This is a genomic window from Mycolicibacterium diernhoferi (assembly GCF_019456655.1).
Classification (GTDB): domain Bacteria; phylum Actinomycetota; class Actinomycetes; order Mycobacteriales; family Mycobacteriaceae; genus Mycobacterium; species Mycobacterium diernhoferi.
In genome coordinates, this window is record NZ_CP080332.1 from 4,743,742 (window position 1) to 4,800,672 (window position 56,931).

The 56,931-nt window shown below is 66.5% G+C and carries 55 protein-coding genes and 1 pseudogene (1 of these 56 only partly in view); 25 read left to right on the forward strand and 31 right to left on the reverse strand.

Annotation, left to right across the window (positions count from 1 at the left end):
• Positions 1 to 108: 108 nt before the first annotated feature.
• Entirely contained in the window at positions 109 to 561 is a 453-nt protein-coding gene (locus K0O62_RS22405) for a DUF5994 family protein (RefSeq protein ID WP_073857937.1), read from the reverse strand.
• Positions 562 to 784: 223 nt separating this feature from the next.
• Here K0O62_RS22405 and K0O62_RS22410 point away from each other — a divergent pair, with 223 nt between their 5' ends.
• From K0O62_RS22410 to K0O62_RS22420, 3 genes are read left to right on the forward strand one after another with little or no spacing between them, the layout of a single operon-like run.
• Positions 785 to 2,329 (forward strand): arylsulfatase, encoded by a 1,545-nt coding sequence (locus K0O62_RS22410; RefSeq protein ID WP_073857939.1) that lies wholly within the window; start codon positions 785 to 787, stop codon positions 2,327 to 2,329.
• The gene (locus tag K0O62_RS22415; protein WP_073857941.1) at positions 2,329 to 3,228 is read left to right on the forward strand and encodes an HAD family hydrolase; all 900 of its coding nucleotides are present in this window, start codon (positions 2,329 to 2,331) and stop codon (positions 3,226 to 3,228) included. Before K0O62_RS22410 ends, K0O62_RS22415 begins: the two co-directional genes overlap by 1 nt.
• On the forward strand, positions 3,215 to 4,099 hold the full coding sequence (locus tag K0O62_RS22420; RefSeq protein ID WP_073857943.1) for a formylglycine-generating enzyme family protein: 885 nt from the start codon (positions 3,215 to 3,217) through the stop codon (positions 4,097 to 4,099). The genes K0O62_RS22415 and K0O62_RS22420 overlap by 14 nt, the downstream gene beginning before the upstream one ends.
• Here K0O62_RS22420 and K0O62_RS22425 read toward each other — a convergent pair.
• Positions 4,096 to 5,499: a PE-PPE domain-containing protein gene (locus K0O62_RS22425; protein WP_073857944.1), complete on the reverse strand. Its 1,404-nt coding sequence runs from the start codon at positions 5,497 to 5,499 to the stop codon at positions 4,096 to 4,098. The two genes, K0O62_RS22420 and K0O62_RS22425, sit on opposite strands and share 4 nt — an antisense overlap.
• A 288-nt stretch (positions 5,500 to 5,787) precedes the next feature.
• On the opposite strand from K0O62_RS22425, the gene K0O62_RS22430 reads away from it, so the two are divergent.
• The 3 genes from K0O62_RS22430 to K0O62_RS22440 are packed head-to-tail and all read left to right on the forward strand — an operon-like array spanning position 5,788 to position 8,891.
• On the forward strand, positions 5,788 to 6,858 hold the full coding sequence (locus K0O62_RS22430) for an NAD-dependent epimerase/dehydratase family protein (protein WP_073857946.1): 1,071 nt from the start codon (positions 5,788 to 5,790) through the stop codon (positions 6,856 to 6,858).
• A gap of 11 nt (positions 6,859 to 6,869) precedes the next feature.
• On the forward strand, positions 6,870 to 7,649 hold the full coding sequence (locus K0O62_RS22435; protein WP_073858076.1) for an SDR family NAD(P)-dependent oxidoreductase: 780 nt from the start codon (positions 6,870 to 6,872) through the stop codon (positions 7,647 to 7,649).
• A 21-nt stretch (positions 7,650 to 7,670) separates the two neighbouring features.
• The gene (locus K0O62_RS22440) at positions 7,671 to 8,891 is read left to right on the forward strand and encodes an AI-2E family transporter (protein ID WP_073857948.1); all 1,221 of its coding nucleotides are present in this window, start codon (positions 7,671 to 7,673) and stop codon (positions 8,889 to 8,891) included.
• On the opposite strand, the gene K0O62_RS22445 is transcribed toward K0O62_RS22440, so the two are convergent.
• Positions 8,888 to 9,532: a DUF4245 domain-containing protein gene (locus K0O62_RS22445; protein ID WP_073857949.1), complete on the reverse strand. Its 645-nt coding sequence runs from the start codon at positions 9,530 to 9,532 to the stop codon at positions 8,888 to 8,890. The two genes, K0O62_RS22440 and K0O62_RS22445, sit on opposite strands and share 4 nt — an antisense overlap.
• Positions 9,533 to 9,588: 56 nt before the next feature.
• Here K0O62_RS22445 and glpX point away from each other — a divergent pair, with 56 nt between their 5' ends.
• The 4 genes from glpX (at position 9,589) to K0O62_RS22465 (ending at position 13,855) form a co-directional block, all read left to right on the forward strand.
• Entirely contained in the window at positions 9,589 to 10,617 is a 1,029-nt protein-coding gene (gene glpX / locus K0O62_RS22450; RefSeq protein WP_073857950.1) for a class II fructose-bisphosphatase, read from the forward strand.
• A 28-nt stretch (positions 10,618 to 10,645) separates the two neighbouring features.
• On the forward strand, positions 10,646 to 12,052 hold the full coding sequence (locus K0O62_RS22455; protein ID WP_073857951.1) for a class II fumarate hydratase: 1,407 nt from the start codon (positions 10,646 to 10,648) through the stop codon (positions 12,050 to 12,052).
• Positions 12,053 to 12,134: 82 nt separating this feature from the next.
• On the forward strand, positions 12,135 to 13,415 hold the full coding sequence (locus K0O62_RS22460) for an MFS transporter (protein WP_073857952.1): 1,281 nt from the start codon (positions 12,135 to 12,137) through the stop codon (positions 13,413 to 13,415).
• Positions 13,412 to 13,855, forward strand: a complete 444-nt coding sequence (locus K0O62_RS22465; protein ID WP_234800194.1) for a nuclear transport factor 2 family protein — start codon at positions 13,412 to 13,414, stop codon at positions 13,853 to 13,855. Before K0O62_RS22460 ends, K0O62_RS22465 begins: the two co-directional genes overlap by 4 nt.
• On the opposite strand, the gene K0O62_RS22470 is transcribed toward K0O62_RS22465, so the two are convergent.
• The 5 genes from K0O62_RS22470 to K0O62_RS22490 form a co-directional block, all read right to left on the reverse strand.
• Positions 13,842 to 14,321 (reverse strand): hypothetical protein, encoded by a 480-nt coding sequence (locus tag K0O62_RS22470; RefSeq protein WP_073857954.1) that lies wholly within the window; start codon positions 14,319 to 14,321, stop codon positions 13,842 to 13,844. The two genes, K0O62_RS22465 and K0O62_RS22470, sit on opposite strands and share 14 nt — an antisense overlap.
• A gap of 124 nt (positions 14,322 to 14,445) precedes the next feature.
• The gene (gene phoH2 / locus K0O62_RS22475; protein WP_073857955.1) at positions 14,446 to 15,759 is read right to left on the reverse strand and encodes an RNA 5'-3' helicase PhoH2; all 1,314 of its coding nucleotides are present in this window, start codon (positions 15,757 to 15,759) and stop codon (positions 14,446 to 14,448) included.
• 199 nt (positions 15,760 to 15,958) lie between these two features.
• Positions 15,959 to 16,786: an acyl-ACP desaturase gene (locus K0O62_RS22480; RefSeq protein ID WP_073857956.1), complete on the reverse strand. Its 828-nt coding sequence runs from the start codon at positions 16,784 to 16,786 to the stop codon at positions 15,959 to 15,961.
• A 66-nt stretch (positions 16,787 to 16,852) separates the two neighbouring features.
• Complete coding sequence (locus K0O62_RS22485) at positions 16,853 to 18,319, reverse strand: glycine hydroxymethyltransferase (RefSeq protein WP_073857958.1); 1,467 nt, start codon at positions 18,317 to 18,319, stop codon at positions 16,853 to 16,855.
• A 33-nt stretch (positions 18,320 to 18,352) separates the two neighbouring features.
• A complete protein-coding gene (locus K0O62_RS22490) occupies positions 18,353 to 19,561 on the reverse strand; it encodes a DUF885 domain-containing protein (protein WP_073857959.1) in 1,209 nt (402 codons plus the stop codon).
• A gap of 30 nt (positions 19,562 to 19,591) precedes the next feature.
• Between K0O62_RS22490 and coaA the strand changes: the two genes are divergently transcribed.
• On the forward strand, positions 19,592 to 20,524 hold the full coding sequence (gene coaA, locus K0O62_RS22495) for a type I pantothenate kinase (RefSeq protein ID WP_073857960.1): 933 nt from the start codon (positions 19,592 to 19,594) through the stop codon (positions 20,522 to 20,524).
• On the opposite strand, the gene K0O62_RS22500 is transcribed toward coaA, so the two are convergent.
• The 4 genes from K0O62_RS22500 to K0O62_RS22515 all read right to left on the reverse strand — a co-directional run bounded on the left by K0O62_RS22500 (position 20,496) and on the right by K0O62_RS22515 (position 24,729).
• Positions 20,496 to 21,971, reverse strand: a complete 1,476-nt coding sequence (locus K0O62_RS22500) for an NAD(P)-binding protein (RefSeq protein WP_073857961.1) — start codon at positions 21,969 to 21,971, stop codon at positions 20,496 to 20,498. The two genes, coaA and K0O62_RS22500, sit on opposite strands and share 29 nt — an antisense overlap.
• A gap of 79 nt (positions 21,972 to 22,050) precedes the next feature.
• Complete coding sequence (locus K0O62_RS22505) at positions 22,051 to 22,461, reverse strand: hypothetical protein (RefSeq protein WP_073857962.1); 411 nt, start codon at positions 22,459 to 22,461, stop codon at positions 22,051 to 22,053.
• Between the two features lie 107 nt (positions 22,462 to 22,568).
• Positions 22,569 to 23,927: a hypothetical protein gene (locus tag K0O62_RS22510; protein WP_073857963.1), complete on the reverse strand. Its 1,359-nt coding sequence runs from the start codon at positions 23,925 to 23,927 to the stop codon at positions 22,569 to 22,571.
• A 4-nt stretch (positions 23,928 to 23,931) separates the two neighbouring features.
• Positions 23,932 to 24,729 carry a (2Z,6E)-farnesyl diphosphate synthase gene (locus K0O62_RS22515; protein ID WP_073857964.1) on the reverse strand — a complete coding sequence of 266 codons (798 nt, stop codon included), beginning with the start codon at positions 24,727 to 24,729 and terminating at the stop codon, positions 23,932 to 23,934.
• Between the two features lie 55 nt (positions 24,730 to 24,784).
• Between K0O62_RS22515 and trhA the strand changes: the two genes are divergently transcribed.
• Positions 24,785 to 25,528: a PAQR family membrane homeostasis protein TrhA gene (gene trhA, locus K0O62_RS22520; RefSeq protein WP_073857965.1), complete on the forward strand. Its 744-nt coding sequence runs from the start codon at positions 24,785 to 24,787 to the stop codon at positions 25,526 to 25,528.
• Between the two features lie 54 nt (positions 25,529 to 25,582).
• Here trhA and K0O62_RS22525 read toward each other — a convergent pair whose 3' ends face one another.
• Genes K0O62_RS22525 through mca form a run of 4 tightly spaced genes read right to left on the reverse strand, consistent with a single transcriptional unit; the run spans position 25,583 to position 29,057 of the window.
• A complete protein-coding gene (locus K0O62_RS22525; RefSeq protein WP_073857966.1) occupies positions 25,583 to 25,951 on the reverse strand; it encodes a nuclear transport factor 2 family protein in 369 nt (122 codons plus the stop codon).
• An 11-nt stretch (positions 25,952 to 25,962) separates the two neighbouring features.
• On the reverse strand, positions 25,963 to 27,951 hold the full coding sequence (locus K0O62_RS22530) for a thioredoxin domain-containing protein (protein WP_073857967.1): 1,989 nt from the start codon (positions 27,949 to 27,951) through the stop codon (positions 25,963 to 25,965).
• Positions 27,935 to 28,192 (reverse strand): hypothetical protein, encoded by a 258-nt coding sequence (locus K0O62_RS22535; protein WP_073857968.1) that lies wholly within the window; start codon positions 28,190 to 28,192, stop codon positions 27,935 to 27,937. Before K0O62_RS22535 ends, K0O62_RS22530 begins: the two co-directional genes overlap by 17 nt.
• Positions 28,185 to 29,057, reverse strand: a complete 873-nt coding sequence (gene mca, locus K0O62_RS22540; protein ID WP_073857969.1) for a mycothiol conjugate amidase Mca — start codon at positions 29,055 to 29,057, stop codon at positions 28,185 to 28,187. The genes K0O62_RS22535 and mca overlap by 8 nt, the downstream gene beginning before the upstream one ends.
• 157 nt (positions 29,058 to 29,214) lie before the next feature.
• Here mca and K0O62_RS22545 point away from each other — a divergent pair, with 157 nt between their 5' ends.
• The 3 genes from K0O62_RS22545 (at position 29,215) to K0O62_RS22555 (ending at position 31,009) form a co-directional block, all read left to right on the forward strand.
• Complete coding sequence (locus K0O62_RS22545) at positions 29,215 to 29,598, forward strand: DUF4307 domain-containing protein (protein ID WP_073857970.1); 384 nt, start codon at positions 29,215 to 29,217, stop codon at positions 29,596 to 29,598.
• 213 nt (positions 29,599 to 29,811) lie between these two features.
• A complete protein-coding gene (gene greA, locus K0O62_RS22550; RefSeq protein WP_073857971.1) occupies positions 29,812 to 30,306 on the forward strand; it encodes a transcription elongation factor GreA in 495 nt (164 codons plus the stop codon).
• Between the two features lie 34 nt (positions 30,307 to 30,340).
• Entirely contained in the window at positions 30,341 to 31,009 is a 669-nt protein-coding gene (locus K0O62_RS22555) for a GOLPH3/VPS74 family protein (RefSeq protein ID WP_073857972.1), read from the forward strand.
• Between the two features lie 6 nt (positions 31,010 to 31,015).
• Here K0O62_RS22555 and K0O62_RS22560 read toward each other — a convergent pair whose 3' ends face one another.
• Positions 31,016 to 32,188, reverse strand: coding sequence for a cystathionine gamma-synthase (locus tag K0O62_RS22560; RefSeq protein ID WP_073857973.1), 1,173 nt, complete (start codon positions 32,186 to 32,188; stop codon positions 31,016 to 31,018).
• Positions 32,189 to 32,396: 208 nt separating this feature from the next.
• On the opposite strand from K0O62_RS22560, the gene K0O62_RS22565 reads away from it, so the two are divergent.
• Positions 32,397 to 34,100, forward strand: a complete 1,704-nt coding sequence (locus K0O62_RS22565) for a hypothetical protein (RefSeq protein ID WP_205870599.1) — start codon at positions 32,397 to 32,399, stop codon at positions 34,098 to 34,100.
• Positions 34,101 to 34,116: 16 nt separating this feature from the next.
• Entirely contained in the window at positions 34,117 to 34,650 is a 534-nt protein-coding gene (locus K0O62_RS22570) for a hypothetical protein (protein WP_079244095.1), read from the forward strand.
• Between the two features lie 4 nt (positions 34,651 to 34,654).
• On the opposite strand, the gene K0O62_RS28760 is transcribed toward K0O62_RS22570, so the two are convergent.
• The gene (locus K0O62_RS28760) at positions 34,655 to 35,458 is read right to left on the reverse strand and encodes a peptidoglycan recognition protein family protein (RefSeq protein WP_234800195.1); all 804 of its coding nucleotides are present in this window, start codon (positions 35,456 to 35,458) and stop codon (positions 34,655 to 34,657) included.
• A 275-nt stretch (positions 35,459 to 35,733) separates the two neighbouring features.
• Here K0O62_RS28760 and K0O62_RS22580 point away from each other — a divergent pair, with 275 nt between their 5' ends.
• The 3 genes from K0O62_RS22580 (at position 35,734) to K0O62_RS22590 (ending at position 37,936) form a co-directional block, all read left to right on the forward strand.
• Positions 35,734 to 36,492: a hypothetical protein gene (locus K0O62_RS22580; protein WP_131817424.1), complete on the forward strand. Its 759-nt coding sequence runs from the start codon at positions 35,734 to 35,736 to the stop codon at positions 36,490 to 36,492.
• Between the two features lie 233 nt (positions 36,493 to 36,725).
• Entirely contained in the window at positions 36,726 to 37,325 is a 600-nt protein-coding gene (locus K0O62_RS22585; protein WP_073857976.1) for a hypothetical protein, read from the forward strand.
• A gap of 122 nt (positions 37,326 to 37,447) precedes the next feature.
• Positions 37,448 to 37,936 (forward strand): hypothetical protein, encoded by a 489-nt coding sequence (locus tag K0O62_RS22590; RefSeq protein WP_131817425.1) that lies wholly within the window; start codon positions 37,448 to 37,450, stop codon positions 37,934 to 37,936.
• On the opposite strand, the gene K0O62_RS22595 is transcribed toward K0O62_RS22590, so the two are convergent.
• The 5 genes from K0O62_RS22595 to K0O62_RS22615 form a co-directional block, all read right to left on the reverse strand.
• Entirely contained in the window at positions 37,933 to 38,184 is a 252-nt protein-coding gene (locus tag K0O62_RS22595) for a DUF4190 domain-containing protein (protein WP_097933614.1), read from the reverse strand. The genes K0O62_RS22590 and K0O62_RS22595 overlap by 4 nt on opposite strands.
• A 253-nt stretch (positions 38,185 to 38,437) precedes the next feature.
• A complete protein-coding gene (locus K0O62_RS22600; protein ID WP_073857979.1) occupies positions 38,438 to 38,887 on the reverse strand; it encodes a hypothetical protein in 450 nt (149 codons plus the stop codon).
• 380 nt (positions 38,888 to 39,267) lie between these two features.
• Positions 39,268 to 40,887 (reverse strand): hypothetical protein, encoded by a 1,620-nt coding sequence (locus tag K0O62_RS22605; RefSeq protein WP_234800196.1) that lies wholly within the window; start codon positions 40,885 to 40,887, stop codon positions 39,268 to 39,270.
• 38 nt (positions 40,888 to 40,925) lie between these two features.
• Positions 40,926 to 41,939: a PP2C family serine/threonine-protein phosphatase gene (locus tag K0O62_RS22610; protein ID WP_073857981.1), complete on the reverse strand. Its 1,014-nt coding sequence runs from the start codon at positions 41,937 to 41,939 to the stop codon at positions 40,926 to 40,928.
• Between the two features lie 62 nt (positions 41,940 to 42,001).
• Entirely contained in the window at positions 42,002 to 42,703 is a 702-nt protein-coding gene (locus K0O62_RS22615; RefSeq protein ID WP_234800197.1) for a vWA domain-containing protein, read from the reverse strand.
• 459 nt (positions 42,704 to 43,162) lie between these two features.
• On the opposite strand from K0O62_RS22615, the pseudogene K0O62_RS28765 reads away from it, so the two are divergent.
• Both K0O62_RS28765 and K0O62_RS28770 read left to right on the forward strand, forming a co-directional pair.
• Positions 43,163 to 43,912, forward strand: a pseudogene (locus K0O62_RS28765) (protein kinase domain-containing protein); the annotation flags it as partial.
• Positions 43,913 to 44,035: 123 nt separating this feature from the next.
• Entirely contained in the window at positions 44,036 to 45,229 is a 1,194-nt protein-coding gene (locus tag K0O62_RS28770; protein WP_073858080.1) for a glycoside hydrolase family 3 N-terminal domain-containing protein, read from the forward strand.
• Between the two features lie 10 nt (positions 45,230 to 45,239).
• Here the strand turns inward: K0O62_RS28770 and K0O62_RS28775 are convergent, their stop codons facing one another.
• From K0O62_RS28775 to K0O62_RS22635, 3 genes are all read right to left on the reverse strand, one after another.
• Entirely contained in the window at positions 45,240 to 47,315 is a 2,076-nt protein-coding gene (locus K0O62_RS28775) for a hypothetical protein (RefSeq protein ID WP_073857982.1), read from the reverse strand.
• 107 nt (positions 47,316 to 47,422) lie between these two features.
• Positions 47,423 to 47,953, reverse strand: coding sequence for a DUF4190 domain-containing protein (locus K0O62_RS28780; protein ID WP_245006544.1), 531 nt, complete (start codon positions 47,951 to 47,953; stop codon positions 47,423 to 47,425).
• Positions 47,954 to 48,012: 59 nt separating this feature from the next.
• Positions 48,013 to 49,704, reverse strand: coding sequence for a DUF7937 domain-containing protein (locus tag K0O62_RS22635; RefSeq protein ID WP_073857984.1), 1,692 nt, complete (start codon positions 49,702 to 49,704; stop codon positions 48,013 to 48,015).
• Between the two features lie 426 nt (positions 49,705 to 50,130).
• On the opposite strand from K0O62_RS22635, the gene K0O62_RS22640 reads away from it, so the two are divergent.
• Genes K0O62_RS22640 through K0O62_RS22650 form a run of 3 tightly spaced genes read left to right on the forward strand, consistent with a single transcriptional unit; the run spans position 50,131 to position 53,055 of the window.
• Positions 50,131 to 50,832: a vWA domain-containing protein gene (locus K0O62_RS22640; RefSeq protein WP_073857985.1), complete on the forward strand. Its 702-nt coding sequence runs from the start codon at positions 50,131 to 50,133 to the stop codon at positions 50,830 to 50,832.
• The gene (locus K0O62_RS22645) at positions 50,829 to 51,713 is read left to right on the forward strand and encodes a PP2C family serine/threonine-protein phosphatase (RefSeq protein WP_079244090.1); all 885 of its coding nucleotides are present in this window, start codon (positions 50,829 to 50,831) and stop codon (positions 51,711 to 51,713) included. The genes K0O62_RS22640 and K0O62_RS22645 overlap by 4 nt, the downstream gene beginning before the upstream one ends.
• Complete coding sequence (locus tag K0O62_RS22650; protein ID WP_073857987.1) at positions 51,706 to 53,055, forward strand: hypothetical protein; 1,350 nt, start codon at positions 51,706 to 51,708, stop codon at positions 53,053 to 53,055. Before K0O62_RS22645 ends, K0O62_RS22650 begins: the two co-directional genes overlap by 8 nt.
• Positions 53,056 to 53,059: 4 nt before the next feature.
• On the opposite strand, the gene K0O62_RS22655 is transcribed toward K0O62_RS22650, so the two are convergent.
• The 5 genes from K0O62_RS22655 to K0O62_RS22675 form a co-directional block, all read right to left on the reverse strand.
• Positions 53,060 to 54,043 (reverse strand): WXG100 family type VII secretion target, encoded by a 984-nt coding sequence (locus K0O62_RS22655; protein WP_131817426.1) that lies wholly within the window; start codon positions 54,041 to 54,043, stop codon positions 53,060 to 53,062.
• A 63-nt stretch (positions 54,044 to 54,106) separates the two neighbouring features.
• On the reverse strand, positions 54,107 to 54,952 hold the full coding sequence (locus K0O62_RS22660) for a DUF6777 domain-containing protein (RefSeq protein WP_131817427.1): 846 nt from the start codon (positions 54,950 to 54,952) through the stop codon (positions 54,107 to 54,109).
• Positions 54,953 to 55,013: 61 nt separating this feature from the next.
• Positions 55,014 to 55,265: a hypothetical protein gene (locus K0O62_RS22665; RefSeq protein ID WP_073857989.1), complete on the reverse strand. Its 252-nt coding sequence runs from the start codon at positions 55,263 to 55,265 to the stop codon at positions 55,014 to 55,016.
• A gap of 14 nt (positions 55,266 to 55,279) precedes the next feature.
• Complete coding sequence (locus tag K0O62_RS22670) at positions 55,280 to 55,546, reverse strand: WXG100 family type VII secretion target (protein WP_073857990.1); 267 nt, start codon at positions 55,544 to 55,546, stop codon at positions 55,280 to 55,282.
• Between the two features lie 42 nt (positions 55,547 to 55,588).
• Positions 55,589 to 56,931, reverse strand: partial view of a type VII secretion EssC family protein gene (locus K0O62_RS22675; RefSeq protein WP_073857991.1) — the final stretch only. The gene runs 3,091 nt beyond the window's last position; the window shows 1,343 of its 4,434 coding nt (coding positions 3,092-4,434); its start codon lies off the right edge, out of view; the stop codon is at positions 55,589 to 55,591.

The following is a 56,931-nucleotide window of genomic DNA, read 5'->3' on the forward strand; positions in this document are numbered from 1 at the left end:
CAAGGCCGGTGGCGCTGTAGCGCCCCGGCCTCTGGCCTCCCGCGCGGCGTCTACAGAACCGGGGAAGCTTGGCGACGATATTACGACACCGGTTCCCGGTTCACCAACTCAGCCGATCGCGCCGTCAGCGCTCAGGCGGCCCGACGCCAACGCGCGCAGCATCCGCACACTGACCGGATGCGCTGCGTCCGCGACCTTTTCGAGCAGGTCCCCGGCCCGGGCCTCGGCGGTCTCCGGTGGCACCACGTACAGCAGAGCATTGCGCGCGTGGGTTCCCATGACGTAGATCGTGTCGCGGGAGACGAGGGAGTACCGGTCGACGGAGATCGCGGTGTTTCCCCGGATGATGCGAGCCGGCGCCGACGGGAACACGGTCGGGTCATACAGCACTCGGCGCACCGACCCCAGCGTCAGACCCATCACCGAGACCAGGTCCACCAGTGCGGTGCGCAGCAGATAGTCGGGCGGCCACCAGGCTCCGTCGACGGTGCCCCGTCGATCGGAATGATCACACAGGGCAAGCCGGGCGGTCGTTGAACAGTCGGTCACGGCATTCGCCATCGGCGATGCTCCCGTCGATGTCAGAGCAATCGCAGACGGTAGCCGAAGTGTCGGAGACGCGAGAAACCTACGATGTCTGCAGTTTAGCCCCTCGCCACTCCGGGCCGCCGAGGACTCTCTCGGCAATATCTGAGCATCGGTGCGATACCGGGCCCAAAGCCCCCGGTCAAGGTCTAGCGTCGACATGACGGCGAACCGACATGCGCGGGAATCGGGGTCCGATATGCCCAATAATCGGCCGAACATCCTGGTCATCTGGGGTGACGACATCGGTATCACGAATCTGAGCTGCTACAGCGATGGTTTGATGGGCTATCGGACACCGAATATCGACCGGATCGCCGAAGAGGGGATGCGGTTCACCGATTCCTACGGGGAACAGAGCTGCACCGCCGGCCGGGCGGCCTTCATCAGCGGGCAGAGCGTCTACCGCACCGGGATGAGCAAGGTCGGTATGCCCGGCGTGGACGTCGGACTTCAGGCCGAGGACCCGACGATCGCCGAACTGCTCAAGCCATTGGGTTATGCCACTGGGCAATTCGGCAAGAACCACCTCGGGGATCTGAACAAGTACCTGCCCACTGCGCACGGTTTCGACGAGTTCTACGGGAATCTGTATCACCTCAATGCCGAAGAGGAACCCGAACACGAGGACTACCCGACCGCCGAGGAGGCACCGCTCCTGCGCACGGCGTTGCTGCCTCGCGGCGTCATTCACTCCTGGTCCACCGACGAGGACTCCGGTGACATCGATCCTCGCTACGGACCGGTGGGCAAGCAGCACATCGAGGACACCAGGCCGTTGACCAAGAAGCGCATGGAGACGATCGACGACGAGACCACTTCGGCCTGCGCCGATTTCATCCGGCGCCAGCGTGACTCCGGGACGCCGTTCTTCGTCTGGATGAACATGACGCATATGCACTTCCGAACCCACACCAAACCGGAGAGCCGCGGCCAGGCCGGCCGCTGGCAGTCGCCCTACCACGACACGATGGTCGACCACGACCGCCATGTCGGAACCCTGCTGGACCTGGTCGATGAACTGGGCATCGCCGAGGACACCATCGTCGTCTACTCCACCGACAACGGTCCGCACGCGAACAGCTGGCCCGACGGTGCCACCACCCCGTTCCGCAGCGAGAAGAACACCAACTGGGAGGGCGCGTTCCGGATACCGGAGATGATCCGCTGGCCTGGCAAGATTGCCGCCGGAACGGTGTCCAATGGGATTGTCCAGCATCATGATTGGCTGCCGACGTTCCTGGCCGCCGCCGGCGACCCGGATATCGTGGACAAACTCAAGGCCGGATATCAGGCCGGTGACAGCACCTACCGCGTCCACATCGACGGCTACAACCTGCTGCCGTACCTGACCGGTGAAGTAGACGAGTGCCCCCGCCACGGCCTGATCTACTTCTCCGACGACGGCGACGTGCTGGGTGTCCGAGTGGACAACTGGAAGGTCGTGTTCATGGAGCAGCGGTGCCGGGGCACGCTGGAGGTGTGGTTCGAACCGTTCACCAAACTGCGCGCCCCCAAACTGTTCAACCTGCGCACCGATCCGTTCGAGCGAGCCGATGTCACCTCGAACACGTACTGGGACTGGGTCATCGATCGGCTGTACCTGATGTTCTACGCTTCGGCGCTGGTCACACGGTTCCTGGAGACCTTCAAGGATTTCCCGCCGCGCCAGGAACCTGCGTCGTTCACCATCGGCAATGCGGTGGAAGAGCTTGAGAAGTTCCTGGCCGGCCGGGGCGGCTGATGGCAGCGCTGCCATCGTGGCGGGACGGACCCGCGAAGTCCGCGATCCTCTCCTTCGTGGACCGCGTCACCCGTGAGGTGTCCCCCGCCGAACGGGTCGCGGTGTTCGACAACGACGGCACCCTGTGGTGTGAGAAGCCGGCCTACGTCCAACTGGACTTCCTGGCACGCCGGCTGTCCGAGCAGGCCGCCGCCGACCCGTCGTTGCTGGACAATCCGCCCTACCGGGCCGCCGTATCCGGTGACCTGAGGTGGTTCGCCGACGCCGTCACCAAGCACTACCGCGGCGACGACTCGGACCTGAAAGTCCTTGCCGCGGCGATCCTCTCCGCCTATGCCGGGCTGGCCGTCGAAGAGCATGCCGCCCGGGTCAGGGCGTTCTTCGCCGAGGCGACCCACCCCACGCTGTGCCGGCCGTACACCGCATGCGGGTACGCGCCGATGGTGGAACTGCTCGCCCATCTGGCCGCGCACGGGTTCACCAACTACATCGCCTCCGGCGGTGGCCGCGATTTCATGCGCCCGGTCACCGAAGCCATGTACGGGATCCCACCGGAGCGGGTGATCGGCAGTTCGGTCGGGCTGGACTTCGTCGACGGGCAGCTGCGCACCACCGCGACACCGGAAGTCCTGGCCGACGGGCCGGTCAAACCGGTGCGCATCTGGGGCCGCACCGGGCGGCGGCCCATCTTCGCGGCCGGGAACTCCAACGGCGACATCGAGATGCTGCAGTTCACCGATGCGGGCCCGTTGCCGTCGCTGTCGCTGTTGGTCCGCCACGACGACGCCGCCCGCGAGTTCGACTACACCGCCGGTGCCGAACGCGCCCTGGACCTGGCGGATTCGCAGGGCTGGACCATCGCCGGCATCCAGCGGGACTGGGCGCGTGTCTTCGACTGAGGACCTGGTCTGGATTGCACCGCAGACCACGACCCTGGGCTCCGATGCGCACTACCCCGAGGAGAGCCCGGCGCGGAAGGTCAGCGTGGACGGGTTCTGGATGCAGCGGCATCAGGTGACCAACGCCCGGTTCGCCGAGTTCGTCGACGCGACCGGATACCGCACGGTCGCGGAGCGCCCGCCGGACCCGGCGCAGTATCCGGGCGCCGCGCCGCAGAACCTCGTTCCCGGGTCCATGGTGTTCCGGCGCACCGCGGGCCCGGTGGATCTGCGGCACCTCAGCCAGTGGTGGGTCTGGACCCCGGGTGCCTGCTGGAACCATCCGCGCGGGCCCAGATCATCGTTGCGCAACCGCGATGACCACCCGGTGGTGCATATCGCCTTCGAGGACGCCCAGAGCTACGCGGAGTGGGCCGGATTGGCGCTGCCCAGCGAGGCGCAGTGGGAGGTCGCCGCCCGCGGTGGGCTCGACGGGGCGGTCTACACCTGGGGCGACGCCCCCGAGCAGCCCGGTGAACGCCGCGCGAACTACTGGCACGGCGAGTTCCCCCACCTACCCGACACCGGGTACGGCACGACCGCTGCGGTGGGCAGCTTCGCGCCCAACGGGTACGGCCTGTGCGATATGGCCGGCAACGTCTGGGAGTGGACGTCGGACTGGTACGGGCGCGACCCCGCCACCGGAACGCGCTGCGCCGCAGACAGCTACGACCCCGGCCAACCCCAGTTCGCCATCCCGCGCAAGGTCATCAAGGGCGGGTCGTTCCTGTGTGCGGACAGCTACTGCCTGCGCTACCGGCCCGCGGCGCGGCGCCCGCAGATGATCGATACGGGCATGAGCCACATCGGGTTCCGCTGCGTGCGGAGCTAGGCCGCGGCCGGTGTATCCGCAGCGGTGTCGGTGTCGGTGTCGGCATCGGCCGAATCGGCCTCGCCCGCACTGCTCTCGGTGCCCGGGTTGCCGGTGTTCTCGGCGCGCTCGGCCTCCCGCTCATCCGCCGGGTCGACGTCGGCGGGCTCCGACAGACCGAGTTCCGCAAGCTGCTCCTCCCGGGAGGGCTCGTCCTCGTCCGCCTCGATCAGCTCCGCGGCATCCGACTCGGTCGTCTCGTCGAGGTCGTCCACGGGCCCTGATTCCTGGGTATCGCCGACGGCCCCCTCCTCTGCGGGCTGCGGGTCCGAATCCTGACCCGGGTCCGACGCCAGTGCCGCGCCGGTGATTTCCGCGGCGCCCCCGCCGATCTCGTCCGGCGCAGCGTCAGCATCGTGGTCCGCGGCGGCCGGCACCGGAGCCGGGGTGGGGGTCGTGACCGGGGTCTTCCACACCAGCCGGCCCTTGGACACGTGCCAGCCCAACTGCGGCGTCATGCTCGAATAGCCCGCCGCGATCAGCGGCATCAGCAGGGTGTTGAGCTTGTCCACGATCCAGCCGGGAACGCCGAGCTGACGCAACGGCCGGGTGATCGGCAGGCTGGCCTCCGGGATCATGTACGTCAGTGTCCGACCGCCCAGCGAGTTGGTGTGATCCGACACCAACACCGCGTCCTCGATGCTCTTCTTGCCCGCCGAGGAATGATCGTTGGTCCCGTTGACCGTATAGAGCGCGCCCATCACGGCATTGACCACGGCGAGCATGTTCCACGGACGGTCCGGCGGAGCCGCCCAGCCGTCCCACTGTCCGTAGACGACCACCGTGTTGTAGCGGGTCTCCGGCACCGGCCGGAAGGTGATACCGAGCAGGGGGATCCGCACATTGGGTGCGTAGGTCTCGCCGAAGCCGCGGGTCTCGCCACCGAAGACGTAGAACGTGATCCGGTCGGTGGGCAGCGCCTCCGACTCCGGAAGGGTGTGCAGGTATTCGAGTTCCCGGTCGATCACCATGGTGCCCATGCTCAGACCGACCACCGAGACGTTGTTCCCATTGGCCAGTTCGGCCAGGATCGCCGCGTGCAGCGCCTGCTGACCGAGGGCCAGCGACTTATCGCCGCTCAGTGCGCCGATCCCCCACAACGGCCCGAGTTGCGCCGGGTAGTCCAGCGGCACCGGCGTCATGCCCGGCAGCCAGTTGGCTCCTACCCGGTCGGCGTAGTTGAGCCATCCCGAGCTCGTGAATCCGGCCCCGCCCAGTATCTGGGCGAACCCGGGTAGCTCACTGGGGCGCGCCCCGTTGATCCCGATGCGGGTTTCACCGGCAAACGCGGTGGGTGCGGCCACCAGCAGCACCATGGCACTCAGTGCCGCGGCCAGCGCGCGCCACCGCGCCCGCGACACCCGGAAAAGAACCGGAAGTACTTTTTTTCGCAACAATTCGACCCCCTGTGTGCGCGCTTGAAAACGTCAACACCAAGGGGCTTGACGTCGCGATATTGAAAATGACGTTGACGTCAAGCTACAGCATCAGCAAACATTGCGTAGATGAAATTGTAACTTTCGTCAATTAGAGGTCCGGACTGGAGAGCCGCCCACCCGTCGCGGCCACATCCACCGATGCCCTGAGCGGGGCGGCGCCGGTTCGCTAGGGTTTGGAACACGTTCTAATTCATCCCTGGAGGGTGGTCCATGACCGATACCGCGCTGGTGACCGGAGCCTTCGGGTTGGTGGGTTCGGCGACCGTGCACCGCCTGGCGGCCGACGGACGACGGGTGGTGGCCACCGACCTGGACACACCCGCCAACCGGAAGGCCGCCGAGGCCCTGCCGGTGGGTGTCACGGTGCGCTGGGCCGACCTGACCGATCCCACCGCGGTCGGGGCACTGGTGGATGAGGTCGCGCCGACGGCGATCATCCATCTGGCGGCCGTCATTCCGCCGTTCATCTACCAGCGCCGGGGACTGGCCGAGCGTGTCAACGTCGAAGCCACCGCCGGCCTGGTGCGGTCCGCCGAAAAGCTCGCGACTCCACCGCGTTTCGTGCTGGCATCCAGCATCGCCGTCTACGGCTCACGCAACCCGCATACGGTCACCGGCCCGCTCACCGCTGACACCCCGGTCAACCCCGCCGACATCTACGGTGACCACAAGGTCAAGGCCGAGAAGATCGTCCGGACCTCGGCGCTGGACTGGGTCATCCTGCGCCTGGGCGGGGTGCTGACCGCCACCCCGGGCTCCTACATGAAGCTCGACAACTTCTATTTCGAAGGCATGCTGCCGACGGACGGTCGGCTGCAGACCGTCGACGTACGGGATGTGGCAACGGCTTTCGCCGCGGCCACCACCGTTGACGCGATCGGTGAGACGTTGCTCATCGGCGGTGACGATGCCACCCACCGGTTGTTACAGGGCGACGTCGCACCGGCCATGGCCGCGGCGCTCGGCCTGGTCGGCGGACTGCCGGCCGGACTCAAGGGCGACCCGCACAACGACGCGAGTTGGTTCAACACCGACTGGATGGACACCACCCGGGCCCAGCAGCTGCTTGGCTTCCAACATCATTCGTGGCCGGACATGCTGATCGAGACGTCCGCCAACGCCGGCATCAAGCGTCCACTGCTGCGGTTGGTGGCACCGCTGGCCAAACAGATCCTCAAGCGCCGGACCGCGTACTACGGCACCGGTCAGCGCTACGCCGACCCGTGGAAGGCGATCGAGAAGAAGTGGGGCGACCCCCGACCGGACGGAGACACCGCGTGAACACCCCGGGCATGAAGACAGCGATAGTGGTCGGTGGCGCCTCCGGCATCGGTTGGGCCTCCGCGCGGGCGTTGGCCGCCGACGGCTACCGCGTCGTGATCGCCGACCGCAATGCCGAGGGTGCCGCGGCCCGCGCCGCGGAACTCGGCGATCCGCACACTGCTGCCGGCGTCGACGTCGTCGACGAGGGATCGGTGGCAACACTTTTCGACCAGGTGGCAGCCTCCGGGGCGAGCGAAGCGACGGGCGACGGTATCGACGTGGTGGTGAGCTGCGCCGGCTTCTCCAACATCGGCCTCATCGTCGATCTGGCGGTGGAGGACTTCCGGGCCGTCGTGGACGTCTGCCTCACCGGCGCCTTCATCGTCGCCAAGTACGCCGGGCGCCGGCTACGCGAGGGCGGCTCGCTGATCTCCATCTCCTCACTCAATGCGCGCCAGCCCGCCATCGGGATGAGCGCCTACTGTGCGGCCAAGGCGGGGCTGTCGATGCTCACCCAGGTCGCCGCACTCGAGTTGGCGCCGCGCGGGATCCGGGTCAACGCCGTGGCACCGGGGTTCGTGCACACCCCACTGACCGAAGGCGCGGCCCTGGTCCCCGGCGTGGTCGAGGAGTACGTGGAGAACACGCCGCTGGGCCGGGCCGGCACCCCGGAGGACATCGCGGAGGCGGTCGTCTTCCTCACCAAGTCCTCCTGGCTGACCGGCGAGGTGCTCGATCTCAACGGCGGATCCCACATGTTGCGCTACCCCGACGTGATCGGGCACATCATGAAGCTCGCGCAAGCATGAACAACACTGTCAAATAGACGGGTGAATACCGAGTTCACCGTCGGCCAGCGGCGGGCCCTGGCGATCGCGACGGTCGTCGCCCTCGCCTTCGGCGCGTACTTCCTGCGCGGGTTCTTCATGCTCATCGTGGTCGCCGCCGTGGTGGCCTACCTGTTCGACCCGCTCTACGAGCGATTGCGCAAGCGGTTCAGCTCCGGGCTGTCGGCCACCCTCACCCTGTTCGCGGCGCTGGCCACCGTGATCGTGCCGATCAGTGCCGCGGTGGCGATCGGCGTCGTGCAGATCTCCCACATGGTGCGTTCGGTCGCCGATTGGGTGGGGCAGACCGATCTGAGCACGCTCGGCGACCGGTCGCTGCGACTGGTGAACGAACTGCTCGACCGGGTGCCGTTTCTGCAGAGCACCAACATCACCGCCGAGCAGGTGCAGGAATGGGTGGTGAAGTTCGCCCAGCGCGCCGGCGAGTGGGGCCTGTCCTTCCTGCAGGGCGCGGCCGGCGGCCTGTTCGGCGGGGTGACCGCCGCGATCATCTTCCTCTACGTGTTCATCTCGATGCTGGTCAACGGCGATCAGCTACGGCTGCTGATCCGCCGGCTGAACCCGCTGGGTGAGGAGGCCACCGACCTGTACCTGGCCAAGATGGCGGCCATGGTGCGGGGCACCGTCCGCGGCCAGTTCGTCATCGCTCTGGTCCAGGGTGTCGCCGGTGCGATCTCGATCTACCTCGCCGGCTTCCACGACGGGTTCTTCATCTTCGCGATCCTGCTGTCCGCGCTGTCGGTGATCCCACTCGGCGGCGGCATCGTCACCATCCCGTTCGGCATCGGGTTGGTGTTGTTCGGCAACATCGTCGGCGGCATCTTCGTCATCGCCTTCCACCTCCTGGTGGTGACGAACATCGACAATGTGCTGCGCCCGATCCTGGTGCCCAAGGAGGCCAGACTCGACCCCGCGCTGATGCTGCTGTCGGTGTTCGCCGGCATCACCATGTTCGGCTTCCTGGGCATCGTGATCGGCCCCGTCATCATGATCGTCATCGTCACCACCATCAGCGTGTATCTGTGGGTCTACAAGGGTGTCCCGATGGACCTCGGCACCGAAGACGACGAACCCGACAAACCCACCCTGCTCAAACGCCTGATCGCCCGGGCCCGGGCTCGCACCGCCTCGCGCCGCAGGGCGGCGGCGCCGGTGGGAGGCGGTGCGATTGCACCGCCGGTGATCACCCCCGACGCCGACTAGGTGGGCAGCGGTGCCTGCGTCTGCACCGCCCGCGCCAGCGTGCGGAAATCGTCGGGCTTACCGGCGCCGGTGATCGCCAGCTGGACCGTCCCGTCCAGGCGGGTGGTCCAGATCGGTTCCCCCTCGCCCGGCTCGTAGACCACCCAGGTGATGCCGTCGACGTCCTCGGCGCCGGTCGGCACCGCCTCGGGATTGATGGAGCCGACCAGCCGCGCCTCGTCGGCATTGCTCTGCGTCAGGCTCAGGTACATCTTGCTGGGCGCGATGTAGCCCACCCGCGATGTCAGTGCCCGGACCGGCTGCCCGGTCGCCGGGTCGGTGCGGCCCCCGTCGATACCGCCGCGCGAGCCGGAGTTGGGTTGCCAGCCCGCGGGCAGCTCCGGCAGCCTGACCGGGAACTTCAGCACTTCGGCGTCCGCACCCAGGGCGGCCGGGGCGTCGAACGCCGGCACCTCGCCCGCACCGGGACCACTCGGGGCGAACGAGCACATGCCCAGCACGCCGGCCAGCAGAATGCAGATCACCACCAGCGGCGCCATCGACCAGAACATGTCCCGGCCGTCGTGCAACAGCCGGTCCTTGGCGGGGGGCGGAACCGGCACGACGACCGATGCGTCGGGGTCCGGTTCAGAGCTACTCATGACAGCCAGTATCCCAGTTCCCAAAGTTGGACCCGCTAATGGGACAATCTGCAGCCATGACGCCTTCGCGCCGGGAAGCCCCAGACCGCAACCTCGCCCTCGAACTGGTCCGAGTCACCGAAGCAGGAGCCATGGCCGCCGGCCGGTGGGTCGGCCGCGGTGACAAGGAAGGCGGTGACGGAGCCGCCGTCGACGCCATGCGTGAACTGGTCAATTCGGTCTCGATGCGCGGCGTCGTGGTCATCGGCGAGGGCGAGAAGGACAACGCCCCGATGCTCTACAACGGTGAAGAGGTCGGCAACGGGGACGGCCCGGACTGCGACTTCGCCGTCGACCCGGTGGACGGCACCACCCTGATGAGCAAGGGCATGCCGAACGCCATCTCGGTGCTCGCGGTCGCCGAGCGCGGTGCCATGTTCGATCCGTCCGCGGTGTTCTACATGAACAAGATCGCCGGTGGCCCCGACGTCGCCGACTTCATCGACATCACCTCGCCCATCGCGGCGAACATCCAGCGCATCGCCAAGGTGCGCAAGGCCTCGGTGTCGGACGTGACCGTGTGCATCCTGGACCGGCCGCGGCACGCCAAGCTGATGGAGGAGGTCCGCTCGGCCGGTGCCCGCATCCGGCTGATCTCCGACGGTGACGTCGCCGGTGCCATCTCGGCCTGCCGGCCCGAGTCCGGCACCGATCTGCTCGTCGGCATCGGCGGCACCCCCGAGGGCATCATCGCCGCGGCCGCCATCCGCTGCATGGGCGGCGAGATCCAGGCCACCCTGGCCCCCACCGACGACGACGAGCGCCAGAAGGCGATCGACCGCGGTTACGACCTGGACCGCGTGCTCAACACCAAGGATCTGGTCTCGGGCGAGAACGTCTTCTTCTGCGCCACCGGCGTCACCGACGGCGACCTGCTCAAGGGCGTGCGCTACTTCGGCGGCGGCTGCACCACGCAGTCCATCGTGATGCGGTCCAAGTCCGGCACCGTCCGGATGATCGAGGCCTACCACCGGCTGTCCAAGCTCAACGAGTACTCCGCGGTGAACTTCACCGGGGACTCGTCCGCAGCACACCCTCTCCCCTGACCGCATAAGCGACTAGAAAAGGACCCTGATGACCGACAGCGACGTCGAGTACCGCATCGAACACGACACCATGGGTGAGGTCCGGGTTCCGGCCAAGGCCCTGTGGCGGGCGCAGACCCAGCGGGCAGTGGAGAACTTCCCGATCTCGTTCCGCGGTCTGGAGCGCACGCAGATCCGCGCGATGGGCCTGCTCAAGGGTGCCTGTGCCCAGGTGAACAAGGACCTGGGCCTGCTGTCGGCGGAGAAGGCCGACGCCATCATCGCCGCCGCGGCCGAGATCGCCGCCGGCTTGCATGATGACCAGTTCCCCATCGACGTCTTCCAGACCGGGTCGGGCACCAGCTCGAACATGAACGCCAACGAGGTCATCGCCTCCATCGCGGCGGCCAACGGCGTCACGGTGCACCCGAACGACGACGTCAACATGTCGCAGAGCTCGAATGACACCTTCCCCACCGCCACTCATATCGCGGCGACGGAAGCGGCTGTGCGCCATCTGATCCCGGCCCTTGAGGTGCTGCACGAGTCGCTGGCCGTGAAGGCGAAGCAGTGGCGCACCACGGTCAAGTCCGGCCGCACCCACCTGATGGACGCGGTCCCGGTCACCCTGGGCCAGGAGTTCGGCGGTTACGCCCGCCAGATCGAGGCCGGCATCGAACGCGTCAAGGCGACGCTGCCCCGCCTCGGTGAGCTGGCCATCGGCGGCACCGCGGTCGGCACCGGCCTCAACGCCCCCGACGGCTTCGGCGCCAAGGTGGTCGAGGTGCTGGTGAACCAGACCGGTTTGGCCGAATTGCGCACCGCCGCCGACTCTTTCGAGGCGCAGGCGGCCCGCGACGGGCTGGTGGAGGCGTCCGGCGCGCTGAAGACCATCGCGGTATCGCTGACCAAGATCGCCAACGACGTCCGCTGGATGGGTTCGGGCCCGCTGACCGGCCTCGGCGAACTCCAGCTGCCCGACCTGCAGCCGGGTAGCTCGATCATGCCCGGCAAGGTCAACCCGGTGCTGCCCGAGGCGGTCACCCAGGTGGCCGCGCAGGTGATCGGCAACGACGCCGCCGTGGCCGTCGGCGGCCTGTCCGGCGCCTTCGAGCTCAACGTGTACATCCCGATGATGGCGCGCAACGTGCTGGAGTCGTTCACCCTGCTGTCGAACGTCTCGAAGTTGTTCGCCACCAAGTGCATCGACGGCCTGGTGGCCAACGAGGCACACCTGCGTGAGCTGGCCGAGTCCTCACCGTCCATCGTGACCCCGCTGAACTCGGCGATCGGCTACGAGGAGGCCGCCAAGGTCGCCAAGGAGGCCCTCAAGGAGCGCAAGACCATCCGGCAGACGGTCATCGACCGCGGCCTGATCGGCGACAAGCTCTCCGAGGCCGAACTGGACCGCCGCCTCGACGTGCTGGCGATGGCGAAGGTCAAGCCGGGCGAGTAGCCCTCCCCCGCGAGCAATCGCGAATGGCCCCCAAAATTCCGATTTTGGGGGCCATTTTCGTCTTTTCGGTAAAGATGTGGGGATGACCGCGACCACCACCGCGACCACTCCGCGCCGGGCCGCAGTCGCCAGTTTCATCGGCACCACCGTCGAGTTCTACGACTTCCTGATCTACGGCACCGCGGCCGCTTTGGTATTCCCGAAGTTGTTCTTCCCCAGCGCTTCCCCGGCCGCCGGGGTACTGCTGTCCTTCGCCACCTTCGGCGTCGGGTTCGTCGCCCGGCCGTTGGGCGGAATCGTGTTCGGGCACTTCGGCGACCGGCTGGGCCGCAAACGGATGCTGGTGTATTCGCTTCTGCTGATGGGCGGTTCGACCGTCGCGATGGGCCTGCTGCCCACCTACGCCCAACTCGGCGTCGCGGCACCGCTGCTGTTGACGCTGCTGCGGTTGCTGCAGGGCTTCGCGGTCGGCGGCGAATGGGGCGGGGCGACCCTGATGGCCGTCGAACACGCACCCCCGCAGCACAAAGGCTTCTACGGCGCATTCCCGCAGATGGGCGCGCCGGCCGGTACCGCCGTCGCCACCTGCGCGTTCTACGTGGTGTCCCAGTTGCCCGACGATCAGTTCCTGTCCTGGGGTTGGCGGATCCCGTTTCTGGCCAGCGCGATTCTCATCGTGATCGGCCTGGTGATCCGGTTGTCGTTGACCGAGAGCCCGGATTTCGCCGTCGTACAGGAGCGGTCGGCGGTCCTCGCACTGCCGATCGCCGAGGCCTTCCGCCGGCACTGGCGTCAGATCCTGCTGGTGGCCGGCGCCTACCTGTCCCAGGGCGTGTTCGCCTATATCTGCGTGGCCTATCTGGTGTCCTACGGCACCACCGTCGCCGGAATCGGGCGCACCGAAGCCCTTTTCGGTGTCCTCGTGGCGGCGGTGGTCGCGGTGGGAACCTACCCGGTGTTCGGGGCGCTCTCGGATCGGGTGGGCCGCAAACCGGTGTTCGTCGGCGGCGTCATCGCGATGGGTGTGGCGGTGCTGCCGACATTCGCCCTGATCGACACCGGCCGGCCCGGACTGTTCCTGGTGGCGCTGGTGCTCATCTTCGGGTTGGCGATGGCCCCGGCCGCCGGGGTGACCGGCTCGCTGTTCAGTCTGGTGTTCGACGCCGACGTGCGCTACAGCGCGGTGTCCATCGGGTACACGCTGTCCCAGGTCGTCGGCTCGGCGTTCGCGCCGACCATCGCCGTCGCCCTGTACAGCGCCACCGGCAGCAGCGATTCCATCGCCGCCTATCTCATCGGCGTTTCTGTGATTTCGGTGATTGCGGCGGCACTGCTGCCGGGAAGGTGGGGACGGAGTCCATGACCGATGACGACATGACCGATGCCGAACTGAGGATCCGGGTCGGTGTCGGCCACCTGATGGCCAGCTACCAGTATCTGGCCGACACCGGCAAGGTCGAGCGGTTGGCCCAACTGTTCGCTCCCGACGGGGTGCTGGAGATCGGGGACGAGAAGTGGGTGGGTCCCGAGGCGATCCTGGCGATGTTCGTCGACACCGCGCAGCGGTTCACCGCTGCCGACTTCCTGCCCGCCCGCCATCATCTGAGCTCGATCTACATCGAACCCCGCCCGGACGGCAGCGCGAGAACCTACGCGTGCTTCCAGTTCATCGGTACCCGGGGGCTGGACCACTGGGGCACCTACCGCGACACCGCCATACCCGGGCCGGACGGCTGGCTGTTCGCGCACCGGCGGGTGATCACCGAGGGCTTCGCCGCAGGCTCGCGGCTCAGTCCGGCTTGACGCCCGGCTCCTCACCTTCGGGCTCCTCACCTTCGGGCTCCTCACCTTCGGGCGCGTAGGCCGCCGTGTTGATCGCGGTGCCGCCGATACCGGCCGCCGCCGAGGCGATGTTCAGGGTGGCCGAGTGCGGGGCCGGCGGTTCCGGCGCCTGCGGTTGGGGTTCGTCGAGCCGGTAGTGCCGCGACAAGCTCTCGGCGTCCTCGACCGTCACGCCTGCACCGACCCGGACCGTCGGCGCCTCCTTGACGGCCTGCTTGGTCACCGTGACCGTGACGGCACGGCCTTCCTGTCGACAGCCGGCCAGCGGCACCAAAGTCTGTGACATCCCGAGGAATCCGGTGTTCACCTCGCCCCACTTCGGCACCCGGGTCGGTCCGTCCACGAACAGTTTCCGGATCCTGCCGATCTTCTGTCCGTCCACGTCGTAGGCGACCGCACCGACGTACTTCTCTACCAACGTCGTCATGGAGCACCCCTATCCGATTGATCCGTCTTCGCCCGTTCGGATAGCCGTCACCCGCCGTCGGCAAACATCGCCGTTTGTGGAGCCTTGGCCGGAATGGTTCCGGACAAGGCTCCACAACTCACGCTCAGGGCAGGGCGTTGGGGCTGATCTCCTCCAGCATCTCGGTGACCAGCGCGGCGATCGGGGACCGCTCACTGCGCATCAGGGTGATGTGCGCGAACAACGGGTGCCCCTTGAGCTTCTCGATGACGGCGGCGACACCGTCATGCCGGCCGACCCGCAGATTGTCGCGCTGGGCGACGTCGTGGGTGAGCACCACCCGCGACCCCGATCCCAACCGGGACAGCACCGTCAGCAGCACATTGCGTTCCAGCGACTGCGCCTCGTCGACGATGACGAACGAATCGTGCAGCGACCGGCCGCGAATGTGGGTGAGCGGCAAGACTTCCAGCATGCCGCGGGAGAGCACCTCCTCCAGCACCGCCGGGCTGGCCAACCCCTCCAGGGTGTCGAAGACGGCCTGCGCCCACGGGCCCATCTTCTCGCTCTCGCTGCCGGGCAGATAACCCAGATCCTGGCCGCCCACCGCGTAGAGCGGCCGGAAGACCACGACCTTGCGTTGGGTGCGCCGCTCCAGCACGGCCTCCAGCCCCGCGCACAGCGCCAGCGCCGATTTACCGGTGCCGGCCTTGCCGCCGAGGGAGACGATGCCGACCGACTCGTCGAGCAGCAGATCCAGCGCCACGCGCTGTTCGGCGGACCTTCCCCGGAGGCCGAACACCTCGCGATCACCACGAACCAGCTGCACCCGCTTGTCGGGGTTCACCCGGCCCAGCGCCGAGGAGTTACCGCCCAGCAGCCGAACACCGGTGTGGCAGGGCAGATCCCGCGCCGTGGCCAGGTCCAGCTCGCCATCGGCGAAGATCGTGTCGACATCCTTGGCGGACACCTCGAGTTCGTCCATGCCGGTCCAGCCCGAGGTCACCACGTCCTGGGCGTGATACTCGTCGGCGGCCAGCCCGACCGCGCCGGCCTTGACCCGCAGCGGGATGTCCTTGCTCACCAGCGTGACCAGTTTGCCCTCGGCGGCCAGGTTGGCCGCGACCGTCAGGATGCGGGCGTCGTTGCTGTCGTTACGGAAACCCGCGGGCAGCACCGAGGGGTCACTGTGGTTGAGCTCGACCTGTAACGTGCCGCCCTCGGTCCCGACCGGAATCGGCTGGTCCAGCCGCCCGTGTTCCAGACGTAGGTCGTCGAACAGACGCAGGGCCTGGCGGGCGAACCAGCCAAGCTCGTGATGGTGCCGTTTGGCCTCCAACTCGCTGATAACCACGAGAGGGACGACCACCTCATGCTCGGCGAACCGTGTGCATGCCCAGGGATCAGACAGCAGCACGGAGGTGTCGAGCACGTAGGTCCGGATCGGCGAATCGGTCACGAGGCGCTCCTAGACCCCCGCGGCCCCGCGGAAGCGTTTCGGCGGGCACCGCGGTACCGAGGACCGGGGCCGGTCCCGTTCTCGCGAAAAGATCGGTACCGCCCGGACAGCAAAGCAATTCGCTAGCCATCGGAATCGACGCTACTCCCGGTCAACGGGGTGCGCCGGGCAGGCGCGCCGGGCCAACCGGCACAACAGGTTACGCGCTGGTGAACTCTTGTAACTCTGGTTCCTGGCCGAGGCCCCAGGCCGCGATCTGGTCGGCGATCACCTGGCGCTTGGCCGCATCGTCGAAGATGCCGGCCTCGGCGACCACGGCGCGCTTGTCGGCGTAGGCGTCGATGTCACCGCCGACGACGTCGAACGCGGCGGCCCGCGACGCGATGGCGGCGATCGTCTCTTCCCGAGCGGTGCCCAGGCAGTGCGCGACCAGGTTGCCGAAGAACTCCGTGTGGCGTTCCTCGTCGGCGGCGATCCGGCCCAGCAGGCCCTTCAGGGTGGGCTCCGGAGCCTGGGCCTCCAGGTTGCGGGTGAACACCGCATGCGAGCGCTCGAAGAACGCCATGAACACCAGCGTCTCGATCTGGGTCAGGCGGTCGGCGCGGTAGCCCTTCATCACGTGCTCGACGCGGACGTCTTCGTTGGCGGCCGGGTCGACTTCCCGGGTGACCACCAGGTAGTTGCGCAGCGCGATGGCGTGCAGATGCTCTTCGGCGGTCCACCGGCCCAGCCAGCGTCCCCACCTGTCCTCGAGGATGAAGTGCTCGACGAGTTCGCGGTGGTGCGCGGCGAGGTTGTCCTTGGTGATCAGCAGGATCTCGCAGGCATCGGTCACCGGCTTGGGCAGCGTCACATCGGACGGCTCCCAGTCCTTGCCGCCGAGGAAGGCGAAGTTCTCGCCCTGGTCGAACGGCACGTAGTCATGCCCATACCAGGGTGCCTCGGTGGCGAGGTGCCGTGACAGGTTCTCCGCCACGACCGGCTCGAGTTCGAGGGTCAGCGCATTCGCAACGGGTTTCTCAGCCATGAAAGTAACTGTAACCCGTCGACACACGTTCCTCGAAATTGCGTCCCGCGTGTCAAGCCACGGAGGTCAGAGGGTCAGCCCGGGGTACAGCGGGTTGGCCTCGAGGATCTCCGCCGACGCCGCGTGCACCCGGTCGGCCACCCCGTCGGCCAGCGTGTACTTGGCCTTGGAGGGGCCATTCGAGGCCGCGGTCGGCTGGGTGTTCTTCAGCACCTCGACCACCAGGTCGGCGACCCGGTCGAACTCGGCGGCGCCGAATCCGCGGGTGGTCAGCGCCGGGGTGCCGAACCGGATGCCGCTGGTGTACCAGGCCCCGTTGGGGTCGGCCGGGATGGCGTTGCGGTTGGTGACGACGCCGGCGTCCAGCAGCGCGGACTCGGCCTGCCGGCCGGTCAGCCCGAACGAGGTCACGTCCAGCAGCACCAGGTGGTTGTCGGTGCCGCCGGTGACCAGCGTGGCGCCCCGCTTGAGGAAGCCGTCGGCGAGCGCCTTGGCGTTGTCGGCGACGCGCTGCGCGTACTCCCGGAACGCGGGCTGGCGGGCCTCGGCCAGCGCGACCGCCTTGGCCGCCATCACGTGGCTCAGCGGACCGCCCAACACCATCGGGCAGCCCTTGTCGACGGCGGGTGCGAACTCCTCGGTGGCCAGCACCAGGCCGCCGCGCGGGCCGCGCAGCGACTTGTGCGTGGTGGTGGTGGTGACGTGGGCGAACGGCACCGGGTCCTCGTCCCCGGTGAACACCTTGCCGGCCACCAGACCGGCGAAGTGCGCCATGTCGACCATCAGGGTGGCGCCCACCTCGTCGGCGATCTCGCGCATCTTGGCGAAGTTCACCCGGCGCGGGTAGGCGGAGTAGCCGGCGACCAGGATCAGCGGCTTGAACTCGCGGGCGGCCGCGGCGACGGCGTCGTAGTCGATCAGCCCGGTCTGCGCGTCGGTGCCGTAGCTGCGCTGGTGGAACATCTTGCCGGAGATGTTGGGCCGGAACCCGTGCGTCAGGTGCCCGCCGGTGTCCAGCGACATGCCCAGCAGCCGCTGGTTGCCCAGCTTGTTGCGCAGCTTCTCCCAGTCCGCCTCGGACAGGTCGTTGACGTGCTTGGCGCCCATTTCGGCCAGTCCGGGCGCCTCGATGCGGGTGGCCAGGATGGCCCAGAACGCCACCAGGTTGGCGTCGATGCCGGAGTGCGGCTGCGCGTAGGCGTAGGGGGCGCCGAACAGTTCGCGGGCGTGCTCGGCGGCGAGCGACTCGACGGTGTCGACGTTCTGGCAGGCGGCGTAGAACCGATGCCCGACGGTGCCCTCGGCGTACTTGTCGGAGAACCAGGTGCCCATGGTCAGCAGCACGGCCGGGGACGCGTAGTTCTCGCTGGCGATCAGCTTGAGCGAGTCACGCTGGTCGGCAAGCTCTTTACGGGTCGCGGCGGCCACGCGGGGTTCGACGGACTCGATCACGGCCAGCGCGGCCCGGTAAGCCTCGCTGGCGGTGGCGGCGTACTCAACGCCCGGAGCGGTCAACGACGAGTCGGCAGTCATGGGGTCAGCCTATCGCCCTGGCGATGGCCGTCCTCAGCGCAGGCTGGACGGGATCAGCGGCTCGTCGAGCAGCCGGCCGAACCGCTCGGTCAGCGACACTTCGGCCGGCCGGTCGTCCAGCCAGGCCTTCAGCAACCGGTACCCCTCGACGTAGGTGCTGGTGTAGGCCCGCCACAGCGGCGAGGACAGGAATCGCAGCATCTGCCGGGCCCGCTCGTCGCTGACCAGCAGCCAGCGGCTCAGATAGGCGGCGACGTCGTCGACGTCACGGTGCTCGTCGTGCAGCATCAATGCCGCGTCCTGGCGGACGTCGGCCAGCGCGGCCGCGGCCTCGGAGATGGCCGCCGAGCGTTCCCCGTCGAACCGCAGCCCCAGATCGGCATAGATCTCGGACGCCCAGGCGCCCCAGTCCGGCCCTTGCACCGCGTACAGCGCCAGATCCGCCAGCCCCTCGGCCATCAGGCACTGGGGGGTGTTGACCAGGAAGATGGTCTGCTCGTCCTGGTTCTTGCCCTCCACCAACCCGAATTCCTTGCGGCAATGCTCGGTGTGGTGGCCGGGATAGGACTCGTGTGCGACCAGCCGTGGCAGGTTCGACATCTGCTGTTTGAGGTCGGCGTTGACCGCCACCGTGGACTGGTAGTTGCCCTTGTAGTAGTTGAACCCCGACCACGGTTTGTCGGTGACGACCTCGTAGGTGATGGTCTCGCCGTCGGGCAGCGGGTAGGTGGCGCGCACGGTGTCGCGCAGCGCCGAGGAGAACGCGTGGATGCTCTCCTCCAGGCGCTCCGGCGGGATCTCCTCGGCGGCGCGGTAGGCCTGCAGGCGCTGGGCCAACGGGCCGCTGCCGCCCAGAGCCTCGTCGAGGCGGCGGTGCGCGTCGCGGTACCGGTCGGGGTCGCCCTTGGCGATGTCGACGTCGAAGTATTCGCGGACCTCTTCGACGAATCCCACGTCCTGTCCGGCGAACTTGCGGCCCGCGCAGGCCAGCGCCTTGAGGTGCGCGGCCAGATAACCCGAACGCTGGGCATCCAGCCCGTCGGCGTGCGGCACCTCTTCCAGCAGCCGCTGGGCTTGACGAGCCAGGTCGGCCGGGTCCGGGGTGGGCTCGTCGGCGACCTGGCGACGCAGCGCCGCATCCCCGGTGAAGGAGTCCACATAGCCCTCCTCGACCCGGTCGAAGCGCAACCCGAGGAGCAAGTACTCACGGATCAACGTGCCGGAATCCATACCCGCGTTCATTCCGACAACGTTAGATGCAAGACTGACCACATGCCGCGGCCCAGCGAGCCGAGCCCATATGTGGAGTTCGACCGGACCCAATGGCGCTCGTTGCGTATGGCGACCCCCTTGAAACTCACCGAAGCCGAGCTGGTCGGGCTGCGCGGTCTGGGCGAGTCCGTCGACCTGCTGGAGGTCGAAGAGGTCTACCTGCCGCTGGCCCGACTGATCCATCTGCAGGTCGCCGCACACCAGCGGCTGTTCTCCGCGACCGCGGAGTTCCTCGGCGAACAGACCTCAGACCGTCCGGTGCCGTTCATCATCGGGGTGGCCGGCAGCGTGGCCGTCGGCAAGTCCACCACCGCGCGCGTGCTGAAGGCGCTGCTGGCCCGCTGGGAGCATCACCCGCGCGTCGATCTGGTGACCACCGACGGCTTCCTCTACCCCAATGCCGAGTTGGGGCGGCGGAATCTGATGCACCGCAAAGGTTTTCCGGAGAGTTACGACCGCCGGGCGCTGATGCGGTTCGTCACCGCGGTGAAATCGGGGGCCGACAGGGCCTGCGCCCCGGTGTATTCGCACCTGATCTACGACATCGTGCCCGGCGAGACGCAGATGATCCGCCAGCCGGACATTCTCATCATGGAGGGGCTGAACGTCCTGCAGACCGGTCCGGCGCTGATGGTCTCGGACCTGTTCGACTTCTCACTGTACGTCGACGCGCGGGTCGAGGACATCGAGCAGTGGTACATCTCGCGCTTCCTGTCCATGCGCGCCGGCGCGTTCGCCGACCCGGCTTCGCATTTCCACCATTACTCCACGTTGACCGACGAGCAGGCCGAGTTCGCCGCGCGCGACATCTGGCATTCGATCAACCGTCCCAACCTGATCGAGAACATCCTGCCCACCCGCCCGCGGGCCACCCTGGTGCTGCGCAAGGACGCCGACCACTCCATCAACCGGCTGCGACTGCGGAAGCTCTGAGCACCGAATCCAGTGGGCCGCAACGCACCTCGAAGCGTTCCCCGATGGTGTCCAGGGTGTGCCGCAACCCTGCGGACTCGCCGCGGTGGGTGCGCATGAACCACAGTGCCGCGGCGGTCCGCCGGTGCCACGGATACCACCGGTCGAAGTCCAGCCCGCACTCGTTGAAAACACCGACCGGCACCGCATCGGCGATCAGGCCGAGGTTGTACCGGGCCAGCGTGAACATCGCGAAAGGCATCACCGCCTTGCTGCGGTGCAGCAGCTCCTGCAGATCCAGTGCGTAGAGCGGGATGTCGCGCAGCTTGTCCAGCATCATCAGATGCGTCATGAAGTAGCCCTCGTACGAGGTGAAATGCATTGTTGCCGAGCGGGTCTGGATCGACAGCACGGTACCGTCGTCGTTGGTGTACGGCTCATATGGCTGCTCGGTGTTTCCCAGGTAGCCGGTGCAATTGACCAGCCAGCTGCCCGCCGGGACGCGTTTGGCCGCACCGTCGTCGAGCACCAGGTCCACCCCGTCGTCGGCGTCCACCGCGTCGACGAGGTGGCCCATCACGGCCTCACCGAGACCGGCGGCGATCGTCCGGCTCTCCGCCTCGGAGAGCACCCCGAGCAGGAAGTTGTCGGCACGGGCCGTCGGGCCGGTGCCGAATCGTTCCCGCATCCATCGGGCAACCTCGTGTTCGTTGGTGCCGTCGAACAGGTGCGACAACTCGCCCGACAGCGCGCTGAGCGTCTTGCCGCCCCACCATCTCTGTGCACCGTCCGGAAAGAACCGGTCGCGGCTGGAGAAGAAGGTGCCCGAGCCGGCCAGCATGTTGATCTCACGTCCCGGATTGCGGGTGATCAGGGCGTGCGCGGTGTCCATCGCGGTCTTGCCGCTGCCGATGATCCACACCGCAGCGGTGTCGGCGGCGATCTCACCGCCGCGCATATCGCAGAAATCCGGGGACACCGAGCGCACCCGGGTGCTGGAGACCTGCAGCGGGTCGTTGGTGCCGATCCCGAAGCCGTAGGCCTTGATCAGCCGGCCCGTCTCGAGCACGTGGTCATCTCCGGAACCGGTCCGGCAGACCACGCGGACGCCCCCGTCGTGGGCAGTATCGGACACATACGACCAGCCGAGCCACTCCTCCACCTGTACCCGCTGCCGGATCTGGGCCAGGCAGTGGGCGAAATGGTCGAGCACCTCGTCCTTGGTGGCCAGGTAGCCCGGGTCCCGGTCGAGGGTCCAGGCGATGTTGCCGGCGGTGAACATTCCGTGCGGTTGGTGCAGCCGGACATACGGGTAGACATCGACCCACATCCCGCCGACCCGGGGGCGGCGGTCCAGCAGGACGACTTTCTGGTCTGCACGCAGGTACCGGCTCGCGGCGAACAGTGCGTTCAACCCGGCGAGACCGGCACCCACGATGCAGACGTCACAGGAATCGACAGTGGTCACGGATCCTCCTCGGACGAGTCAGTCCACTGTGACCCGACCGCACCGAGCCGACCCGAGTAGCGGGTTACTCGGGTTTGGCTCAGGCCGTCAGCCGGCGGACCCCGATGTACTGCAGTTCGGCCATCACCAGGGTGTACAGGCCGGTCACGATGACCGCCGCGGTGCCCACCCCGGTCAATCCGAACATGCCGGTGAGCAGCACCGCGGCGGCGATGGCGGTGCACGCCAGGTTGGCGATGACGACGGCGATCCCGCCGGGGCGCACCTGGTCGAGGGCGGCCAGCGCCAGCACGACGACGCCGTAGACCACCGAGAAGACGCCGACGCCGAGTTCGACGGCCCGGGGCAGACCGGTGATGTCGGCGGCCCAGCCGGCCGCAGCCAGCAGGACCACCCCGACGATGCCGACGATGATCGCGTCGGCGCGCATGGCCAGGCGCAGCAGCGCGTCGCGGGCGGTGGATACGGCGGGAACGGAGATGGCGGACATGGTGTTCCTTTCATTCGGTTCAGGACACCCCCGACCCTGCCCGCGGGCCGCTGCCGACTCGACGCGTAACGCTGCCAAAGACTGCCAACCGCAGGTCACGGCCGCGGTCAGGGCACCTGTGCCAGCGTCCCGCCGCGCAGATCGGCGGCGATCACCCGGGCCGCCGCGTTCTGCCAGTTGTGCAGGGACCGCTGCGGCACCTCGGTGACCAACCATTGCCAGGCCTGCCGAGCCACCGGGTCGAGCCCGGCCGCGGTCGCGTTCTGGGCGTATGCGCGCACCCCGACGACGTACGGGAAGTACAGCGAGTTGTAGTGCCGCCACTGCTCGGTGGTGCCGAAGTCGCCGCCCTCGCGCGGTTTGAGCGCCGAGATGCGGTCGGCCAGCAGTGCCTTCAGCTCGTTGGCCCGTTCCAGCGGGCGGTCCGCTGCGCCGCGGGCGGCCAGCCGGGCATCGATGGCGGGCAGCGCGGTCAACGGGCTGGCGACCAGTTTGGACAGATCGCCGTAGTGCCCCAGCGCGCGCCGGGTCAGCCGGGCGAAGGTGTCGTCGTCGAGATCTTCCAGCGGGTTGCCGGCCCGCAACGGCAGGGCCGCCTCGGTGCCGCGCAACGCGGCCCGCTCTGCGCGCAGACCGGGTGAGCCGGAGAACGTCAGCCGGTCCAGCACCCCGGCCAGCGGGTCGGCCAGCACGTTGATGGCGATGGCGATGGCCAGGCTGGTGAACAGCAGCACGGTCAGGGCGATCTGCCCGGACGCCCCGGTGACCGCCAGACCGATCCCCACCTGCCCGCCGAACAGCACCGCCACCACGGCCGTCGCGGTGAAGGACCGCAGCATGTCCGCGCGCAGCGCCTGCCCCTCGTCGAAGGCGTCCCACAGCGCCACCGCGATCCCGAGCAGCGCCACGTCGAAACCGGTCGACGCCAGCGCCAGCCAGCTGGGCAGCAGGCCCAGCGGGATCACCAGGATCGCGTTGCCGAGCGCGAAGAACAGTGTCGCCACCAGGACGAACCGCACCACCGGGACCGGCTGTGCGGGACGCAGCACGGCGGTCACCATGGCGCCCAGCGACGGCAGCGAGACGGCGGCGAACATCACCCAGTGCCCGGCGCGCAGCGGTCCGTCGACGGATCCGGCCAGCGCGGCGCCGGTGAACGCGACGGCCGCGACCGCGCCGACCAACACGATCTCGCGGACCCGGCTGCGCCACGTCTCGGTGGGGCGGGACAGCTCGAGCAGCACCGCGAACCAGGAGATCCCGGGCAGCGCCACCAGGTAGATCTCGATCTGGCTGAGCAGTCCCGAGGTGGTCTCGGTACGCACCGCGTCCAGGGCCACGACCACAGCGAAGCTGGTCAACCCGGCGGCGGCCAGTACCAGCACCGGCTTTCGGGGATCACGCGCGAGCAGGTACAGCCCGAGCCACCAGCTGAGTGCGAAGACGATCGCCGACAGCCCGGCCACGGTGTTACAGCCCGTGCCGCCGGTGCCGCTGCGTGTAGTCGCGCAACGCACGCAGGAAGTCGACCCGCCGGAACGCCGGCCAGTGCGCCTCGGTGAACCACATCTCCGAATATGCGCTCTGCCACAGCAGGAATCCGGACAGCCGCTGCTCCCCGGAGGTGCGGATGACCAGATCCGGGTCCGGTTGCCCGGAGGTGTACAGGTTCTCCGATATGGCGTCGACGGTCACCGATTCGATGAGCTGCTCGGCGGTCGCACCGTTGGCGAGTTCCTTGCCCAGCAGGGCGCGCACCGCGTCGACGATCTCCTGTCGGCCGCCGTACCCGACGGCGACATTGACCTGCAGGACGCCCGGGGTCGCCGTCCGGACGGTGCTGTCCACCGCCTCCCGCAACCGGCGGGCCGGTTCCTCACCGAGCAGTTCGAGGTCGCCCACGGTGCGCACGCTCCACCGGTTGGCGGGAGCGCAGATCTCCTCGACCACATCGGTGATGATCTCGATCAGCGCGCTCAACTCGTCGGGATCGCGCTGCAGGTTCTCGGTCGAGAGCAGATACACCGTCGTGAGTTCGATGCCCGCGGCCTGGCACCAGCGCAGCATCTCGGCGATCTTCGCCGCACCCTTGCGGTAGCCGTAACTGACGTCGTCGAATCCGGCGTCGCGGGCCCAACGGCGATTACCGTCACACAACACCGCGATGTGGCGTGGAAGTTGGGATCTGGCCTGCGCCAACTCTTTGCGCAACCGCAACTCATACAGCCGGTACGCCGGCTCCTTGAGTCGCGGCGGAATGATCTCCACAACGATCAAGACTACTGTTACTTCGGGATCTTCCATGCCAGACAGCGGAGGTGACATGACGACCCCGATCGACTCCGGCCGTCCGTACCGTTCGGCCGCGGACCCCAGCACCGCCGAAGACCTGCCCGAAGCCGTCGCCGACGGCGTTGCGCAACTCTTGGGCCGACCGCGTGCACGTGGCTGGATTCACCTGTACTCGGCCATAGTGGCGTTCATCGCCGGCGCGGCGCTGGTCGCGGTGTCCTGGTCGATGCAGTCCACCCGCGCCGGGTTGGCCACTTTGCTCTACACGTTCACCATCGTGGCGATGTTCGCCGTCAGCGCCACCTATCACCGGGTGACCTGGCAGTCCGTCCGCGCGCGCACCTGGATGAAGCGGCTCGACCACTCGATGATCTTCCTGTTCATCGCCGGCAGCTATACCCCGTTCGCGCTGCTGGCGCTGCCCGAATCCAAGGGCATGGTGCTGTTCTGGATCGTCTGGGGCGGCGCGATCGCCGGTGTGCTGCTGAAGATGTTCTGGCCGGCGGCCCCGCGCTGGCTCGGGGTGCCGCTCTACATCCTGTTGGGTTGGGTGGCAGCCTGGTTCATCGGCCCGATCATGCACGGCGCCGGGGTGGGCGCGGTGGTGCTGCTGATCGTGGGCGGTGCGCTCTACAGCATCGGCGGCGTGCTGTACGCGCTGAAGTGGCCGAACCCCTGGCCGGCCACGTTCGGCCATCACGAGTTCTTCCATGCCTGCACCGCGGTCGCGGCGATCTGCCACTACATCGCGATGTGGTTCGCCGTCTTCTCGTGATTTCGGCGCGCTGACGTCCGGAAACCGAACGCGAGCGCGCCGAAATCGGCGGGTCTAGAGCTGGGTGACGTCCTGCGGGCCCCAGAACGCCCGCATCGAGGTGATCTGCCCGTCGGCGTTGAACGTCATGACCTCGATCGGTTCGATCTTCATCGCGCCGCCGACGGTGATGGCGAAGACGAAGGCCGCCTCGCTGCCGCCGGCCCGGAAAGACAGCAGCTGCGTGGTGATCTCCGCACCGGAGACGTTCTTGTAGAAGCCGGCGATCGCCTGCCGCCCGATGTGCACCTCACCGCCGCCGACCGGATCCTCCAGGGTGGCGTCCTCGGCATACAACGCGGCGACGTCATCCGCGCTACCGCTGACGACGGTGTCCAGATACCGCTGAACGAATCCTTGCAAGACATCGGGCTCGAAGCTCATGTGCGGCCACGCTACACGGAACCCTCGAGTGTGACGACGAGATTCTCGACCGTCGTGACCGGCAGGTCACACACCCGGCCACGGCACACGTAGGCCGCATCGCGCCCACCCACCCGGTCCCGTCCGGTCAGCAGTTCACTGGAGTCGACCGCACCGCCGATCACCACCGCGCCGCCGGGCGCCAGCCGCCTGGCCGCGGCCAGCAGCGCCGAATCCGTCGGGTCGCAGGCCACCGCGATCTGGATCGGTCCGCGCACCGCGGCTTCGGCGACGGCGAGCCAATGCCCGCCCGAGCGCGGCACTTTGGCCAACACCGGGGTCGCCGAGGCCAGGGTGGCGTCGGCCGCGGCGGCGTAGCGCGGGTCACCGGTCAGGTGCGCGGCCAGTTGCAGCGCCTCGGCGATCGATGAGGCACCCGACGGGGTGGCGCCGTCGAGCGGATCGGCCGGGCGCAACACCAGCACCTCGGCATCGTCGGCGGTGTCGAACCACCGGCCCGGCTGCCCGGGGTCGGCGAAGCGGTCCAGCACGGTGTCGAGCAGGCCGGTGGCCGTGGTGAGCCAGGACCGGGCCCCGGTCAGCTGATACAGCCCGCACATCGCGGTGATCAGGGCCGCGTAGTCCTCCAGGATCGCCGCGCTGTCACCGACCACGCCGCCCAGGCTGGCCCGGCGCAGCCGGCCGTCCACCAGGTGCAGCAACAGCAGTTCGCGTGCGCACACCGTTGCGGCGTCGGAGTATTCGGGTTCGTCCAGTGCCACCGATGCCTCGATCAGCGCAGTGATCGCCAACCCGTTCCACGCGGTGACGACCAAGGCGGCGCGACCCGGCTGCGGCCGGCGTGCCCGTGCCGCCAACAGGGCGGCCCGCACCCGCTCGAACCGGTGTCGATCGTCGGGATCGGTGCGCAGTTGCAGCACCGAGCTGCCGTGTTCGAAGGTGCCGGCCTCGGTCACCCCGAAAAGTGAAGCGGCCCAATACGCTTCATCGCCGAGGACCTCGCGCAGCTGGGCCGGCGTCCAGGCGTAGGTCAGGCCCTCCACCCCGTCGGCATCGGCGTCCAGCGATGAGGCGAACATGCCGCCGGTACCGAGCTCACCGATGATGAACCGGGCCGTCTCATCGGCGATCCTGCGCGCCAACGGATCACCGGTGCGGCGTGCCCAATGGGAGTAGAACCGCAGCAGTAGCGCATTGTCGTAGAGCATCTTCTCGAAATGCGGCACCACCCAGGCCGAATCCACGCTGTACCGGGCGAAGCCCCCGGCGAGCTGGTCGTAGATCCCACCCCGGGCCATGGCAGTACCCGCACGCCGGACGGCATCGAGCACCCGCTGCGAGCCGGTGCGTTCGTAGTTGCGCAGCAACGCTTCGGCCACCATCGACGGCGGAAACTTCGGTGCGGCGCCAAACCCGCCACGTTCCGTGTCCTCGTCGCGCAGCACCGCAGCCACCGCAGCGTCACAGAGCCGCGGATCGACCGGCGGCCCGCCACCCGGCAGGCCGCCGCTCATCGCACGGAGTTCCCCGGCGATCTCGTCGGATGCCTGCTCGACGTCGGCCCGGCGCTCGCGCCAGGTCTGCTTCACCGCCGAAATCAGCTGCAGAAAACCCTCTTTCGGGTAATAGGTACCGCAGAAGAAGGGGCGGCCGTCCGGGGTGAGGAAGCACGTCATCGGCCAGCCACCCTGGCCCGTCATCGCCACCGTCGCGCTCATATAGACCGCATCCAGGTCGGGTCGCTCCTCGCGGTCGACCTTGATGCAGACGAAGTCGTCGTTCAGTGCGGCGGCCACCTCGTCCGAGTCGAACGATTCGTGGGCCATCACATGGCACCAGTGGCAGGCGGCGTACCCGATGGACAGCAGGATGGGCACATCGCGGCGGGCCGCCTCGGCCAGTGCCTCGACGCCCCACTCCTGCCAGTGCACCGGGTTGTCCGCGTGCTGGCGCAGGTAGGGGCTGGTGGACCCGCCCAGGGTGTTACCCCTTGCCGTCACCCTTGAACTCACCTGCAGTGCCCTCGTCCACGGCCTGGTCGGGCTCGGGATGCTCCGGGTCGAATGATTCCGGCAGCTTCTTGAGGTGCCGGTTCATCGACCACACGAGGGCGAAGGTGCCGACGAGCAGCAGCACCAGGACGAGCAAGCCGACCGGGCTGGCCTTACCGAAGTCCGGGCCCGTCTGACGGGGCCCCTCCTCGGCGAGCAGGCTGGTGGCGATGAGAAGTAGGTCAGTCATGTGTATTGATCCCTGCGAACAGATCGGTTTCGGGCAGCCGCACCGGGACCCTGGACCGCGCGAGCTCGAACTCCTCGGTTGGCCACAGCCGCTGCTGCCATTCCATGGGCGTGGTGAAGAAGAAACTCTTGGGATCGATCTGCGTCGCGTGCGCCAGCAGGGCCTCGTCCCGCTGGGCGAAGTACTTCGCGCATTCGATCCGGGTGGTGACGCGTTTTTCGATCACGTCCTCCTCGGCGTCCCAGTTCTCCAGCCATTTGGCGAACGGGCCCTCTTGGTCATGCTTGGCGAACTCATCCTGCAGCACCTGCATGCGCTGACGCAGGAAGCCGTGGTTGTAGTACAGCTTGGCCACCGCCCAGGGTGGGCCGGCATCCGGGTAGCGCACATGGTCGGCGGCGGCCTCGTAGGCGGCGACGGAGACCTCGTGGCAGCGGATGTGGTCGGGGTGTGGGTAGCCGCCGTTCTCGTCGTAGGTGGTGAGCACGTGCGGGCGGAATTCACGGATCACCCGGACCAGCTTCTCGACCGGCTCGTCCAGCGGCACCGTGGCGAAGCTGCCCTCCGGTAGCGGCGGCAACGGGTCACCCTCGGGCAGGCCGGAGTCGACGTACCCGAGCCAGTGGTGCTCCACTCCGAGGATCTCGGCGGCCTTGGCCATCTCGTCCCGGCGCACCTCGTGGATGCGTCCGTGCACCTCAGGGATGTCCATCGCGGGGTTGAGGATGTCCCCGCGTTCACCCCCGGTCAGGGTCACCACCATGACCCGGGCGCCTTCGGCGGCGTACCGGGCGGTGGTCGCCGCCCCCTTGCTCGACTCGTCATCGGGGTGGGCGTGCACAGCCATCAAGCGCAGTTCAGTCATCGTGCCCCATCCAACGGCTCATATCGTCTGACAACGACGGCCGCTCTCCCTTCATGCCCACCGCTCTATAGTTCCAGTTCTAGTAGAACCGACCGACCGACGGGCACCCAAAACCTTGACCATCGACCGCCCCACCGCCCGTTACGGGCGGCAGAAAATGTCCCGACGCACTCGCCGACGCGTGGTGATCGGCCTGTTCATGCTGATTGTGACGGTAGGCGTGGTGATCGCGCTCATCGCCTTCCAGCGCTTCGGCACCGGCGAGGTCAAAGGCGAGCTCGGCGGGTACAAGCTGATCGACGACCAGACCGTCGCGGTGACCATCACCGTCACCCGTTCCGATCCGTCGGTGCCGGCGGTCTGCATCGTGCGGGCCCGTTCCATCGACGGCGACGAGACCGGGCGCCGGGAAATCCTGGTGCCGCCGTCCACCGAGAAGTCGGTGGTGATCGATGCCGTGGTCAAGTCCACGAAACCGCCGGTCGTCGGCGATATCTACGGCTGCGGCACCGACGTGCCGGCGTACCTGACGAGACCCTGACCACGTCCTGAAAACGTCCTGAAGACGAACGACCGACCACAAAATTGTGGAAACCGGTTGACCCGGCGGTGGTAAGCTCGGGCAATACACGGTTCCGGCTGGAGCCGTGTATTGCTGCATTAGCGCGCTGCATGCGCCTGCGATCGCGGCGGTACACGACCTTCCCACGCGACACATCGCGAGAGAAATGATCAACGACAGGAGCGCGAGGACATGACCGACACCCAGGTCACCTGGCTGACCGAAGAAGCTTTCGAGCGCCTGAAGGCCGAGCTGGACCAGCTGATCGCCAACCGTCCCGTGATCGCTGCCGAGATCAACGACCGCCGTGAAGAGGGCGACCTGCGCGAGAACGGCGGCTACCACGCCGCACGTGAGCAGCAGGGCCAGGAGGAAGCACGCATCCGGCAGCTCCAGGAGCTGCTGAACAACGCCAAGGTCGGCGAGGCACCCAAGCAGTCCGGTGTCGCCCTGCCCGGTTCGGTGGTCAAGGTGCAGTACGGCGATGACCCCGACGACACCGAGACCTTCCTGATCGCCACCCGCCAGGAGGGCGTCAGCGACGGCAAGCTCGAGGTGTACTCGCCGAAGTCGCCGCTGGGCGAGGCGCTGCTCGACGCCAAGGTCGGCGACAGCCGCAGCTTCACGATCCCCAACGGCAGCACCGTCACGGTGAAGCTGCTCAGCGCGGAGCCCTACCACGCCTGAGTCGGTCTGCGCGGCTGGGCGCTAGGTTTCTCCGGTGGCCCAGATCGCCGAAGACCTGCTTCTCCTGCTGCTCGACAACGCGTCGGCGCAACCCGGTCTGGACCGGCAGCGCAGGCAACGGGTGCTCAGCGCTGCGGTGCTGCTGGACCTGGCCTGGGCGTGCCGGATCCGACCGGCGGTCGACGGCGACCCCGTCGAACCCGGCCGCCTCATCGCACTGACCGCGACGGGCCCACTGGACCCGGTCACCGGTCCGGCCATGGCATTGCTCTCGCAGCGCCCGCTACGCCCGGGCACAGCCATCGCCAAGCTGAGCAGACGCACCGAGGATCAGCTCCTCGAGCACCTGCAACGGTGCGGGCAGATACGTCGTATCCCGTTGCCGTCCAAGGGCTTCAAGAAAACTGCCGCGTTCCCGCTGCAACGCAGGGACCGGGTGGACGCTGCCCGCGCGGCGCTGCTGGCGGCGCTGTTCGAGCGTCGCCCGCCGACTCCGTCGACCGCCGCGATCATCGCGCTGCTGCATGCCGCCGACGGCCTGGGTGCGCTGCTGAGCCTCAACGACCGGGGCTGGCGCTGGGTGCATGCCCGGGCCGGCGAGATCGCCCTCGGTAGCTGGGTGGACGAATCGCCCACCGCGCTGCCGGAGGTCAACCTGGCCGTCACGGCCTCGGCGTTGCGCCCGGCACTGAGCGCCCGGTAGCCGCGCTCAGCGCAGCGCCTGCTCCAGATCGCCGAGCAGATCGGCGGCCTCCTCGATGCCCACCGAGAGCCGGACCAGATCCTCGGGCACCTCCAGTTGCGAACCCGCGGTGGACGCGTGCGTCATCGCGCCGGGGTGCTCGATCAACGACTCCACCCCGCCCAGAGATTCAGCGAGAATGAAAATCTCGGTGCGGGCGCAGAACTGCTGGGCAGCCGCCCGCCCGCCACGCAGCCGCACCGACACCATGCCGCCGAATCCGGACATCTGCTTGGCCGCGACCTCGTGGTTGGGATGGCTGGGCAGGCCCGGGTACAGCACGCTCTCGATCGCCGGGTGCTCGGACAGGAATTCGGCGACCTTGGCGGCGTTCTCGCTGTGCCGCTGCATGCGCAGTACCAGGGTCTTGAGCCCGCGCATGGTCAGGTAGGCGTCGAACGGGCCCGGTACGGCCCCGGCCCCGTTCTGCAGGAACGCGAACGCGGTGTCGAGTTCCTCATCGCTGGTGAGCAGCGCACCGCCGACCACATCGGAATGCCCGCCGATGTACTTCGTCGTCGAGTGCAACACGATGTCGGCGCCGAGAGTCAGCGGCTGCTGCAGCGCCGGGGAGGCAAACGTGTTGTCCACCAACAACTTCGCGCCGGCCTTGCGGGACAGTTCGGCGATGCCGGCGATATCGGCGATGGTCAGCAGCGGGTTGGTGGGGGTCTCGACCCAGACCAGCTTGGTCTGGTCGGTGATCGCGGCCGCGACGGCGTCCAGGTCGGACAGGGCGGCCGGGGTGTACTGGATCCCCCACTGGGTGAACACCTTGTCGATCAGCCGGAAGGTGCCGCCGTAGGCGTCGTCGGGGATGACGACGTGGTCGCCGGGCCGCAGCACCGCGCGCAGGGCGCAGTCGGTGGCGGCCATGCCCGAGGCGAAGGCCCGGCCGTAGTCGGCCGCCTCGACGGCGGCCAGCGAGGCCTCGAGCGCCGCCCGGGTCGGGTTACCGGTGCGGGCGTACTCGAATCCGCCGCGCAGTCCGCCGACGCCGTCCTGGGCGAAGGTGGAACTCGCGTAGATCGGGGCGTTGACGGCGCCGGTGGCGGCATCGGGCCGGAACCCGGCGTGGATGGCCCGGGTCGCCAGACCTTGCCAACGGTGTGCGTCGTGAGAGCTGCGCTGTTCACCCATACCGATCAGGGTAGTGCCGCCCGGAAAACGCGAAACGGGGTGGACCGGTGTCAGCCGTTCGGACGATTGTCGCCACTCGGACACCGTGACAGCATGCTGTCCCACCAGGCTGGCAAACCGCCGTCCCGGCGTGCCGAACCCGCGGGGACGTGCCCTGCAGGTTGCGCACTGGCCACACCCGCAGGCAATGGGCGGCGAAGGGATTTGGGTGACGTCGATATTGCGTGTCGGTGATGGGTCGACCTTCGCTTTGGGGCAGGTTCTGGCGCGTGCCGGCGAGGGCACCATCCACGAAGTCGTCGGCAGGCCCGACCGAGTGGCCAAGATTTTTCACAGCGATCTCAAGGATTTGCCGGCCAAACGGGCGAAAGTGGCCTCGATGGCGGCGTCTCCGCCCGAAGGTGCTGTGCAATCGGACGGGTTCGTTGTGCTCACGTGGCCATTGGACGTCGTCGACGGCGACGGCGTCACGGGCTACGTCATGTCCCGCGTAGACACGTCGAACGCGGTCGAGATCCATTCCGTGAGCAATCCGACCGACAGGATGAGCCCTCTTCCGACCGCCCCGCAGTGGACTCCCCACGTCAAGTGGCACCACCTGGTGAGTGTGGCGGCCAACCTGTGCCTGGCTGTCGAGACGGTACACAAGGTGGACGCCGTCATCGGCGACTTTCAAGAACGCAACATCCTGGTCAATGACACGACCCGGGTCACCCTGGTGGACTGCGACTCGATGCAGTTCACCGATAAGCAGGGGCACCAGTTCCTCTGTGGGGTAGGGCGCCCGGAGTTCACCGCACCCGAACTCGCAGGACTCGACCTCGCCTCCAGCGCACGCCGAAAGCCCTCGGACCTTTTCGCGCTTGCCGTCCACATTCATCTGCTGCTGATGGCGGGCAACCATCCGTTTCAACGAGGAAAATGGACTGGCCCCGGGGAACAGCCAGATGCGCTCACACTCGCGAAGACGGGCCAGTGGGCCGGGGGTCCGGGGTCGGCACTGCAGTCCCATCCACTCGCTCCGACGATCGACTTTCTGCCCGATCAGATCCAGACCCTGTTCATCCGCGCCTTCACCCACGGTGCGCGTAACCCCGACGCACGGCCTACCGCGGCCGAATGGCGTCAAGCGTTGCACCTCGTTCAGATCGGCAGCTGTGCACGAGGGCACGAGATTCCGATCGAGGCGCCGCATTGCCCCTGGTGCAGGATCGATGATGAACGCGCGGTTCGGCGCAGCCAACGCGCATCCGATGCACAAAGGGTGCAAGCGATAAAACCAGTTGGCCGGCCCATCGGCGGATCGCACACCGGCGGCTACAGCACGCCAGCAAGTGCCGGCCGAAGCGGTGGGAACGGGCGATTGCTGACCATCGCCGCCGTCGTGACCGGATGTGTCGCACTCGTCGCATTGGTCTGCACCATCGTGATCGTCAGCACTGATAGCGGCCCATCGTCTGCGGTCATCACGTCATGGCCGCAAACGGCTCGTGATTACGAGGCACCCTCACAGAGCTATGCCACCACCACCCGCACTACTACTACCACTGCCACGACACCTTCTCGACCTGACGCGTCCCGAGTCGCCCTCAATGTGAGCAAACCGATCACGCAACCCGCCTGTGACGGTATGGGAATCGTCGTGTTGCGCAACGCCGTAACCCCCGGGAAGTATGACGCCGAAATTCAACGCGGTCTGGACGATTTCCCAGACGCGTCATACCTTCGGACCGATCACTCCTGCCCCTCCCTGCGTCAGGTGAGTGACGAGGGAACCCCGATCTACGCTGTCTACCGCCCGGCCGGCCGCACTCAAGCCGAGGTCTGCGCCGCGGTGCGACGTGCCGGTGGTGACGCGTACGGAAAGTGGTTGGACACCGTGACTGACCCGCGGACATTGATGACGTGTTGACACAGGCTCCGCGTCGATGATCGACCGGCTATCCGCGGTCCTGACGATCGGCGTCCTGGCCGCCGTCGGTTGTAACAACCCTACGGTCGGGCGCCGCGTGGCGCCTCTATCGTCGACTTCATCTGCGGCAGAGCCGGTCTCGATACTCGATTCGAACTACCACGAGTCAGGAATCGTGGTCACCACCGTCTCCGGTAAGACACGCTGCCTCATCGGCGGACCCGGCACCCACGAGACCGGCGAGGTCGACTGCCAGACCGATGCCCCAGACCTGGGCGGTTTCCCGCAAGCGCCATCACTCGTGCCTGGACTACCGCACGCCAACGTCGCGATAGTCGATGCCACCGGCCAATTCACGTGGTTCGACGGAGGCGAGGCACACGGAAGCCTCATCATCGAGGCCGACGACCACCAACTGGCCTCCGGTCGCGCCTATTCCGCCGGCGGATGGACCATCCACTCGACAGACACCGCCACCGTGTTCACCAATGACACCACGGGCCGCGCGATGTCCGTAAGTGCCGACAACACCGAAGTCACCGCGTTCTGACCGGCTACTGCCTGCCGGCTTCGATCGCGGCGATCTTGTCAAGAGCCTCGGCGCCGCCAACGGTCTGCAGATCGACGCCACCCAGAGCGATCAGATCCTTGACCATATCGGTGAGCTGGCCCGAAGTAACATATCCGTAGAGGTCTCCACCGGGGCATGATGTGTCGGCAGGGGCATCCCGGTGGCCACCCAATGTATCGGGAGAGATCCCGAACTCACCTACTGCCCAGGCGAATACTTTTGCTGCGCCCTGCAATTGGGCACGAGTGATGACTTCCTCATCGAAGTTTCCCTCACACAGGACCAGGAAATGCCCGCTCGGGTCGTAGTTCGTCGCTGTGTCGCCGGCGATGTCGTACGACCGCAGTTGGTAGATGTTCCCGTTGCGATCGACACTCACGTGGTAGGCAATGTCGATCCAGCCATGCGAATTCTGGTGGTACGCCTGATGCTGACGTAGGCGTGCCGGGGCACTGCGATTGTCCCCCAGCGTCACCGCGGTGTGATGGATGGTCATCCGGGTGATGTCGTGCCGTCGGCCTTCCCCGGTCGGCGGCAGCGCGCCCCAGGACTCGCGGGACAGCATCGTGACCGGAAGCGCCCTCGAAGGTTGCACGACCTCGATCGGCGAGACCGGTTGCGGAGCCGGCTCTGCTATGACCGTCGTCGACTCTGTCTGCGCACTGACACTCTCACCCGCGGCGCACGCGCTGGCGAGAGCCCCGAGTCCGGCTGCGCCTGCGAGTCCGAGCGCGCTCCTGCGACTGAAGTGTTTCGCATTCCGTCCGGGACGCTGAGACGAATCCATGGCGGTCACCATACGGGCATCGGCACACGATGGGGCAAACTTATGACACGGGCTCGCCGCTGCATGCCCGACAGCGCCGCTCCGCACTGCGCACGGACAACCAATACCGTTGCCGCAAAGCGGATTCCCGGCTTCTCGAGACTAACTGACGGTGCGTCGTACGTTCGGCTGACATCGCCGGCAAGCAGGCGCGGGACGAACCGGCCTGTGATACGTTTACGCACCTCAGCGCCTGCATATAGGCATCTGCGGGCGGCGCACGATGAAGGGGAACCATGGCCGGTCAGCTGCCGCCGAGCAAATTCGGTGCGGGCACCACCTACGGTGATAGCGGGCAGTCCCACGCACTGTCGCCGACGGCCCCGTCCCCTCCGGTCGCACCGCAGCAGCATTCCTATCCCCCACCCGCACCGCCCTACTCGGCTCCGGTCCATCAGCCACCCGCCGCACCGAACCTGTATCCCACGCCGACGCCCGATATCGTCTTGGCGCCTCAATACTCCAGCGCCCCGTCGTATCCCCATCGGCCGGATGCCCCAGTGGTTCCGATAGCCGTTGGCACGTCGGGCGGCATTGCCATCGCGGCGGCGGTCCTCAGCCTCATCGGGGCGGTGTGGTACGCGATCGATACGATCCGCAACTGGGACAGCCTGAAGTACGTGTTCAGCGCGCTCGATGACCTGTCCCGAATCGGTCTATCGAGTTCTGCCACTGCCTGGGCCTACGGTTCGGTCGCCTCGATCGTCGCGCAGTTCATCTTGGTGGCCCTGCTACTTGTTGGCGGCATCCTGCTGATCGCCCGAGTCTCGGCAGGCCGCGTCCTGGCGATCGGCGGCAGCGTGCTCGTCATCGCCGCCAACGCCTTCTGGGCGCTCTATACGTTCGAGAATCTCGGATGGCACATCGGGAATGAGTTTGCCGGGAAAGTCCTTCTGAACACCGGGCTTCCGGCCGTGGTTGCCATCATCGCGCTGGTACTGCTCTGCAGCGGGTCAACCAAGCTGTGGTGCCGAAAAATCGATACCCCGGCGTAGGGACCCGCAGCAGAACACCGTGGCGTCGTGGCCACCAGTCGTCCAGTTCCGCGAACACTCGAGGAAGGTAGTTCGTGTCGTACCCACAGCAGCCATGGCAACCTCAGGGCCAACAACCGGGCCCGCATCAACATGTCCCTGGGACAGCACCTCAGCCCGGCGCCGCCAGTTGGTCGCAGTATGGTGCGCCTGCCCAACCACGGATCAACTTCGGCGCACTCGATCAGACCAAGGTGGCGGCCATCGTTGTCGTCATTTCGACAGCCGTCATTCTGATCGGATCGCTGTTTTCGTTGTACAACGTCACCGTTACCCCTTCCGCGGCCGCAGTGCGCAACAACGACGCACCGGCTGGGACCGTCGAAGTGGGAATGGGTTTCTTTGATGTCGTCCCATTCCCGGCGCCGATCGTCGCGACGGCGATACCGGTGCTGATGCTGCTCGCCGCATTCACCGCGGCTCCGGTCATACTCGCGGGTGGCACCAAAGTTTCCGGGCTACCGGCGGTATTCGCCGGTTCGGCGGCACTTCTGTCCATAGTGTTGGCCATCAGCAACCCCCTTCCGTCAGTCGATCTCAGCGGTGCGATGGCCGCCGAACTCAGCAAAGAGATCGGCGCGCAAACCCTCAGCCAACTGATCGACTCCGTGGTTTCGATCTCACCTGGCGCCGGCCTGATCATCGCCGCGCTCTTCGGAGTGATCGCATGGGCCGCCGCAGTGGTGATGTTGCTCCGACGGTCAGGGTCCGCACAATCGTCCCCTCCGGGTGGGCCCCCGCCGCCACAGAATCCCTACGCGCCACCGTATCCGAGCGGTACCACACGGTGGTGAGCGGCCCTTATCCAGGCATCCCCCTGGGACAACCGCCGTCCACGCGGCCAGACGTGATACGTCACCTCCCGTGGCTGGTCGGTGCGATCTCCGTCATCGGTCTCATCGGCACGCTCTTTCCGATGTGGTCACTCAACCTGGCCCCGAGGGATTTCGGCTTCGAAAGAAGCCAGTTGGATATCGACGATGATGGCAACTTCACCGTCGAGACGATCAGCGGGCTGGCCACTGTGAAGTTCGGCTTTTACGACTGGATCCTTGCCGCGGCTCCGGCAGCTGGTTTGATACCGGTCGTCTTTGCGGTCACCATTGCAACGGTGGTCGCACAGTCACTCCGACGCGGCGCGTCCACGATGTGGGCCGCGGTGTCGGCATTCTCCTTGTGTGCCATCGTCGTCGTATCGACGACCGCATTGCGTCCACAAACCCGGCACTCCATCACCGGACCGCTGGCATTGGAACTCGATGACGGCAATGGCCTCACATCCCTCAATCAGCCGCCCTCGATGGATGCTCAGATCGGCGCAGGCCTGGTGATCGCCGTCGTCGCGTTGGTCGCAGTGTGCGGACTCACCGGGTGGCAGTACCTGGTGGACCGCAAGCAACCCTAAATACCCAGCGAGATAAGAAAATACGGTGACACGAAGACGACCAGTACGACGGCTGCGATGACATAGCTGATCACCAGTCCGGCGATGGCCAACCCACGTCCGTCCTCGCCGGTACGAGAAATCTGCGACAGCGCGATGTGCCCGAAGATGATTCCCAACGGAAACAACACACAGAACACCAACGGGCACACCAGAGCCGCGATGGCCAGTCCATTCGTCTTCTGCGCCGGAATGTACCCGACCGGCATCACCACCGGGTACTGCACAGGAACGCCGGCAACCGGAGCCTGGTACGACTGCCCCGGCGGTGGTGGCTCCGGAGCCGAGAACGCCGCAGGTGGATAACCGGGTTGGGCCACAGGTGGGTAACCGGGCTGAGCTTCGGGCCCGCCCACGCTGAACCCCGCACCGAATCGACTCGGCGGCAACACGGGTCCGGGGCCGCCCTCATTGTCGTTCATGGTGTCCCCCACTTCCCAGAACTGTGCAGCACGACCGGCTTCATGGTTGGGACATCCGTTGGATACCACGGAACACCTGCACACCGATATACGCGAACGCAGCCACACCGGCCAGATTGATCAACAGCACGAACATCAATTCGACGACTGATTCGTACCGGAATCCGTAGTAGCGGCCGCTGCTCACGGACAATCCCACCATTGCCGAGAGTGCACGTGCTGCCATGACTAACCCGCCGACCAGGCATACACCGAACAGCAGGAACTGATGCGCGAACTTCGTACCGAGCGCAAAGTACAGGTAGCCGATACCGACCCAGAGCGACGTGCTCAGGACCGTCACAACGAAACTCGACGGAATCACCAACAGCACCAGGCCGACAACGACACCGACGGCATAGGTGACATAGACGAATGGTTCGGGGTTCCGCTGCCGCATGTCGTGGAACCACGGCTGGCGGAGAAGTTCTCCTCTGACACCGCGTTGCATCAGTTGGTGGACAAACGACTCTCGCGGTGCCGGGGGCGGATATCCGGTCGCTGGCGGCACACCCGGGACTCGAGGCGTCGGCACCATCGGGTAGGTCACCGGCGGAACAGCGGGCGGGCTCACCGGAGGAGGCGTCGGGGTCGGAGGCACCGTCGGGAACGCCTTGGGTCCCGGCGCCGGCGTCCGGGGTCGAGGCGGCGCCCCGAATCCCCCGACGACCGGCATCGAACGCTGGTTCGGCATCGGCCGCGGCGCGGAGCCAGACGGGGAAGACCCGGGAAGGTTGTCCCCCCAGGCCGGTTCGTTGTCGTCATCGGACATCGTCTCAACCTCGCACGGCGAGTCGGCCGGCACTGATCAGCATGTGCCACGTCGGGCTTTCAGTACACATAGACAACCGCATTGTTGCCGCCCCGGCAGGTCAACACCGCTTCGACGACACAGGTCACCGCATACCACTTATTCGTGACCGGACTGTACGCATTGACCATCCGGGGATCCGGGTGACCGGTGGCGTTCACCGCGTCACGCACACTCATCGCGAACGGGCAGGAGGTGAGGTCCGATCCTGCCGCGGAGTGGCTGTAGATCCCGGGCACCGGGCCGCCGCAGGGCTTGGCGTTCGGTGGCGGCGCGGCGGGCACGCGCGGCGGAGGCGCCGCCACGGTCGACCGGACGGTGGATCGTGTAGTCGATGTGACCGTTGATCTGGCGGTGGATGTCGTGTAGCTGTCGTCGAGTCCACGCGACGTCGCCGTCATGGTCTCCTGGTCCGACTTCTGATTGGAGGGGATCAAGAAGACGAGCACCAGTGCGAGGACTGCCGCAGCTGCCACGCCGAGGACGATGAACAGGTTGCGGTTCCCGGTCGGTGCGGGGGCTGTCGGCGGCACCGCCGGGTAGGACAGCACCGGCTGGGCCGAACTCGAGTAAGCCGGCATCGGGGTACTCACCTGGTAGACAACCTGATCGGTCGATCTTCCGGAGTAGGACGCGCGCGCGCTGCGCCGTGCCAGGCGCTGGTCGTCGATGTGGCACCACGGGCAGGGATCGGCCTCGACCGGCATCTGGTGCCCGCGTGCGCATGTGCCCAACTGCATTCCCAGCAGCGTCTCGCGCCACTCGGCCGCCGTCGGCCGGGCGGTCGGGTCATGAGCACCGTCGGTGAAGGCACGCGTGCACAACTGTTGCACCGCATGGGGTAAGAAACTGGCGGGCGGGGCCAGCGGGTGCGTGCGCAGGGCCGATCCCGGCCCTCCCGCCCATTGTCCGGATGCCGCCAGCGTCAACGCATCTGGTTGCTCACCCGGCCCGGTCCACTCGCCGCGGAGAAACGGGTGGTTCCCGGCCATCAGCAGTAGGTGGATGTGCACCGCCAAGGCGAACAGATCGGAGGGCTTGCCGCGCGCGGTGCGTGCGAGGTCCATCCCGGCCAGCTCTGGTGCGGTGAACTCGGGGCGAGCGACGCCACACAGATACTGTCGCCCCGTACTGTCGATGAACTGCATCGAGTCGCAGTCGACGAGAGTGACCCTGGTGGTGTCGTTCACCAGGATGTTGCGTTCCTGGAAATCCCCGATCACGGCATTGACCCGATGCACGATATCCACTGCGAGACATAGGTTCGCCGCGACATTGACCAGGTGCGACCACGTCACGTTCGGAGTCCAGGCCGGTGCTGTCGGCAACGGATTCGCCCGATTGGACGGGTTACTGACGGTGTGGATCTCGACCGCGTCCGAGGTATCTATCCGGGGCATGAGATAGCCGACAGCCCGGCTTCCGTCGCTGAGCAGATCCGTCGGCCAGGTGAGCACCACGAATCCATCCGACTGGACAGCACCGTCGGGAGGAGACGCAATCATCGCCTGCACCTTGGCCAGCTTCCCGGACAGGTCCTTGAGGTCTGCGTGGAACACCTTCGCGACCGACTCGGGGTGGCCGAGAACTTCGTGTATCGCACCTTCGCCGGCACTGGCAAGGACTGCTCCGAGTTGCACCGGAGACCCGTCAGATCTGATAAGTCGCATGTCCTGCCCTACTTCGAACCGGGTGGCGCGGCAACAGCATCCGCGTGACGCTTGCGCCACCGGTGCCTCCGCTTCTCGGGTGCGGCAGAGGGCTGATCGTCGACCGGCACCGACTCGGTGCTCGGTGGCGGCGTCGGCGCCGGTTCGACCGGCAGCACGGTGCGATCGGTCGGTGCATCCGCCGGATCGCCCGACTCCTCGGCCTCAGACCGCTTCGACGGTGGCGGCGGAGGCAAGGGCGGCGGTGGTGGAGAGCTCACGATCGTACGGACGATCGGACGTGCCGACGGGAAGAAGTCATCCTCGGTCCAGCGCATGGCAGCGAGCACCATGGTCTTGTCGTCCCCGGTCTGATCGTCCTCGATGCCTCGCAACAATGCGGCGAAGTCCGACGCGCCGGCCCCCGACCGTACTCGCTCCCAGGAACCTTTGAAGAACGGCTCGAAGGGCTCCCCGGTGCCGATATCGGTTATCTTGTACGCCATTCCGTCGGTACTCAAGGAGAATGCCGTCGCACCGCGCCGCGCTGAGGTACGGAACGACTTCTCGAATGCCTCGTCACTGTGGATGAACCACGTGGTGTTGGCATACTCGTCCTTTTCCTCGATGAGGTGCGTCGCGATTCCGGTATCGCTCTCGGTCGCGATGATCCCGTCACCGATCTGCCCCATCACCAACAGGTCCCGATCAGCGATCGCCACGGACAACGTGGTCGCCAACAGGCCGATCTGCAGCCCCATGGATTCTGCTTGTTTGACCAATCGCTCACGCGCTCGGGTGAACAACCACCGCATCATCTCGTCTGAATCGGAGGGCCTGGCCGTCCGGAATCCCGAGATGAAGGCGGCCTGCATGGTCAGATCGACGACCGCCTGGCAGGCCGTGTACGAACCCCAGGCCGACGTCCCGGACACCGACCCGGCGCCATCGGCGACAGCCGCGACGATGAAGTCACCGACGTGGCCATAGGCGAAGGCATCATCACAACCGAGGCCCCGACTGATGTGCTGGCTCCCGGTCACAGAGGCACCGCAAGCGGCCCATTCCCAGGTCCCACTGCGACCAGAATCGTTGTGGGGCACCGTCACACGCTGGCCCACCCGCTCAGCGGCGGTAGTGAGATCTGTTGCCCCATTCCGGCGAGAGCTTCGTCGGTGCGGGCGAACTCGGTCGAATTGGAGACGTTACTCAGCGATGCGGACAGCCACTCGAAGAGTTCTTCGTACTTCAGCCCGTCCAGCGGTGCCGGGCCGCGCTGGATCGAAAGTCTGCTCAGCTGTTGCCAGTCGACGTGCGGGCCCGCACCCACCGCGAAGATGGTCACCCCGCGGGCTGCCTCGGTGGCGTTGAGGCGCGCGACCGCCGCATCGAAGCCCTCATGGTTTGCCTGGCCGTCCGTCAGCAGCAAGATCCACGGCCGGTAGTACTGCAGTCCGGCCGCCTTGTAGGCTGCCTTTCGGTCTTCGATGATGTCGAGCGCGAGATGAATGCCCGCGGCCATGTTCGTCCGGCCGGAGGCAGTGAAGCGCGTGGGCTGCAATCCCCGGGCTTCCTGCATCGGCACCAGAACTGTCGCAACGGTTCCGAACGTGACCACCGCGACTTCCACGCGCTTGCTCGCCAGCACATCGTTGTTCAGGTAATGGGTGAACGATGCGAAGCCGCGCTCCAGCGCGGCGATGGGCGCACCCTGCATCGACCCCGACACGTCAGCAAGCACAACGCACGACACCCGCGGATCCGGGTTCTCGTCATTGAGCTCAACGGCCCAGTCGGACTGACTCAATCCAATCCCTCCAGAAAGTACTCAGAGTTCCTGACGCTGGCGCCATTTACCCGGTGTTTAGCAAACCTGAATTTTGTCATGCACCACATTGGTCAAGCTGTCCACCGTTCGGAGGACACAGCCGCGGCCGTGACCCCCAACACCACGAGTATGTATCTGGAAGCGTCTGCTGTCTCGGCAGACCAACGATCGTTCGGTTCGAAACATGATTCGACCCTATGATCCGAGCAAACGCTGACGCATCGTATGTTTGTCCGACAGTCCTGTTCGCCCCCCCGCCCAGGCAAGGCCGGTGTCGTCCGAACAGCCGATGGCTACCCGACACGTGACATGCCAGCATGCACTGTCCGCGTAGCCTATGGGCCGGCGATCGAAGGGAACCGCATTGAGGATTCAGTGGCACCGCTGCACGCTTGGCGCTGTGACATCACACCTCCCTATCGCGCGCGGACAGTCCCGATGCCGTTGACAAGCGGGGATCGGTACGCCGGCTTCACGATCACCGAATTCCTCGGCTCTACCCCGACCTGCAGCCGGTACCGGTGCATCGATTCGGAGACCGGAGCAACGACGCATCTGACGGTGCTCATCACGCCCCAGGGTTCAGGTCCGCGGCGCGAGAGTCAATTCCGCCGAACCAACAAGATCTTGATGCGCGCAGACATCCCGGGAATCGCGCGAATACTTCGATTCGAAGTGACTCCGCAGCGACAGTGGGTGGCGACGGAGTTCATCTCCGGAATGGATTCCGAAGCCCTTCTCCAGCAACGCTTCTCCGGAGGCATGCCGCATCAGAGTCTCTGCCTGATCGCGGATCACATCGCGCGGGCCGTGGACGAGGCGTCCGGCCATCAGGTCCTACACGGCGACATCACCCCCGCCGCGATCCTGCTCGCCGATCCGTTCTCGAAGAACTACCGAATCGTGATCACCGACTTCGGGCAGCGTTACGCCACCGGCGCGCCGCCGAATGCGTCCTATGCGGCGCCTGAGACGTTGGCCGACGGCAACCTCGCAACTGACCGCAGCGATCAGTTCGCCCTGGCCGCCACCATGTTCCATCTCCTCACCGGTCGAGCGCCTTTCGACGGACCTGCTCGACCGAGCACGCCGGACGGCACCGCCCGTTTCGACGCGCAGACGTTGAAACAGGTGGGCACCGCACCGGACGGGCTTGACCGGGTGTTCGCCAGGGCTTTCGCGCTCGATCCGGGTGACCGGTTCCGGTCGTGCCAAGAATTCGTCGAAGCTCTCGTCACGCCGTCCCGCGCTCGACCGGTGACGGCACCCAAGGCTCCGCGTACCGCTGCTGCCGCGAAACCTCCTGCCCGACTGGGACGACGTGCAGTCGCGGCGGCGGCGGTCGTGGTGGTAGCCGCAGCAGTGGTGGGCACAGCAATTGCCGTGTGGCCGTCTGAGGGCCCGGAGCCCGCACAACCCGCGCGCACTCCCGTGGCCGCCGGCCCCGGCGGTGACCCAGCGCCGGCGGCCCAGGTGTCCGCTTGCCAGCAGCTCGATACCGCGCTTGCGGGGCTCAGCCTGCGGCAGAAGTTGGCACAGACGCTGATGGTCGGCGTCACCGATGCCGTCGATGCGCGCGCCGTGGTCGAGGACCAACACGTCGGCGGCATCTTCATCGCGAGTTGGACAGACCTGGATCTGCTCACCAGCGGAGACCTGCTCGCCTTGCAGCAGGGTCCCCGGCCGATCCCGCTGGCGGTCAGCGTGGATGAGGAGGGCGGTCGTGTCCAACGCCTCAAGTCCTTGATCGGCGCCCAGGCCTCGCCCCGTCAACTGGTGGCCGACGGCATGTCGACCCAACAGGTTTACGACATCGCCTACGAACGCGGACGCAAGATGCGCGACTACGGGATCACCATCGACTTCGCACCCGTCGTCGATGTCACCGGTGCGCCCGACGACACCGTCATCGGTGACCGGTCGTTCGCCGACGATCCGACCACGGTCACCGCATACGCCGGCGCCTACGCACACGGGTTGCGTGACGCCGGGCTGCTGCCGGTCCTCAAGCATTTCCCGGGCCACGGTCGGGCCTCCGGCGATTCTCACCAGAACGGCGTGACCACCCCAGCTATCGACGAACTGATGGGGGTCGACGTCATTCCGTACCGGACGTTGACGACCGAACGACCGGTGGGAGTCATGCTCGGCCACATGGAAGTTCCCGGTCTGACCGGAACCGACCCGGCCAGTCTGTCCGCCGCAGCCTACGACCTGCTGCGGCAGGGGGGGTATGGTGGTCCGCCGTTCGACGGACCGATATTCACCGATGACCTGTCCAGCATGGGCGCCATCACCCTGCGGTACAACGTGCCCGACGCGGTACTCAAAGCACTCCAGGCCGGGGCCGACACCGCCTTGTGGATCACCACCGACGAGGTCCCCGCTGTGCTCGATCGATTGGAGCAGGCGGTCCGCGGAGGCGAGTTGTCCACAACGCGGGTGGACGACGCGGTGCGGCAGATGGCAGTGACGAAGGATCCCGGGCTGGCCTGTACCGGCTGAATCCGGGCTCTCACCGTCGGATCACGGTCGTCCCGTCCGGGCCAGCTGTGTCGCTTATATATTTCGCGATGCAGTTCCACGAGTCGATGTTGTGGGCATCGCACCAGCCGTTGGCGACGGCCGGGTCCCCCGAAGGCGACCCCACCACGGTCACCCACCAATTCGGCGCGTTGAAAGTGGTCCAGTGCCCGGACCACACCAACCGAACCGCCTCATAGCGTTGACGCAGGCTCAGATGGTTGCGCAGGATGTCCGGATCCGCGTAGGTGATCCCGTCGGTCACCAGCCCGATCTGCTTCGAACTGATCTGCGGCACCCATCGGTTGGCCAGACCGTCCCGCACAGCCGGATAGTCCGCTCCGGACAGTTCCGACAAAGCCGCTGCCGCAACGCTGTCGAACGTTCCATGGGCCGGCGGCAGCGGCCGGTCCGCGGCCACCGCACCCGATCCTGTCGTCGACCTGCTCGTCACGTCCTGCTCGGCCCCGGTGATCTCCGCGGTCAGGGTCGAGGACACCATTTCCGGTGTTCGCCAGTACATCCCGGCCGGGAACACGAATCGCTGCGTGGTTTGTCCGGATACCACCACCGGGCGCATATCGAGATTGAACACCCCTGCTGCCACATCGCGCGCTCCGTCGAACACCGCTACCTGAACGCCAGCACCCGAAAGCGAGACCGCTGCATCACAATCCGTTTGTATCGGAACATCGACCGCGAGCCCCTCCTGAGTCAGTGACACCGTCGCTGACCCGAAACTGCTCGGGACATCACAGCTCTGCACAGTGGCCGTCGCCCCGGAGTTGCCCGCCGCGTTTCTCGTCGTAGCGGCACTGCTCCCGGTCGCGGTGCTTCTGTCGTCGCCCGAATCACTCAGCGCGATCGTCACCGTCACGATGCTCGCGACCAGCGCAACCGCCGCACCGACACCGATCAGCACATTCCGCCTGGTACGGGACGGCACGGGAGCGGCAGGCAGCGGGCGGCCGTATGGTGCGACTGCCGGCTGTTTGGGGACGACCGGCATCGCCCGCTGGGGCACCGCGGGCTGGGGATGCGCCGACTTCCGCACTGCCCGGGCGTCATCGATGGCGCACCAGGGACAGGGGTCGGCCTCTACCGGAATCTGATGCCCACGCGCACAGGTGCCTACCTGGATTCTTTGCAACTGCTCGCGCCATGCGGCCGCCGAGGGCCTGACCGACGGGTCGCGAACGCCGTCGGTGAACGCACGGGTGAAGAGTTGCTGGATTGCCGGCGGCAAGAAGTCCACGGGTGGCGCCAGCGCGTGGGTACGCAGATTTGACTGCGGCCCGCCCGCCCATTGCCCGGTTCTGGCCAGGCTCAATGCATCCGGCTGTTCACCGGGGCCGGTCCATTCACCGCGCAGGAATGGGTGGTTGCCCGCCATCAGCAACAGATGGACGTGGACGGCGAGCGCAAAGAGGTCGGAGGGCTTATCGCGTGCCGTGCGGGACAGATCGACGCCCGCGAGCTCAGGGGCGGTGAACTCGGCTCGGCCGACCCCGCACAGGTACTGCTGTCCGTTCCGATCCGTGAACTGCATCGAGTCGCAGTCGACCAGCGACACCCGGGTGGTGTCGTTGACGAGAATGTTCCGCTCCTGGAAATCACCGATCACCGCGTCCACCCGGTGCACCGTCTCCACGGCGAGACACAAGTTCGCAGCGATGTTGACCAGGTGGTGCCACGCGACATGCGGGGTCCACTGCGGCGCCGCCGGAAGCGGGTTGGCACGATTGGAGGGATTGCTGATGGTGTGGATCTCGACGGCATTCGAAATGTCCAGTCGCGGCATCACATAACCGACGGTGCCGTCGTCACCCGAGACGAGATGCAGCGGCCAGGTCAGCACCACGAATCCATCGGCCTGGTGTACCCCGTCGGGCACCGACTCGACCATCGCCGCGACCTTGGCGCGTTTGGCGGCAAGGTCCTTCAGATCGGGGTGGAAGATCTTGGCCACCCACTCGGGATGACCGATCACGTCGTAGATGGTGCCCTCGCCGGCCCGCGCCACCACCGACCCCAGTTCGATGACCGCACCATTGTCGAGCCGCAGCACCGGCAATCTCCTCACCTGTCAAGGTGTTACATGCGCTCAGCGCCTGACGACCATGCATCTTCACACGGGCGAGGCTGCCTCGCCATCCCTCGTTCGTAGGACAGTCCTCAGGGAAGCGCGGCGTCCGTCGGTCCTGTCATCTTCATGGAGTACGTGGAGTAACCGTCATAGGTCGACTCGTTGATCGTCGAAGCGACCGCGCCGATGAACACGACCGTCACGATGATCCACAACAGGGCGACGGCCGTGAAGATGTATCCGATGACCAGCCCAGCGATGGCCAGCCCTCTGCCGTCTTCCCCGCTTCGTTTGATCTGTGAGAGCGCGATGTGACCGAACACGATGCCCAGCGGGGCCAGTACCAGCGAGCACACCAGTGCGGCGATCGACATCGCGTTCGTCCCCACGCCGGGCGGATAAGCGACGGGTACGGCCACCGCCTGGTACTGGGGTATCGGCGGAGGGTAATGAACCGGTCCGACACCCGGTGCCGGCGGCTCGGCAGCGGGGGCCGGGTATGTCGTCGGGTAATCGTAGGCCGGCGCGGGGTCACTCACACCATCTCCGACGGTGAAGCCCGCGCCGAACCTACTCGGCGGAAGGACCGGCTCCCCGGATGCACCGTATGGCTCACTCATCGTTTCGGACCTTTCGCTGGGCGTAGCAGAAGTCGCCGACATCCTCGGCCGGCCAGCGGTCAGCGCTCAGGGCCACGATGGGACGGTCCGCTGCCGGTATATGTTGTGCCGGCACCGAATCGCTGCGTGGATTCCTCCAGCACCCGATTTATCCTCGGCATCTTGTCGGTACCGGTCCGCATCTTCTGCGTCCCGGAATCCGAGGCCCGGGCGATCTTCGGTGCGGAAGCGACCGCGGGTGCCGGAACGGTCGGCACCGCGACTGTAGGTGGTGACGGACGGTATCCCGAGTCGGCTGGACCCGCGTCCACCACGGGGACGGGCGGAGGCGGAGCCGCCGGAGACGCGGCAGCACGCAATTCACCGGACGCTGTGGCAAAGACCGGCATGGTTCCGAGTTTCTTCCGGGGCTGCCTGGCCTTACCCGCGAACATCACCGCGACCGCGGCCACACCCAAGGCGAGCCAACACAGCACCACATCGAAGGTGCTGGTGATCTGTTGCGCGAGCATGTTGCCGAACACCGCATCCCGAAGCCCCTCGGGTTCCGTCGTGTACATGATGCGGGGGGCCAGCCCCACTCCCACCACCACACGGCAGATCACCAACACCGTCAGAACTGCAGTGCCGGCCGCGAGCACCACGGGGTGCAACGCTTCACCTGCGACATTGAATCGGATCCACAGTGCGGCGGCGGCAGCGACGATGTCGAAGGCCATCAAGGCAATGCTGTCGTACGTGGAGTACGGCATGTCCAGGCTCGCCGCGACAACCAGATCGAGAATCCGAAGCACCGCCGATCCGATGCACCAGAAAGCGATGAGCGCAAGACACTTTCGAATCGCGGCCTGCCAGTCACCGACGGTCGGTGAGACGGTTGAGGTTGTCCGGATCAGGCAGGACGCGGCCAGGGCGGCGATGGCGGCCCAAGCCAGGTAACCCTCGAACCCGACGGCAGCCGTCGAGGTCGTCTGTGCGATCCCGTGGAACGCGTCGATATCGCGGCCGACATCGAGCAGCCACACCACGGTGGCGCCGAGCACCGTTGCCGCGCCCAACCCGATGATCGCGAGTAGCGCCGACGTGTTGGCGGCCAGCGACCACCGCAACGCGACGAGAACGGCCAGCCACGCCACCGCGGCGTAGACCACCGTCGTCGCGATCACTGCGATGTTCTGCCCGCTGTATGTCCCGGAGGTGAGCGCCTCCAACGGGAACCGAGTGCGCCAATACAGGTTCGCCGCCACCGCGAGGGTCGTGAGGACGGCGGCGGCGATGCCGATCGCGGTTATGGCGCGCCGCGGCGGACCCGCAGTGCCCCGCCCCGGCAGTGCCGCCAGCAGCGCGCCCACCAACCCCGCAAGCACACCAGGGCCGATACCGGGCGGAACGTTGCCGGTGCCTCCGACGCGTACCGCCTCGATCAGCGCGTACCCGACGAAGCCGACGACCAGCAGCAGATAAGGCACCCCCAGGATGAGCCGGAGCCGACTCGGATCGGCGGTCGCAGGCGACACGGAACGGGTACCGCGTCCGGCTCCGATCACCAGGGATACCAACGACATGACTGTCACCACGATGAGCAGAGCGAACAACCAGGCACTGCTGCCGGGCACACCGACACCGAACGTCAGGTTCCACGGCAACAGCAGGGCTGCGACGAGCAGCAGCGCAGCAGTCACATCGCTACCGAGATTCCGAGCGGACCCGGCCTTCGACCCAGCCTGCTCGGCGGCTTGCACATCACTCACTGGTCGTCCTTTGAAGATCGATCACCAACGGTGCCAGCGCCCGTTTGCTGTGGACAGTTAACACCAACATGGAGACTGTGGGGCGGGCGAACAGAAAAAGTCGGATGGTCGACCGACGAAGCACGCATCCGTTATCGCGTTGCCTGTTCTGCGGATGCTCCTCGCGAACGGCCGCAGGCTGCCGCCCAGCCTTTTCCGCTGGTTAAAGAATGCGATTCTGACATGGACGCACCGGCCGCGGCACCCCAACGGGCCGTCCTCCGACCGGGCACCTGCACTGAATGCCATTTCGCCGCCGAACTTCATACGTTCGGCCTACACCGTCGCCGCCGCACCCGACCGAGGTTTCGGGTTCAGTAGCTGTGACGAGTCCTCCGATGAGAAGATCTCGCAGTCGATTCCTTCAACAATGAAAGAGGTTCGCCGGTGACCGAACGGGGATGGGCCGTCGAACTCAACGACACCAATCCCGATCCGAGAGTTGCCTGCGTCGCACTCATCGACGTGTCCGGGTCGATGGACGGTGAACCGATGGCCGCTCTGGAGCGCGGGTTCGCCAGGTTCACCCAGTACCTCCAGAACGAGTCCTTGGCCAGTAAACGAGTCGAGGTGGCCGTAGTGACGTTCGGGACGGTCGCAACCGTGCAGGTCCCCATGCAGGAGGCCCGCAATCTCCGACCGACCCGCTTCCCGGTCGGCGGTACCACCAACCTCGCGGCGGGAATTCATCTCGCGTTGGACATCATCGAAGATCGAAAGAGTGCCTACAAGGCCGCCGGTCTGCAGTACTACCGGCCGTGGGTTCTCGTCATCACCGACGGTAAGGCCAATATCGACGGCTTCGATGCCGCCGTCGAGCGGATCAATGCCGTCGAATCAGCGCGCGGCGTGACAGTATTCGCGGTCGGCGCCGGGCCCCGGGTCAACTACCCACAACTGAGCCGGCTCTCCACCCAGCGCAGCCCCGCCCCACTCGACGGTCTCAAATTCGAAGCGCTGTTCGAATGGTTGTCGGCTTCTCTGGTGAACGTCTCGAACTCCTCCGAACACGCTCTCACCGACGAGGCACTCAACAGCATGGGTGATCACATCCAGCTGCCCTCCATTGCCGGCTGGGCCACCGTATGAGCGCCCGTGCCGACAAAGACCGTCCTGGCAGCTGGGAATGGGCCGTGTGCGGGGCATCGGTCACCGGCGACATGCATCGGCGCCGCGGGTTGGACTGTGACGACGCCTACGGGTACGGCGTGGCAGGAGGGCTCGTGGTGGCCGCGGTCGCGGACGGCGCCGGCTCGGTCAGCGGTACCTCGGCGTGGGGTTCGTATACGGCCTGTCAGAGCGTGGTCCGAAATGCATTGCACAGCCAGTTCAGACGAGATTTCGCGACCGACCCGGGCGGCCACCGCGCCCAGATGCGATGGCTCTTCGAGCGGGCGCTGCAGCACGTGCGCCGACGCGCCGACGCCATGCAGCTCGAGCTGCCCATGCTGGCCACCACGTTGAGCGTGGTGGTGGCCGACCGGCGAGGCGCCGTGCTCGGACAGATCGGCGACGGTGTGATCGCAGTGGAGACAGAGAGCGGAATTTCCACCAGGCTGATCGAAACCAAGGACGAGTACGCGAATACGACCTGGTTCCTGCAATCGGACCGGGCCTTTGATGTCTCATTCCGATCCGAGACTCAGCCCGGGGTCAGCGCATTCGCTCTCAGCACCGACGGGATGAGCTACAAGATCACCGATATCACCACCGGTGGCGCTTACGAACCGTTCTTCCGCGGGTCCTGGGAGCATGTGCGTGCCGGCACCAGTTCGGCGCACTTCGCGGCGTTGTTGCGAGGCATCACCGACGACCAGACAGGCGACGACAAGACCATGGTGCTCTCCGCATTGCGCTGGGAAGACGACGACTTCCATCCATCCGCCCGTCCGGTCCGGACCACCATTGTCGGTTCGCCTCCGCCCGCCACCGTCCGAGCCCGACACCCGCAGGTCGGCGGCCATGTCTGACGGTCTGTTGCGACTGTCGTCGGGTGCCACGCTTCGCCTCGGCGCGCCGCTGGCCGGAGCTACCGGCGAAGGCACCGTCTACAGCGTCGCAGACCGACCCGATCTGGCCGCCAAGGTTTTTCATCCCGGTCTCAACGGCCTCACCGACAAACTGGCCAAGGTGGCGGCCATGGTCGACTCGCCGCCGCCCGGCGCCGCCCAGCCCGATGGATTCATCGTGCTCACCTGGCCGCGGGAGGTCCTGCTCGACGACTCCGGCCCGGTGGGTTTCGTCATGTCCCGCATCGACACCACCACCTCCGTGGAACTCCACACCATGAGCAACCCCTCGAATCGCACGGATCCGATGCCGTCGGCTCCGCAGTGGACTCGGCACGCGACCTGGGGCCACTTGGTGAATGTTGCCGCCAACCTCTGTCTCGCTGTCGAATCGGTGCACCGCGTCGAGGCGGTGATCGGCGACTTTCAGGAGCGCAACATCCTGGTGGCCGACACCACCCGGGTGACGTTGGTCGATTGTGATTCGATGCAGTTCATCGACCGTAACGGTCGTCAATTCCTCTGTCCGGTAGGCCGTCCGGAGTTCACCGCGCCCGAGCTTGCCGGGATGAACCTGCGTGAGCAACCCCGGGAGAAACCGTCGGATCTGTTCGCGCTTGCGGTCCACATCCACCAACTGCTGATGGCGGGCAACCATCCGTTCCTCCGCGGACAATGGGTCGGAGAGGGAGCCCAGCCCGACGCGCTGAAACTCGCGCGCTCGGGTGATTGGGCCGGCGGCCCGAACTCACGTCTGCGCACGCATCCGGTTGCCCCACCACAAACGTTCCTGCCGAGCGAGATCCAGCAGCTGTTCGTGCGGGCCTTCACCCACGGCGCCTCGGATCCGGCGGCACGCCCGAGCGCCACAGAGTGGCGGTCGGCTCTCACCCGTATGCGGTTGTCCATGTGCGGGCGCAAAATCCACCAGATCCCGCAGGGATGCACGGTGTGCCCGTGGTGCACCATCGACGACGAACGTGCCGCTCGTCGACAACGGCAGGCATGGTCGAGGGCGGGCACCGGGCCGCAACCCATCACCGCACCGAATCAGGTCACCCACCCGGCGATGTCACCGACCGCCCGGCACCCTGCCAATCCGCCGCAACCTCGGCAGGACACCATACTCGGCGTAAGTCATCGGACGTATCTGACCGCGCTCGCCGTCATCGTGGTCGTGGTGGTGGCACTGGCGTCGTTCATCGTGTGGGCGTTGTTGAGCGGGACGTCAACGTTCGGCGGTCTGGACCGTTTCGCAGATCCTTTTGCGCGCTTGAACATACCGGCCACCGAATACTCGTAGTCGCTCAGCGGATGTCCTTCTCGGACAGAACGTTGCCTTGGAACCTCGCAAGTCCGGCAACGGCCGCCTTCTGCCGGCCAATGCCGTTGTCGGCTTCTCGATCGAAGCTCTTGGCCAGCTCTCCGTAGCCGTTCGAATGAACGTCGATACCATTGAAGCCATTTGGGCGGTGGGAAGGCGATTCACCACGGAAAATAGACGGGTCCTTCTTAGCAGCTAGTTCAGAGTCGAAGTACGGCCCGACCACCCCCGCAGCGGATCCGGGCACCCCGTCGCCCGCCGCTCTCAGGTGAACCGCCGGTACCTCCAGATCACTGCGAACCGGTGAGCCGAAGGTCACCACCTGCGTCACGTTCAACCGGCCTGACTGTGCGATGTTCTGGGCATCCATCCCCCCTTGGCTGTAGCCGACCAGCATCACCTCGGCGCCCTCGGGGATCAACTTCTCGAGCTCTTTGACCTGTGCTTCATCGAGCCTGCCGCCAACAGCGTGGACATTGTTGAACGCAGACTGATTCGCAAACAGCCCACCAGCCGTGCCCGCGATGTAGACGATGTACCGCACTTCGCCGTCTGGACCTTCAACCTTCTGCAACCGATAGCCGGACCCTTCGCCCGGAATATCCCGGACTTCGTTCCACATGTCGTTCAATCCGCGCGGAGATTGCTCGTAACACACGTCGCTGCGCGACGCCGTAGAACCAGGCTCAGACGCACCGCCTTCTTCGCTCGCATCGTTCTGCTCCTGCGCATTTCGTATCAACGTTTCGGCGCCTACACGCAATCCGGCGATGACACCCTTCAATGACGCGATCAACTGCTGGCTCCACTCTGAGCGGAACCGGTCCGAATCAGCTCCACGCCAATAGCCAGAAGACGAGATACGGCCGTTGAGCTCGTTCATCGAACTTTGAAGCTGCTCTGCAGCACGAGTGAACAGACGAGCCGTATCGCGCAACTGTGCGGTATCAGCTCCAGAAAACGCCATGTCTTCCTCCAGGCCTCCAGTCGAATTCTAAGCTCACCGATATCCGGCGCGGTTAGCAGCTACTCATTTATGGGAAGGTGGAACGTTCATTGCCGCCAAATTCGGAACCCAGCCTGCTGGGTCCTCACCGATGGCAATGGTTCTCCCGGGGATTCGTTCGATAACGTCACCGGTCCTCACATCACGCAGTTCGAATACGCTCACTGCCGGTGCCGACGGACCTGGGCCCGTATACGCAACAGCCAGCACCTCGTTTGGAGAAAAGTGCGGCCACTTGTCCCCGGTGGGTTCCATCGAACTCAGGTCAATATTCGCCGGAGGGAGCAGCGGATTACCGCTGGCACAATGTACGCGCGGCACTCCGATTTCATCTACCAGAAGTGCGTTTCCCGCCTCGAGGACAGCTTGCACCGATTCGGTATGTCCCCCGCTGAAGAGAGAAAGTGTCACCCAAGTGTCCGAATTCAACACGACCGGCGTCAACGTATTGAGGTAGTACGGAACCTTCTGCTGTTCTATGCCGATCGCGCGTGCCCACGAAGCCGACCGGTCAGGATAAGCATCAAGGAAATTGGCGATGGCAGGGACGTCGCAGACCGCGGCATCACCGACGCTTCCGTACAGTCCGCGCTGAGTGCCAGCGACCAGTCTCGCGCCGCGTCCCGCAGAACGAGGCAGTTGCGCGGTGAACGAAGCCATGTCGGATGCCACAGTGCCGGCGATCTCGATGGGAGCAACCACCACCGAAGGCATGAAGGGTGCGTCGCCGACGTCATTGGCAGCGATCAAAGCCACAGGTGGGCGGTCCGGGTCAGCACTCCCGAGCAGGCCTGTGCGCTTGGCAAGCACTACTCCGATCAACGCGCACAGCACCACAAAGGTCAACGCCGCACCGGCCAGGACGAGCACTCTATCCGCCCGTGGGTCCGTCGTGTCCGGCGGATTGGGATCAATCCACCCCGTGTAGGTATCAGGCGACGACAATGCGGGCCGGACTCTCAAATGACTTCATGATCTCCTCCGCGGGAGCACTGATCTGCGGCAGCATGCGCGCGGAGACACTGATCCATTGGGACCGGAATCGCTGCGCATCCGCTCCACGCCACTGGGTGGTGCTGTTGACCAGAGAGTGCAGGCTCTTCATCACGGTGTCGAGCTGATCTGCACTCCTGGCCAACTGCCCGGCCAACGTCCGCAGCTGCACGACGTCGGCTCCCTCCATTGCCACTGAGCCCGTTACGAGCCGGAAGCGGTCTGCTGCTCCTGGGCGTTGCGCTTGGCGTTCTGCGACGCAGTCTGCAGGGCGCTGACGACCTGCTTGAGCTGGCTCACATACTGACCCTGCCAATCCGAACGGAACCGGTTGGCGTCATTTCCCTTCCACTCCACCGAGTTGATCGCCGAGGTGAGCTGGGAGATCACATTCTGGATGTCGTTCGCCTTGTTGTTGAGCTGAGCCGACAGCTGATTGAGCTGTTCGACGTCTGCACCGACCATTGCCATGATGTTCCTACTTTCGTTGAGCTGATACTGCTGGACGGGTCATCAGAAGACCGGTTGCGCGATCTGAATCCACACCCCCCTACCCTTTTCGATCAATACACCGCGCCCGGGTGGGAAGTCGTGTCGGCGGATGATGCCGATCGGGGTGTTGAGCAGTGAATCCGATTCCACCCCGTTGGGCGACAACAGCACGCCACGGCGAGCCGATTTGAACGGCTGTGCCAGAGTCCACGCCTGACCCCAGGTGGACACCTCGGCTTCACCGACCACGAACGCCGATGTCCCCGAGAGGGATTTGATCAGGTTCGCCAGGTCAGTTTCCGCCTCGCCGTTGGTGAACTCGGTGACCGACTCGATGACGACCATCAGATTGTCGACGCCGAGTTCGGCCGCCGAGGACAACCGGCTCACCATGTCCATCACCGCAGGCCCGCCCACCGCGCTATCGGTGAAGACCTCTTGCTTTCCGATGGCCGAATGCAGTGGCGCGAGGTGCACGATCCGCATACCCGGATTGGCGCGCCGGACGGCCTGAGCCAGAGTCACCAACGCGGTGGTGCGGCCGCTGCCGGGCGGTCCCGTGAGCATCAGCAGACCTTCGGGCAGGATCCCGACCGGCGCCAGTGTCTCGTCGGCGAGACCGATCACCGGTGCAGCACCCACCGTGGTCGGGAGTGTGTCCAGCGAGATGTGCTCCGCCAGCCGCAGTACGGCGTCGGGTTCCGGAAAACCGTTGCCGCGCATCCGGTCCGCCAGGCTCTCGATCGCTCGGGCCTGTCCCGCCACGCTGTCGTCGCCGCCCAGAACCGCGACCTGGACCTCGTCGCCGGCGATGATGCCGCGGCCGGGTGGGGAGTTCACCGACAGGATGTCGTGCGGTTCCCCGACGAGCATGTAGTCATCATCGGAGGCCAGCCGAAGCGTCAGCCGCCTCTGCATCATCGACATCAAAGACGTCGACAGCGCACCGGGACGGTCGCCGGTGATGATCACGTGGACTCCCAGCCGCCGCCCGTCGCTGACGATCTGGTTGAACATGGTGAAGTTCGTGGAGTGCCCGACATGTTCGTACGCCTCCCGGAACGCGGCGATGCCGTCGATCAACAGCAATATCCGCGGTTCGCTCGGGTTTGCGCTCTGCCGGTACCCGGTCAGGTCCGCGGCGTTGACCCGGGTGAACGTGCGGGAGCGCTCGTCGACTGTCGCCACCAGCCGGCGCAGCACCCGGCCGATCCGTTCGTCGTCCTCCCCATCGATGATCGCAGCGACGTTGGGCAGCGCCTCCAGCATCAGCAGACTTCCCGACGAGAAGTCGAACCCATATATATGGGTCGGTCCGTCGCTTGCCATTGCCGCCGAGATCGCCAGGCTGCGAAGGGCCGTCG

Bases quoted from the DNA above. Each gene is read 5' to 3' on its own strand.
- K0O62_RS22405 (WP_073857937.1), bottom strand. From the start codon at position 561: ATGGCGAATGCCGTGACCGACTGTTCAACGACCGCCCGGCTTGCCCTG.
- K0O62_RS22410 (WP_073857939.1), top strand. From the start codon at position 785: ATGCCCAATAATCGGCCGAACATCCTGGTCATCTGGGGTGACGACATC.
- K0O62_RS22415 (WP_073857941.1), top strand. From the start codon at position 2,329: ATGGCAGCGCTGCCATCGTGGCGGGACGGACCCGCGAAGTCCGCGATC.
- K0O62_RS22430 (WP_073857946.1), top strand. From the start codon at position 5,788: ATGACCGATACCGCGCTGGTGACCGGAGCCTTCGGGTTGGTGGGTTCG.
- K0O62_RS22435 (WP_073858076.1), top strand. From the start codon at position 6,870: ATGAAGACAGCGATAGTGGTCGGTGGCGCCTCCGGCATCGGTTGGGCC.
- K0O62_RS22445 (WP_073857949.1), bottom strand. From the start codon at position 9,532: ATGAGTAGCTCTGAACCGGACCCCGACGCATCGGTCGTCGTGCCGGTT.
- glpX (WP_073857950.1), top strand. From the start codon at position 9,589: ATGACGCCTTCGCGCCGGGAAGCCCCAGACCGCAACCTCGCCCTCGAA.
- K0O62_RS22455 (WP_073857951.1), top strand. From the start codon at position 10,646: ATGACCGACAGCGACGTCGAGTACCGCATCGAACACGACACCATGGGT.
- K0O62_RS22460 (WP_073857952.1), top strand. From the start codon at position 12,135: ATGACCGCGACCACCACCGCGACCACTCCGCGCCGGGCCGCAGTCGCC.
- K0O62_RS22465 (WP_234800194.1), top strand. From the start codon at position 13,412: ATGACCGATGACGACATGACCGATGCCGAACTGAGGATCCGGGTCGGT.
- K0O62_RS22470 (WP_073857954.1), bottom strand. From the start codon at position 14,321: ATGACGACGTTGGTAGAGAAGTACGTCGGTGCGGTCGCCTACGACGTG.
- K0O62_RS22480 (WP_073857956.1), bottom strand. From the start codon at position 16,786: ATGGCTGAGAAACCCGTTGCGAATGCGCTGACCCTCGAACTCGAGCCG.
- K0O62_RS22485 (WP_073857958.1), bottom strand. From the start codon at position 18,319: ATGACTGCCGACTCGTCGTTGACCGCTCCGGGCGTTGAGTACGCCGCC.
- K0O62_RS22490 (WP_073857959.1), bottom strand. From the start codon at position 19,561: ATGAACGCGGGTATGGATTCCGGCACGTTGATCCGTGAGTACTTGCTC.
- coaA (WP_073857960.1), top strand. From the start codon at position 19,592: ATGCCGCGGCCCAGCGAGCCGAGCCCATATGTGGAGTTCGACCGGACC.
- K0O62_RS22505 (WP_073857962.1), bottom strand. From the start codon at position 22,461: ATGTCCGCCATCTCCGTTCCCGCCGTATCCACCGCCCGCGACGCGCTG.
- trhA (WP_073857965.1), top strand. From the start codon at position 24,785: ATGACGACCCCGATCGACTCCGGCCGTCCGTACCGTTCGGCCGCGGAC.
- K0O62_RS22525 (WP_073857966.1), bottom strand. From the start codon at position 25,951: ATGAGCTTCGAGCCCGATGTCTTGCAAGGATTCGTTCAGCGGTATCTG.
- K0O62_RS22535 (WP_073857968.1), bottom strand. From the start codon at position 28,192: ATGACTGACCTACTTCTCATCGCCACCAGCCTGCTCGCCGAGGAGGGG.
- mca (WP_073857969.1), bottom strand. From the start codon at position 29,057: ATGACTGAACTGCGCTTGATGGCTGTGCACGCCCACCCCGATGACGAG.
- K0O62_RS22545 (WP_073857970.1), top strand. From the start codon at position 29,215: ATGTCCCGACGCACTCGCCGACGCGTGGTGATCGGCCTGTTCATGCTG.
- greA (WP_073857971.1), top strand. From the start codon at position 29,812: ATGACCGACACCCAGGTCACCTGGCTGACCGAAGAAGCTTTCGAGCGC.
- K0O62_RS22560 (WP_073857973.1), bottom strand. From the start codon at position 32,188: ATGGGTGAACAGCGCAGCTCTCACGACGCACACCGTTGGCAAGGTCTG.
- K0O62_RS22570 (WP_079244095.1), top strand. From the start codon at position 34,117: ATGATCGACCGGCTATCCGCGGTCCTGACGATCGGCGTCCTGGCCGCC.
- K0O62_RS28760 (WP_234800195.1), bottom strand. From the start codon at position 35,458: ATGGATTCGTCTCAGCGTCCCGGACGGAATGCGAAACACTTCAGTCGC.
- K0O62_RS22580 (WP_131817424.1), top strand. From the start codon at position 35,734: ATGGCCGGTCAGCTGCCGCCGAGCAAATTCGGTGCGGGCACCACCTAC.
- K0O62_RS22590 (WP_131817425.1), top strand. From the start codon at position 37,448: ATGTGGTCACTCAACCTGGCCCCGAGGGATTTCGGCTTCGAAAGAAGC.
- K0O62_RS22595 (WP_097933614.1), bottom strand. From the start codon at position 38,184: ATGCCGGTCGGGTACATTCCGGCGCAGAAGACGAATGGACTGGCCATC.
- K0O62_RS22600 (WP_073857979.1), bottom strand. From the start codon at position 38,887: ATGCAACGCGGTGTCAGAGGAGAACTTCTCCGCCAGCCGTGGTTCCAC.
- K0O62_RS28780 (WP_245006544.1), bottom strand. From the start codon at position 47,953: ATGAGTGAGCCATACGGTGCATCCGGGGAGCCGGTCCTTCCGCCGAGT.
- K0O62_RS22645 (WP_079244090.1), top strand. From the start codon at position 50,829: ATGAGCGCCCGTGCCGACAAAGACCGTCCTGGCAGCTGGGAATGGGCC.
- K0O62_RS22650 (WP_073857987.1), top strand. From the start codon at position 51,706: ATGTCTGACGGTCTGTTGCGACTGTCGTCGGGTGCCACGCTTCGCCTC.
- K0O62_RS22655 (WP_131817426.1), bottom strand. From the start codon at position 54,043: ATGGCGTTTTCTGGAGCTGATACCGCACAGTTGCGCGATACGGCTCGT.
- K0O62_RS22665 (WP_073857989.1), bottom strand. From the start codon at position 55,265: ATGGAGGGAGCCGACGTCGTGCAGCTGCGGACGTTGGCCGGGCAGTTG.
- K0O62_RS22670 (WP_073857990.1), bottom strand. From the start codon at position 55,546: ATGGCAATGGTCGGTGCAGACGTCGAACAGCTCAATCAGCTGTCGGCT.